This is a genomic window from Pseudomonas sp. NY15435 (genome assembly GCF_048068295.1).
Classification (GTDB): domain Bacteria; phylum Pseudomonadota; class Gammaproteobacteria; order Pseudomonadales; family Pseudomonadaceae; genus Pseudomonas.
The window spans coordinates 782,969-840,639 of record NZ_JBLUQA010000001.1 but is presented as its reverse complement, the minus strand read 5'-3'; the positions used below and the strand labels follow the sequence as shown (position 1 = coordinate 840,639).

At 65.6% G+C, this 57,671-nt stretch carries 47 protein-coding genes and 1 pseudogene (1 of these 48 cut by a window edge); 20 read left to right on the top strand and 28 right to left on the bottom strand.

All coding sequences use genetic code 11. The features are described 5' to 3' along the window. Window positions 1–130: 130 nt before the first annotated feature. The 4 genes from dgcA to gbcA form a co-directional block, all read right to left on the bottom strand. Window positions 131–2,191, bottom strand: a complete 2,061-nt coding sequence (dgcA, locus tag ACNFH5_RS03920) for a dimethylglycine demethylation protein DgcA (protein ID WP_416744321.1) — start codon at window positions 2,189–2,191, stop codon at window positions 131–133. Between the two features lie 93 nt (window positions 2,192–2,284). Next, window positions 2,285–2,815 carry a 4-vinyl reductase gene (locus ACNFH5_RS03915; protein ID WP_017521557.1) on the bottom strand — a complete coding sequence of 177 codons (531 nt, stop codon included), beginning with the start codon at window positions 2,813–2,815 and terminating at the stop codon, window positions 2,285–2,287. Between the two features lie 125 nt (window positions 2,816–2,940). Continuing rightward, on the bottom strand, window positions 2,941–3,918 hold the full coding sequence (locus ACNFH5_RS03910; protein WP_416744320.1) for a dipeptidase: 978 nt from the start codon (window positions 3,916–3,918) through the stop codon (window positions 2,941–2,943). A 650-nt stretch (window positions 3,919–4,568) separates the two neighbouring features. Next, window positions 4,569–5,858: a glycine-betaine demethylase subunit GbcA gene (gene gbcA / locus ACNFH5_RS03905; protein ID WP_416744318.1), complete on the bottom strand. Its 1,290-nt coding sequence runs from the start codon at window positions 5,856–5,858 to the stop codon at window positions 4,569–4,571. A 425-nt stretch (window positions 5,859–6,283) separates the two neighbouring features. Here gbcA and gbcB point away from each other — a divergent pair, with 425 nt between their 5' ends. Further along, window positions 6,284–7,387: a glycine-betaine demethylase subunit GbcB gene (gene gbcB, locus ACNFH5_RS03900; RefSeq protein WP_416744317.1), complete on the top strand. Its 1,104-nt coding sequence runs from the start codon at window positions 6,284–6,286 to the stop codon at window positions 7,385–7,387. 235 nt (window positions 7,388–7,622) lie between these two features. On the opposite strand, the gene fusA is transcribed toward gbcB, so the two are convergent. The 3 genes from fusA to ACNFH5_RS03885 all read right to left on the bottom strand — a co-directional run bounded on the left by fusA (window position 7,623) and on the right by ACNFH5_RS03885 (window position 10,584). After that, window positions 7,623–9,671, bottom strand: coding sequence for an elongation factor G (gene fusA, locus ACNFH5_RS03895; RefSeq protein WP_416744316.1), 2,049 nt, complete (start codon window positions 9,669–9,671; stop codon window positions 7,623–7,625). 331 nt (window positions 9,672–10,002) lie between these two features. Continuing rightward, on the bottom strand, window positions 10,003–10,320 hold the full coding sequence (locus ACNFH5_RS03890) for a hypothetical protein (protein ID WP_416744314.1): 318 nt from the start codon (window positions 10,318–10,320) through the stop codon (window positions 10,003–10,005). Window positions 10,321–10,425: 105 nt separating this feature from the next. After that, complete coding sequence (locus tag ACNFH5_RS03885; protein WP_416744312.1) at window positions 10,426–10,584, bottom strand: hypothetical protein; 159 nt, start codon at window positions 10,582–10,584, stop codon at window positions 10,426–10,428. On the opposite strand from ACNFH5_RS03885, the gene ACNFH5_RS03880 reads away from it, so the two are divergent. Continuing rightward, window positions 10,583–10,900, top strand: coding sequence for a heavy metal-binding domain-containing protein (locus tag ACNFH5_RS03880; RefSeq protein ID WP_017521552.1), 318 nt, complete (start codon window positions 10,583–10,585; stop codon window positions 10,898–10,900). The two genes, ACNFH5_RS03885 and ACNFH5_RS03880, sit on opposite strands and share 2 nt — an antisense overlap. 241 nt (window positions 10,901–11,141) lie before the next feature. On the opposite strand, the gene ACNFH5_RS03875 is transcribed toward ACNFH5_RS03880, so the two are convergent. The 4 genes from ACNFH5_RS03875 to ACNFH5_RS03860 form a co-directional block, all read right to left on the bottom strand. After that, complete coding sequence (locus ACNFH5_RS03875) at window positions 11,142–12,185, bottom strand: low specificity L-threonine aldolase (RefSeq protein WP_416744311.1); 1,044 nt, start codon at window positions 12,183–12,185, stop codon at window positions 11,142–11,144. 76 nt (window positions 12,186–12,261) lie between these two features. Further along, window positions 12,262–12,693: a hypothetical protein gene (locus tag ACNFH5_RS03870; protein WP_416744309.1), complete on the bottom strand. Its 432-nt coding sequence runs from the start codon at window positions 12,691–12,693 to the stop codon at window positions 12,262–12,264. A 119-nt stretch (window positions 12,694–12,812) separates the two neighbouring features. Then, on the bottom strand, window positions 12,813–13,493 hold the full coding sequence (locus tag ACNFH5_RS03865; RefSeq protein ID WP_416744308.1) for a hypothetical protein: 681 nt from the start codon (window positions 13,491–13,493) through the stop codon (window positions 12,813–12,815). Between the two features lie 65 nt (window positions 13,494–13,558). After that, a complete protein-coding gene (locus ACNFH5_RS03860; RefSeq protein ID WP_416744306.1) occupies window positions 13,559–14,080 on the bottom strand; it encodes a hypothetical protein in 522 nt (173 codons plus the stop codon). A gap of 240 nt (window positions 14,081–14,320) precedes the next feature. Here ACNFH5_RS03860 and glyA point away from each other — a divergent pair, with 240 nt between their 5' ends. From glyA to fdhA, 7 genes are all read left to right on the top strand, one after another. After that, on the top strand, window positions 14,321–15,574 hold the full coding sequence (glyA, locus tag ACNFH5_RS03855) for a serine hydroxymethyltransferase (RefSeq protein WP_416744304.1): 1,254 nt from the start codon (window positions 14,321–14,323) through the stop codon (window positions 15,572–15,574). A gap of 136 nt (window positions 15,575–15,710) precedes the next feature. After that, the gene (locus ACNFH5_RS03850; protein ID WP_045214067.1) at window positions 15,711–16,961 is read left to right on the top strand and encodes a sarcosine oxidase subunit beta; all 1,251 of its coding nucleotides are present in this window, start codon (window positions 15,711–15,713) and stop codon (window positions 16,959–16,961) included. 196 nt (window positions 16,962–17,157) lie between these two features. Continuing rightward, window positions 17,158–17,487 (top strand): sarcosine oxidase subunit delta, encoded by a 330-nt coding sequence (locus ACNFH5_RS03845; protein WP_416744303.1) that lies wholly within the window; start codon window positions 17,158–17,160, stop codon window positions 17,485–17,487. Next, window positions 17,487–20,507 carry a sarcosine oxidase subunit alpha gene (locus tag ACNFH5_RS03840; protein ID WP_275609326.1) on the top strand — a complete coding sequence of 1,007 codons (3,021 nt, stop codon included), beginning with the start codon at window positions 17,487–17,489 and terminating at the stop codon, window positions 20,505–20,507. The genes ACNFH5_RS03845 and ACNFH5_RS03840 overlap by 1 nt, the downstream gene beginning before the upstream one ends. Window positions 20,508–20,679: 172 nt before the next feature. Next, the gene (locus ACNFH5_RS03835; RefSeq protein ID WP_416744301.1) at window positions 20,680–21,315 is read left to right on the top strand and encodes a sarcosine oxidase subunit gamma; all 636 of its coding nucleotides are present in this window, start codon (window positions 20,680–20,682) and stop codon (window positions 21,313–21,315) included. A gap of 92 nt (window positions 21,316–21,407) precedes the next feature. Then, complete coding sequence (locus ACNFH5_RS03830) at window positions 21,408–22,265, top strand: formyltetrahydrofolate deformylase (protein WP_416744300.1); 858 nt, start codon at window positions 21,408–21,410, stop codon at window positions 22,263–22,265. A gap of 400 nt (window positions 22,266–22,665) precedes the next feature. Then, the gene (gene fdhA / locus ACNFH5_RS03825) at window positions 22,666–23,865 is read left to right on the top strand and encodes a formaldehyde dehydrogenase, glutathione-independent (protein WP_045214055.1); all 1,200 of its coding nucleotides are present in this window, start codon (window positions 22,666–22,668) and stop codon (window positions 23,863–23,865) included. Window positions 23,866–24,045: 180 nt separating this feature from the next. Here fdhA and ACNFH5_RS03820 read toward each other — a convergent pair whose 3' ends face one another. The 9 genes and pseudogenes from ACNFH5_RS03820 to ACNFH5_RS03780 form a co-directional block, all read right to left on the bottom strand. Beyond that, window positions 24,046–24,441 carry a lysozyme inhibitor LprI family protein gene (locus ACNFH5_RS03820; protein WP_416744298.1) on the bottom strand — a complete coding sequence of 132 codons (396 nt, stop codon included), beginning with the start codon at window positions 24,439–24,441 and terminating at the stop codon, window positions 24,046–24,048. 108 nt (window positions 24,442–24,549) lie between these two features. After that, complete coding sequence (locus ACNFH5_RS03815; RefSeq protein ID WP_416744296.1) at window positions 24,550–26,127, bottom strand: fatty acid--CoA ligase; 1,578 nt, start codon at window positions 26,125–26,127, stop codon at window positions 24,550–24,552. 447 nt (window positions 26,128–26,574) lie between these two features. Continuing rightward, on the bottom strand, window positions 26,575–27,687 hold the full coding sequence (locus tag ACNFH5_RS03810) for a class II histone deacetylase (RefSeq protein ID WP_416744294.1): 1,113 nt from the start codon (window positions 27,685–27,687) through the stop codon (window positions 26,575–26,577). After that, window positions 27,684–29,075 (bottom strand): purine-cytosine permease family protein, encoded by a 1,392-nt coding sequence (locus ACNFH5_RS03805; RefSeq protein ID WP_054909650.1) that lies wholly within the window; start codon window positions 29,073–29,075, stop codon window positions 27,684–27,686. The genes ACNFH5_RS03810 and ACNFH5_RS03805 overlap by 4 nt, the downstream gene beginning before the upstream one ends. 66 nt (window positions 29,076–29,141) lie before the next feature. After that, the gene (locus ACNFH5_RS03800) at window positions 29,142–30,188 is read right to left on the bottom strand and encodes an ABC transporter substrate-binding protein (RefSeq protein ID WP_416744293.1); all 1,047 of its coding nucleotides are present in this window, start codon (window positions 30,186–30,188) and stop codon (window positions 29,142–29,144) included. Window positions 30,189–30,532: 344 nt separating this feature from the next. Further along, window positions 30,533–31,915, bottom strand: a complete 1,383-nt coding sequence (locus ACNFH5_RS03795) for an aspartate aminotransferase family protein (protein WP_416744291.1) — start codon at window positions 31,913–31,915, stop codon at window positions 30,533–30,535. A gap of 12 nt (window positions 31,916–31,927) precedes the next feature. Beyond that, window positions 31,928–32,028: pseudogene (locus ACNFH5_RS03790) on the bottom strand (hypothetical protein); the annotation flags it as partial. A 59-nt stretch (window positions 32,029–32,087) separates the two neighbouring features. Further along, window positions 32,088–33,581, bottom strand: a complete 1,494-nt coding sequence (locus ACNFH5_RS03785; protein WP_416744289.1) for an aldehyde dehydrogenase — start codon at window positions 33,579–33,581, stop codon at window positions 32,088–32,090. Window positions 33,582–33,763: 182 nt separating this feature from the next. Continuing rightward, window positions 33,764–34,561, bottom strand: coding sequence for a carbon-nitrogen hydrolase family protein (locus ACNFH5_RS03780; protein WP_416744287.1), 798 nt, complete (start codon window positions 34,559–34,561; stop codon window positions 33,764–33,766). Window positions 34,562–34,764: 203 nt separating this feature from the next. On the opposite strand from ACNFH5_RS03780, the gene ACNFH5_RS03775 reads away from it, so the two are divergent. From ACNFH5_RS03775 to ACNFH5_RS03765, 3 genes are all read left to right on the top strand, one after another. Continuing rightward, window positions 34,765–35,673 carry a LysR substrate-binding domain-containing protein gene (locus tag ACNFH5_RS03775; protein WP_416744286.1) on the top strand — a complete coding sequence of 303 codons (909 nt, stop codon included), beginning with the start codon at window positions 34,765–34,767 and terminating at the stop codon, window positions 35,671–35,673. Between the two features lie 428 nt (window positions 35,674–36,101). Then, window positions 36,102–37,130, top strand: coding sequence for a DUF5924 family protein (locus ACNFH5_RS03770; RefSeq protein ID WP_416744285.1), 1,029 nt, complete (start codon window positions 36,102–36,104; stop codon window positions 37,128–37,130). Between the two features lie 78 nt (window positions 37,131–37,208). Next, window positions 37,209–38,048, top strand: a complete 840-nt coding sequence (locus ACNFH5_RS03765; RefSeq protein WP_416744284.1) for an acyl-CoA thioesterase — start codon at window positions 37,209–37,211, stop codon at window positions 38,046–38,048. Between the two features lie 210 nt (window positions 38,049–38,258). Here the strand turns inward: ACNFH5_RS03765 and ACNFH5_RS03760 are convergent, their stop codons facing one another. Then, the gene (locus ACNFH5_RS03760; protein ID WP_416744283.1) at window positions 38,259–38,600 is read right to left on the bottom strand and encodes a zinc ribbon domain-containing protein YjdM; all 342 of its coding nucleotides are present in this window, start codon (window positions 38,598–38,600) and stop codon (window positions 38,259–38,261) included. Between the two features lie 163 nt (window positions 38,601–38,763). Here ACNFH5_RS03760 and ACNFH5_RS03755 point away from each other — a divergent pair, with 163 nt between their 5' ends. Then, complete coding sequence (locus tag ACNFH5_RS03755) at window positions 38,764–41,751, top strand: autotransporter domain-containing protein (RefSeq protein WP_416744282.1); 2,988 nt, start codon at window positions 38,764–38,766, stop codon at window positions 41,749–41,751. A gap of 100 nt (window positions 41,752–41,851) precedes the next feature. Beyond that, window positions 41,852–42,307 (top strand): hypothetical protein, encoded by a 456-nt coding sequence (locus ACNFH5_RS03750; protein WP_416744281.1) that lies wholly within the window; start codon window positions 41,852–41,854, stop codon window positions 42,305–42,307. A 30-nt stretch (window positions 42,308–42,337) separates the two neighbouring features. Here the strand turns inward: ACNFH5_RS03750 and ACNFH5_RS03745 are convergent, their stop codons facing one another. The 3 genes from ACNFH5_RS03745 to ACNFH5_RS03735 all read right to left on the bottom strand — a co-directional run bounded on the left by ACNFH5_RS03745 (window position 42,338) and on the right by ACNFH5_RS03735 (window position 46,391). Then, complete coding sequence (locus ACNFH5_RS03745; protein ID WP_416744280.1) at window positions 42,338–42,979, bottom strand: c-type cytochrome; 642 nt, start codon at window positions 42,977–42,979, stop codon at window positions 42,338–42,340. Between the two features lie 170 nt (window positions 42,980–43,149). Further along, on the bottom strand, window positions 43,150–44,964 hold the full coding sequence (oadA, locus tag ACNFH5_RS03740) for a sodium-extruding oxaloacetate decarboxylase subunit alpha (protein WP_416744279.1): 1,815 nt from the start codon (window positions 44,962–44,964) through the stop codon (window positions 43,150–43,152). Window positions 44,965–44,975: 11 nt separating this feature from the next. Continuing rightward, window positions 44,976–46,391: an acetyl-CoA carboxylase biotin carboxylase subunit gene (locus tag ACNFH5_RS03735; RefSeq protein ID WP_138523249.1), complete on the bottom strand. Its 1,416-nt coding sequence runs from the start codon at window positions 46,389–46,391 to the stop codon at window positions 44,976–44,978. Between the two features lie 241 nt (window positions 46,392–46,632). Here ACNFH5_RS03735 and ACNFH5_RS03730 point away from each other — a divergent pair, with 241 nt between their 5' ends. Continuing rightward, the gene (locus ACNFH5_RS03730) at window positions 46,633–47,568 is read left to right on the top strand and encodes a LysR family transcriptional regulator (RefSeq protein WP_416744277.1); all 936 of its coding nucleotides are present in this window, start codon (window positions 46,633–46,635) and stop codon (window positions 47,566–47,568) included. Here ACNFH5_RS03730 and ACNFH5_RS03725 read toward each other — a convergent pair. Both ACNFH5_RS03725 and hexR read right to left on the bottom strand, forming a co-directional pair. Continuing rightward, window positions 47,522–47,737: a PA3496 family putative envelope integrity protein gene (locus ACNFH5_RS03725; protein ID WP_024766117.1), complete on the bottom strand. Its 216-nt coding sequence runs from the start codon at window positions 47,735–47,737 to the stop codon at window positions 47,522–47,524. The genes ACNFH5_RS03730 and ACNFH5_RS03725 overlap by 47 nt on opposite strands. Before the next feature lie 206 nt (window positions 47,738–47,943). After that, entirely contained in the window at window positions 47,944–48,828 is an 885-nt protein-coding gene (gene hexR, locus ACNFH5_RS03720; RefSeq protein WP_413349461.1) for a transcriptional regulator HexR, read from the bottom strand. Window positions 48,829–48,922: 94 nt separating this feature from the next. Between hexR and zwf the strand changes: the two genes are divergently transcribed. Both zwf and yegQ read left to right on the top strand, forming a co-directional pair. After that, a complete protein-coding gene (gene zwf, locus ACNFH5_RS03715; RefSeq protein ID WP_416744396.1) occupies window positions 48,923–50,395 on the top strand; it encodes a glucose-6-phosphate dehydrogenase in 1,473 nt (490 codons plus the stop codon). A 194-nt stretch (window positions 50,396–50,589) separates the two neighbouring features. Next, window positions 50,590–51,993: a tRNA 5-hydroxyuridine modification protein YegQ gene (gene yegQ, locus ACNFH5_RS03710; protein WP_416744275.1), complete on the top strand. Its 1,404-nt coding sequence runs from the start codon at window positions 50,590–50,592 to the stop codon at window positions 51,991–51,993. A 180-nt stretch (window positions 51,994–52,173) separates the two neighbouring features. Here yegQ and ACNFH5_RS03705 read toward each other — a convergent pair whose 3' ends face one another. Both ACNFH5_RS03705 and ACNFH5_RS03700 read right to left on the bottom strand, forming a co-directional pair. Then, complete coding sequence (locus ACNFH5_RS03705) at window positions 52,174–52,881, bottom strand: DUF3142 domain-containing protein (protein ID WP_416744274.1); 708 nt, start codon at window positions 52,879–52,881, stop codon at window positions 52,174–52,176. Between the two features lie 5 nt (window positions 52,882–52,886). Further along, a complete protein-coding gene (locus tag ACNFH5_RS03700; protein WP_416744272.1) occupies window positions 52,887–55,058 on the bottom strand; it encodes an outer membrane assembly lipoprotein YfiO in 2,172 nt (723 codons plus the stop codon). A gap of 342 nt (window positions 55,059–55,400) precedes the next feature. On the opposite strand from ACNFH5_RS03700, the gene nirK reads away from it, so the two are divergent. The 3 genes from nirK to ACNFH5_RS03685 form a co-directional block, all read left to right on the top strand. Further along, window positions 55,401–56,453 (top strand): copper-containing nitrite reductase, encoded by a 1,053-nt coding sequence (nirK, locus tag ACNFH5_RS03695; protein WP_416744395.1) that lies wholly within the window; start codon window positions 55,401–55,403, stop codon window positions 56,451–56,453. A gap of 65 nt (window positions 56,454–56,518) precedes the next feature. Next, on the top strand, window positions 56,519–57,334 hold the full coding sequence (locus tag ACNFH5_RS03690; protein ID WP_416744270.1) for an SUMF1/EgtB/PvdO family nonheme iron enzyme: 816 nt from the start codon (window positions 56,519–56,521) through the stop codon (window positions 57,332–57,334). Between the two features lie 65 nt (window positions 57,335–57,399). Further along, window positions 57,400–57,671, top strand: the 5' end (the start) of a protein-coding gene (locus ACNFH5_RS03685; protein WP_416744268.1) for a Crp/Fnr family transcriptional regulator. It continues 457 nt past the right edge of the window; only the first 272 of its 729 coding nucleotides appear in the window; its start codon is at window positions 57,400–57,402; the stop codon falls past the right edge of the window.

The following is a 57,671-nucleotide window of genomic DNA, read 5'->3' as shown; positions in this document are numbered from 1 at the left end:
CTTGCGGGAGAGGGCGGGGGGAGAGGGTGTTTCCGGTCGGCTCGGTCACTTGGCCCACCACCCTCTCCCCAGCCCTCTCCCTGAAGGGAGAGGGGGCTGTCCGTGCCTACCGGACATCACAAGGCGTGTCTTAGAAGTCCTTGCACAGGCGCAGCGCGTCATAGATCGCCGCATGGGTGTTGCGCTGGGCCACGCAGTCGCCGATGCGGAACAGCAGGTAACCATCGCCTGTCTCGGAAAGGCACGGTTGCGGCTTGATCGCGAACAGCGCCTCGACGTCGATCTGCCCCTTGTTGCGCGAGCCCTGCTTGAGCGCGTAGTACAGGCTCTCATCCGGGCGCACGCCGTTCTCGACGACGATCTGGTCGACCACCCGCTCCTCTTTGGCGCCGGTGTATTCGTTCTCCAGCACCGCCACCAGCTTGTCGCCCTCGCGGTAGACCTTTTCCAGCATCAGGTCGCCGGTCATGATCACTTCCTTGGGGTACATGCTGCGGTAGTAGGTCGGGAAGGTGGTGCCGCCGATAGCCACGCCGGGCTTGATGTCGTCGGTGACGATCTCGACCTGGGCGCCCTTGTCGGCGAGGAAGTCCGCCACCGACATGCCGCTGAATTCGCAGATGGTGTCGTAGACCAGCACGTTCTTGCCCGGCGCGACCTTGCCGTCGAGCACGTCCCAGCTGCTGACCACCAGCCCGTCGGCGGCGCCCCAGTGTTCGTTCTGCTCGAGGAACGGATGGCCGCCGTTGGCCAGCACCACCACGTCGGGGCGCAGGTCGAGGATGGTGTCGGCGTCCGCGCCGGTGCCCAGGCGCAGATCGACGTTCAATCGCGCCAGCTCCAGCTGGTACCAGCGGGTGATGCCGGCGATCTGGTCGCGCTGCGGCGCTTTCGAGGCCGTGGTGATCTGCCCGCCAAGCTGCTCCTTCTTCTCGAACAGGGTGACGTCGTGACCCCGCTCGGCGGCGACGCGCGCCGCTTCCATGCCGGCCGGGCCACCGCCGACGACCACGACCTTGCGCTTCACGCCGGTGGTCTTCTCGATGATGTGCGGCACGCCCATGTATTCACGGGACGTGGCGGCGTTCTGGATGCACAGCACATCCAGGCCCTGGTACTGGCGGTCAATGCAATAGTTGGCGCCGACGCACTGCTTGATCTGGTCGATCTGGCCCATCTTGATCTTGGCGATCAGGTGCGGGTCGGCGATGTGCGCGCGGGTCATGCCGACCATGTCCACGTAGCCGCCTTCGAGGATGCGCGTGGCCTGGTTCGGGTCCTTGATGTTCTGCGCGTGCAGCACCGGTACGTTGACCACTTCCTTGATGCCGGCCGCCAGGTGCAGGAACGGCTCCGGCGGGTAGGTCATGTTCGGGATGACGTTGGCCAGGGTGTTGTGGGTGTCGCAGCCCGAACCGACCACGCCGATGAAGTCGATCATGCCGGTATCGCTGTAGTACTTGGCGATCTGCTTCATGTCGTCGTGGGTGAGGCCGTCCGGGTGGAACTCGTCACCGCAGATGCGCATGCCGACGCAGAAGTCGTCGCCGACTTCCTTGCGCACGGCCTTGAGCACTTCCAGGCCGAACTTCATGCGGCCTTCGAAGGTGCCGCCCCACTCGTCGGTCCGCTTGTTGACGCGCGGGCTCCAGAACTGGTCGATCATGTGCTGGTGCACGGCGGACAGCTCGACGCCATCCAGGCCGCCTTCCTTCGCCCGGCGTGCGGCCTGCGCGTAGTTGCCGATCACCCGCCAGATCTCTTCCGGCTCGATGGTCTTGCAGGTGGCGCGGTGCACGGGCTCGCGAATGCCCGACGGCGACATCAGGGTCGGCCAGTTGAAACCGTCCCAGCGCGAGCGGCGGCCCATGTGGGTAATCTGGATCATGATCTTGGCGCCATGCTTGTGCATGGCGTCAGCCAGGTTCTGGAAGTGCGGGATGATGCGGTCGGTGGAGAGGTTCACCGAGCTCCACCATTCCTGCGGGCTGTCGATGGCGACCACGGAGGAACCGCCGCAGATGGCCAGGCCGATGCCGCCCTTGGCCTTCTCCTCGTAGTACTTCACGTAGCGCTCGGTGGTCATCCCGCCGTCGGTGGCGTAGACCTCGGCGTGAGCGGTGGAGAGCACGCGGTTGCGGATGGTCAGCTTGCCGATCTGGATCGGCTGGAACATAGACTCGAAAGCCATTGCGGCATCCTCACGGGATCAGAGGTTTCTTGTTGTCTGGCGGCCTTGCGGCTGCTTGTTCGCGAGCAAGCTCGCTCCTACAAGGGCGAAGGATCAGAGGGGTTTGACGACGAACAGGCCGTCGTCATGGCCTTCCTCGGCGCCGCTGTAGACCTGCTCGGCCACGGTGCGGATGTCGCTGCCGCGGGCCTGGAGAATCTGGTCCATGGCGCCGGCGAACCAGCCGGTGAACATGTAGTCGACCTTGCGGTTGACCTTGCCGTAGACGTAGACGAAGGCCGAGTGCTTCAGGCGCACCTGCGCAGTGCCCGCATCGAGGTCGATCTGCTCGATCTGGAACAGGCCCCAGCCGCGCTGGGACAGGCGCTTCATGTAGTGCTCGAAGACTTCCACGCCGACCAGGCCGTGGCACTCGGCTTCCTTCTCGCACCAGTGCCAGGCGGACTTGTAGCCGGCCTTGTAGAGGATTTCGGCATAGCGCTCGGCGCCCAGCTCTTCCTCGATGCCCATGTGGTTGTTGACGAAGAAGTGCCGCGGTACGTAGAGCATCGGCAGGGCGTCGGTGGTCCAGACGCCGGTTTCGCTGTCGACTTCGATGGGCAGTTCGGGGGCGTGTTTGGCCATGAGGTTTCGCTCCAATTCTTTTGGCTCCCTCTCGCTGGGGGAGAGGGTTGGGGTGAGGGGTTCTACGGGTGAGCGCAGCAGCCCTCACCCCGGCCCTCTCCCAGAGGGAGAGGGGGAAAAGCGGATCACTCGCCCCAGACTTCGCCGAGGACGCGCACCCAGTTCTCGCCCATGACCTTGCGTACCACGCGCTCGGGCATGCCGCGCTTGAGCAGGGTTTCGGTCAGGTTGGGGAATTCGCCCACGGTGCGGATGCCCAGCGGGTTGACGATCTTTCCGAAGTTGGTGAGGCGACGGGCGTAACCCTTGTCGTGGGTCAGCCACTCGAAGAAGTCCTGGCCGTGGCCCTGGGTGAAGTCGGTGCCAATGCCGATGGCGTCCTCGCCGACGATGTTCATCACGTACTCGATGGCTTCGGCATAGTCGTCGATGGTCGAGTCGATGCCCTTGGCGAGGAAGGGCGCGAACATGGTCACGCCGACGAAGCCGCCGTGGTCGGCGATGAACTTCAGCTCGGCGTCGGACTTGTTGCGCGGGTGCTCTTTAAGGCCCGACGGCAGGCAGTGGGAATAGGTGACGGGCTTCTTCGACTCGAGGATGACTTCCTCGGACGTCTTCGAGCCGACGTGGGACAGGTCGCACATGATGCCGACGCGGTTCATCTCCGCGACGATCTCGCGACCGAAGCCGGAGAGGCCGCCGTCGCGCTCGTAGCAGCCGGTGCCGACCAGGTTCTGGGTGTTGTAGCACATCTGCACGATGCCCACGCCCAGCTGCTTGAACACCTCGACGTAGCCGATCTGGTCCTCGAACGCATGGGCGTTCTGGAAGCCGAAGAGGATGCCTGTCTTGCCCTGTTCCTTGGCCCGGCGGATGTCGGCGGTGGTGCGCACCGGGATCACCAGGTCGCTGTTCTCGCGGATCAGCTTCTGGCTGGCGGCGATGTTGTTCACCGTGGCCTGGAAACCTTCCCACACCGACACGGTGCAGTTCGCGGCGGTCAGGCCGCCCTTGCGCATGTCTTCGAACAGCTCGCGGTTCCACTTGGCGATGATCAGGCCGTCGATGACGATGCTGTCGGCGTGAAGTTCGGCTGGGCTCATCTTGGCGTCTCTCTATTCAGGCAAGGCTGGTGCGACGGGACTTGTGCCGACGCTTTGCAGGCAGGATATCCCTGCCCCCGGAGGCGACCCGGTTCGAAAACGACCAGGGTCGTGCCGAAAGCGTCAACCTCGCGACATGGGCGACAGCGTTTGCGTCGTGCTGGGGAATGCGGGAGCTGGAGGGCGCGAATGGCTTGGCTCGCACTCCCTGTAGGAGCGAGCTTGCTCGCGAACGCTCTTCGCTGTTGGCCGCGGCGCAAGAGCTGAGAGCGCCCTCTCCCTAACCCTCTCCCTGAAGGGAGAGGGGACTGTCCGTGCATAGGGGCATTTAAGTGCTAGTCGGCTGACGCTGCTCTTTCCGCGAAAACCGGACGGCTCCCTCTCCCTTCGGAGCGGGGCGCGTAGCCAGGGCTGGGGAGAGGGTGATACGGCGGCGGTACCTAGCCCGCCGGGAAGAGGTTCGCGAGCAAGCTCGCTCCTACGGAAAGCCGCCTTCAGCGCTTGCGCCAGCAGGCAAAGAGGTTCCACGCCACCAGGCCGGTTACGAAAGCGGAGCTGCTGTAGAAGAGCATGGCGTCCACGTGGATTCCTCAGTAACGACAGCGCGCAACGGCAACGCCCCCGAAACGGGGGCGCTGGGTGGCTGGGGCTTACTTCTCGGCGACCAGGCGGGCGTGGGCGGACTCTTCGCCCAGGTTGTTGAGCATCCGCTCGCTGTACCAGTCGAGGAAGTTGATCACGCCGAACTCGTAGGTCTTGGAGTACGGCCCCGGCTGGTAGGCGGTGGAGTTGATGCCGCGCTGGTTCTCTTCGGCCAGGCGACGGTCCTGGTCGTTGGTGGCATCCCAGACTTCGCGCAGGCGGGCGACGTCGTAGTCGACGCCTTCCACCGCATCCTTGTGCACCAGCCACTTGGTGGTGACCATGGTCTGCTGTGCACTGATCGGCCACACGGTGAAGACGATCAGGTGGTCGCCCATGCAGTGGTTCCACGAGTGCGGCAGGTGCAGGATGCGCATCGAGCCCAGGTCCGGGTTCTGGATGCGGCCCATGAGCTTCTTGCTGCCCTGCTTGCCGTCCATGGTCATGGACACGGTGCCCTGCAGCAGCGGCATGCGCACGATGCGGTTGCGCAGGCCGAAGCTGGCGTGGGCGTAGGGAATCTTCTCGGCGTCCCAGGCGGTGGTGCAGGCGGCGACCTGGTCCTTGAACGCCTGGCTGGCGCGCGGGTCGGTAACGTCGTCCCACTCCAGCAGGGTGTTCAGCAGCTCCGGGTGCGAACCGTTGCAGTGGTAGCACTCGCGGTTGTTCTCCAGCACCAGCTTCCAGTTGGCCTTTTCCATCAGCGTGGTCTGCACCGCGACCTTGGTGTTCTCCATGTCGTACGGCTCCATGTAGTGCTCGAGCGTACGCAGGAAGTCATCGATGGCCGGCGGGTTCTCCGACAGCGAGATGAAGATGTAGCCGCCGGCGGTCTTCACGTTCACCGGTTTCAGGCTGTAGTCCTTCATGTCGAAGTCGGCGCCCATCTCGGTGCCGGCGAACAGCAGGCGGCCGTCCAGCTCGTAGGTCCACTGGTGGTAGGGGCAGACCAGCTTGGCGACCTTGCCCTTGTCGCTGACGCACAGGCGCGAGCCACGGTGGCGGCAGACGTTGTGGAAGGCGTGGATCTTGCCCTCGGCACCGCGCAGGACGATCACCGGGTTGTCGCCGATCTGCAGGGTGAGGAAGTTGCCCTTGGCGGGGATCTCGCAGGTCATGCCGGCGATCAACCATTCCTTGTGGAAGATCTCCTGCATGTCCAGCTGGAACAGGCGCTCGTCGTTGTAGAAGGGCTGCGGCAGCGAGAAGCTGTGGTCGCGGCTGCGCAGCATCTCGGCGGTGGCCTTGCGGGCCGGTTCCAGCGGGTCGCCCAGACTCAGGGTAGTAGTGACGTCCATTGCTAGTCCTCATGCCGCAGCCGCGCTGGCTGCCGGCGGAAATAAGTGGCTGATACGGTTTGCCACGCAGGGCATTGGCAGCAGGTGCGCAGCGCGCCGAGTGCGCTTTCCCGCTGTCCTCGTTCAACCGTTTGGGGTTGCTCGGCATGGAGCTGAGTGTGGGGCCGCGAGCCGGGAATACCCTTATCCATGGGCGACACGGCCAGATCATTTCCCGACGCGCAAGGGCACGTGCCAGGCGGCAGGTCGCGATAAGCATGCAAATGTCGCTGGCAGGTAAATGCAGCGGCTGACGTCGTGCACACAATCCGCCCCATCAGGCATGCCGAAAGGCCCCGTGCGTTCTACGCTCAAGCGACGTAGGCGAACGGGGCCCGGCGCTGCCCCATCAGGCCCAGCACGGCCCGCGTGCGCGGAGAGACAGCATGTCGACGAACACCTTCCTCAACCCGGTCAACACCCAGACCTGGGCCAACGGCCGCCACCTGGTGCGCTGCGTAAAAGCCATCCAGGAAACCTGGGATGTGCGCACCTTCTGCTTCATGGCCGACGCGCCGATCATGTTCTTCTTCAAGCCGGGGCAGTTCGTCACCCTGGAGCTGGAGATCGAAGGCCAGCCGATCATGCGCTCCTACACCATCTCCAGCTCGCCCTCGGTGCCCTACAGCTTCTCCATCACCATCAAGCGCGTGCCCGGCGGCAAGGTCTCCAACTGGCTGCACGACAACCTCAAGGAAGGCGACCAGGTCCCGGTGCACGGGCCGGTGGGCAACTTCAACGCCATCGATTTTCCCGCCGAAAAGGTGCTGTTCCTCTCCGGCGGCGTCGGCATCACCCCGGTGATGTCCATGTCGCGCTGGTTCTTCGACACCAACGGCAACGTCGACATGGTCTTCGTGCACAGTGCGCGCACGCCCAAGGACATCATCTACCACCGCGAGCTGGAGCACATGAACTCGCGGATCAACAACTTCAAGCTGCACCTGATCTGCGAGAAGTACGAAATGGGCGAGTCCTGGGCCGGCTACCGGGGCTTCCTGAACAAGGCGATGTTGCAACTGATGGCGCCTGACTTCCTCGAGCGCGAGGTGTTCTGCTGCGGCCCGACGCCCTACATGCACGCGGTGAAGCGCCTGCTCGAAGCCGAGGGCTACGACATGTCGCGCTACCACGAGGAAGCCTTCGGCCCGACCCCGCCGGAAGTGCGCGCCGACGTGAAGGAGCTGGCCGCCGAAGCTGCCGAGGCGCCGGCCGTGCCGCTGGCCGATCAGAACCTCGTCGAGTTCTGCGAGACCGGCAAGAGCATCCGCGTGGCGCCCGGCGAGACCGTCCACGCCGCCGCCGCCCAACTCGGCCTGCATATTCCCAAGGCCTGCGGCATGGGTATCTGCGGCACCTGCAAGGTGATGAAGCGCTCGGGCGAGGTGGAGATGGAGCACAACGGCGGGATCACCGACGAAGACGTCGCCGAAGGCTACATCCTGTCCTGCTGCAGCGTGCCCAAGGGCGACGTGGTGATCGAGTACTGATCACAGCCTGCCCCCATCCGTCCCACACGTTACCCACTGAGTTATCCACAGGAAGAAGGTGTCCCGAGGCAAGCTCGGAGACACCTTTGGCCGAACGACCTGGCCGCCTCGATCCCGCCTGCAACCCGCATGCCACCTGACTTTCGCCTTGCACGGGAGCACGCCCGGTGCACGCGCGCAGGTGCCCAGCCACGGGACTTTTCAGGCGCCGGCTGCGACGAATATCCACATTCGCTCAATCTTCTTCCGGGGCGGCCTTGTAACCACTGGACAGGCGTTGCTGCACGTCCTGTGGGACGGCGCTGTAATGGCTGGAGGAAAGGCTATAGAGGCCCTGGCCGGCCGTAATGGATTTCAGCCGATTGGCATAACCGTCCAGCTCCGCCAGCGGCACCTGCCCACGCACCAGCGCGACGCTGGCCGACAGCGATTCGGTGCCCAGCACCTGGCCGCGGCGGCCGGTCAGGTCGGCGGTGATGTCGCCCAGGTGGGTATCCGGCGTCGTCACCTCGATCTGCATAACCGGCTCCAGCACGATGCCACCGGCATTGCGCAGCGCATCGAGCATGGCCTTGCGTCCGGCGGCCTGGAAGGCGATGTCCTTGGAATCCACAGAGTGACTCTTGCCGTCGAACACCGTGACCTTCACATCCTCCACCGGAAAGCCGGCCAGCGGTCCGGCCGCCAGTGCCGAGCGCACGCCCTTCTCCACCGAAGGGATGAAATTGCCGGGAATCACCCCGCCCTTGATCGCATCGACGAACGCAAAGCCTTCGCCGCGCGGCAACGGCTCGATGCGCAGGAACACCTCGCCGAACTGCCCTGCGCCGCCGGTCTGCTTCTTGTGCCGGCTGTGGCCTTCGGCGCTGCGAGTCGCCGTCTCGCGGTAGGGCACGCTGGGCGCGCGGGTCTGCACTTCCAGCTTGTATTGGCCGGCCATGCGCTCCAGCAGATAGCGCAGGTGCATTTCGCCCATGCCGCGCAGCACGGTTTCCTGGGTGGAGGCGTTGTAGTCCAGGCGTACACAGGGGTCTTCGGCCTGCAGGCGCTGGAGTATCTCCGCCAGGCGCTGCTCGTCTCCGCGCCGGCTCGCCTCGATGGCCAGGCCCTGCATCGGCTCCGGGAAGTCCAGTGGTTTGAGGTGGATATGGTCCTCATCATGGGAGTCGTGCAGCACCACGCCGTACTCCAGCTCGTCGACCTTGCTCAGCGCGCCGAAGTCGCCGGGGATCAGCCATGGCGCCTCTTCATGCTTCTTTCCCTGCAGGCGTAGCAGGTGGCCGACCTTGAATGGTTTGCGTCCGTCGCCGGCGAACAGCTGCATTTCCCGGCGGATCGTGCCCTGGTGCACGCGGAACACGGCCAGGCGGCCGACAAAGGGGTCGATCACCACCTTGAACACGTGGGCCAGCACATGGGCCTTGGGATCGGGCTGGCAGGTCACCGGCTGTTCCCTGCCCTTGTCATCGCTGCGCAGGAATAGCGGCGGATTGCCCTCGGTGGGATTGGGTGCGAGGCGCGCAAGGATGTTTGCCAGCTCCGACACACCGGCGCCGGTACGGGCAGAGACAAAGCACAGCGGAATCAGGTGGCCTTCGCGCAGGGCACGCTCAAAGGGTTCGTGCAGCGCCTCGGGCGCCACTTCGCCCTCTTCCAGATAGTGCGCCATCAGCGCTTCGTCGACCTCCACCACCTGGTCCACCAGCGCCTGGTGCGCCTCGGCCACCGAGGAGAAATCCGCCTCGCCATCGGGATTGAAGAAACAATCCACAACCCGCGTACCGCCCTCCGCGGGTAGATTGATCGGCAATACCTCCTTGCCGAACGACTCGCGCAAACCCGCCAGAAGTCCCGGCAGGTCGATGCGCTCGGCGTCGATCTTGTTCACCACCAGCATCCGGCACAGCCCGCGCTCGCCAGCCCAGTCCATCATGCGGCGGGTGCTCAGCTCGATGCCGTTCTGCGCGTTCACCACCACCAGCGCCGTTTCCACCGCCGCCAGGGCCGGCAACGCGTGGCCGATGAAGTCGGGATAGCCAGGCGTATCGATCAAGCGGATGTGCGCGCCTTCATGCTCGAAGTACGCCAGAGCAGCGGCGAGGGAATGGTGGTATTCGCGCTCCATGGGGTCGGAGTCGCAGAGGGTATCGCCGCGCTCCAGCGAGCCCATGCTGGGAATCGCCCCGCAGTGCTGCAGCAGCGCTTCGGCAAGCAGGGTCTTGCCGCTGTCGCCGTGGCCGACCAGGGCCACGGTGCGGATCTGTTCCACCGAGTAACTGGACATGCTGAATCTCCCGCCCCCAGGGCTCTCTGGAGTATAGGCAGCAGCCCCCGGGGCCCTGGACAAATATTGATCACCCTGGCGCAGACCAACATTAGCGGGCCTCTCAGCGATCCATCCACAACCCGCCCACAAGTTCCTGGCAGAACGCTGCACAGCCACTGTGGAAAAACCGTCGGGAAATTCGCTGAAAGCCAGTAACGCCGCGACTTTCGGCATTTGGTCAAAAAACACACAGAAGAAGCAGGGGCGCGCTCCGCATGGCCTCCAGCGATCTGGATACAGGTTGTCCACACCTTCTGCGAGATTCAGCCAACAGGCATTGTGGAAAGTTTCATGCAGCCCCTGCGGCTGGGGAAAAGTCGCTGTGGATCAGTCGTTTGCCGACAAAGCTGATCACTCCTTGAACAACCCTCTGGAAGCCTCGCAGGACATGACGCTGGCGATGTTTTCCACAGGAGGCGCACAGGAGGGTCAACATAAACCGGGGATAGCGGTGAAAGGATCGTGCACAGAAAAATCGCTGCAATCGATACACAGGCTCACAAGTGATTGAAAAGACGGGCTTGATCAGAAAATAGCCAGCTTTCGGCAAGCCACGCGCCATCAGCTTTGCAGGCACCTCCCAACAGTTTTTCCACAGGTTGGACAAGCTTGCCTCCACAGCGGCTGTGGAGATCTTCACAACCCCATCCGTCACCCCTGTAAGCCACGAATAACGGGGATTTCATGAAAATGAACGATGAAAACGCGCCGTTCATGAAAGTGTCATGCCGCCGACATTTTCCACCAGGTTGTCCACAGCTTTATCACAAGGTTGCCGCGGATTTTCGCCAAACGCTGAAACATAGCCGGCGCGGCCTTCAGTGCAGTGCAGGGCTATGCTGGATTTCCCCAGCAGAGGAGCCAGCCCCATGATCCTGACCACCACCCCCACCATCGAGGGCAAGACCATCCAGGAATACCGCGGCATCGTGGTTGGCGAGGCGATCCTCGGCGCGAACGTGTTCCGCGACCTGTTCGCCGGCCTGCGCGACATCATTGGCGGGCGTTCCGGTGCGTATGAAAAGGAATTGGGCCGGGCGCGGGAGATCGCCTTCGAGGAACTGCAGGAGCGCGCCCAGGAGCTGGGCGCCAACGCCGTGGTCGGCATCGACCTGGATTACGAGGTGGTCGGGCAGAACGGCAGCATGCTGATGGTCAGCGTAAGCGGGACGGCGGTGCGTATCTGAGGAAACCACACCGGTTGCCGACTTGTAGGAGCGAGCTTGCTCGCGAATTTCCGTAGCTTCGCTTCACACCGTGAGATCAGGCGGAATGCGGTTCGCGAGCAAGCTCGCTCCTACAATAAAACCCACGACGCTCAAATATTGACCAGACCTTTGCAAGCCTTGCCGCCCGCGGCCTGCAAGCATTCATCCACAGGTTTGAGACAGGTTGCGCGAGCAACCTTCCCCAGCGCCTGGGGACAACTCAGGCACCCATGACTTTCCGGATGTCCGCCGCCAGCGCCTCGACACGGGCGATCTCGGTGTCCCAGGAGCACATGAAGCGCGCGCCACCGGCGCCGATGAAGGTGTAGAAGCGCCAGCCCAGTTGGCGCAGGGCTTCCAGGGCGGGCTCGGACATCTGCAGGAACACCCCGTTGGCTTCCACCGGGAACATCAGCTGCACGCCTGGCACATCGGCGACGCGCTCGGCCAGCAGTTGTGCACAACGGTTGGCATGGCTGGCGTAGTGCAGCCACGCGTCGTCCTGAAGCACGCCGACCCAGGGCGCGGCGAGGAAGCGCATCTTCGAGGCCAACTGGCCGGCCTGCTTGCAGCGGTAGTCGAAGCCTTCGGCCAGTTCGCGATTGAAGAACAGGATGGCCTCGCCCACCGCCATGCCGTTCTTGGTGCCGCCGAAGCAGAGCACTTCGACGCCGGCCTTCCAGGTCAGTTCGGCCGGCGTCGCGCCGAGAAAGGCGCAGGCATTGGAGAAGCGTGCGCCGTCCATGTGCAGGTGCAGGCCCAGCTCGCGGCAGGTGGCGCTGAGCGCCTGCAGCTCGTCAGGGCGATAGACGGTGCCGACCTCGGTGGCCTGGGTGATGGTGACCACGCGCGCCTTCGGGTAGTGGATGTCCTGGCGCTTGAGGGCGATCTCGCGGATCGCTTCCGGGGTCAGCTTGCCCTGGGCATCGGTACGCGCCAGCAGCAGCTTGGAGCCGTTGGAGAAGAACTCCGGCGCGCCACACTCGTCGGTCTCGACGTGGGCAGTCTCGGCGCAGATCACGCTGTGGTAGCTCTGGCACAGCGCCGCCAGGGCCAGGGAGTTGGCGGCGGTGCCGTTGAAGGCGAAGAAGACTTCGCAGTCGGTCTCGAACAGCTCGCGGAAGTAGTCCGAGGCGCGGGCGGTCCACTGGTCGTCGCCGTAGGCGCGCTCGTGGCCGTGGTTGGCCTCGGCCATCGCCGCCCAGGCTTCGGGGCAGATGCCGGAGTAGTTGTCGCTGGCGAACTGTTGGGTGTTGTCGGTCATGGGGCTGCCTCGGCACTGCACAAAAAATGTCAGTCAGCAGCGTAGCGAAAACCCCACGTCTCGTGCACCCGGCAGCTTACAGACGCTGGGTCACGTAGGCGGTCACGAACTGCTTGGCGTCCTGGGTGGCCGACAGCTCCTGGTCGTAGCAGACCTTCCGGCCATGGGCTTCGCCCGGCAACATCACCTCGCCGCAATCGCCGCGCAGCACCAGGGCAATCTGCTGTTCAGTGGTTTGGGAATGCAGCTTGAACAGTGATTCGTCCAGCAGACTGAGCCCATCCATGCGCAGGATGCGCATGTTCCAGGCGTGGTCGACGCCACCGATGCGCACCAGGAACATGTTGGCCCGGCGTGGCCCGATCTGTTCCAGCCAGACCTTGACGCCATCCGCGCCGCTGTAGGCCTTGACCTCAGGCAGGGGTGTCGCGGGCACCGGCACCGCCTGAGCAGCCAGCGAAAGCGCGGTCGCCAGCAGTAGCGGCAGACCTCTCAGCTTGAATTTCATGATCCTCCACCTCTGTCTCTGGCGATCGGTAATGAGCGATACCGAGAATTTTCCTAAGAGCTAGGTGAGATGGAGGATCAGAAACTGGAATGACTTACTGTCACATATCTCTCTATCTGTCAGGGCAGCTTGGTCAGTGCCATCTGCTCGGAGATCGGCACGAACAGCTCACGCAGGGACTGGGCGGTACCGCCGTTGGGCTTGTCCGGCGAGATCATGTTGAGCACGTAGCGGCCCTTGATCAGGCCGGTCATGCTCGACTCGCCAGCCTTGTCGTCCGGGCCCGGCACGCTGATGGCCAGCGGGTCGCCCATGCGCGTGCTGTCGATCACCGGCAGGTACTGCTCGCCGCCGAACTGCGCGGCGGTGCCGTTCTGCAGTGCGGCCTGGCGGGCCTGGTTGAGCAGCGAGACGTTCTTGGCGGTGGTGTCGCGCAGCTTGGCCTGGGCGGCCAGGTACTGCTTGGCGGCCTCGCCCTGCTGGTCGGCACCTGGCGCCGGCAGGCCGGTGTCGGTCAGGGTCACGACCAGGTGCTGGCTGCCGTCGGCCTTGCCGTAGACGATGGTGGCGTCGTCGTAGCCGCACTCGCGGGACAGGTAGGGGTAGCCGTAGATGGCCTTGGTCGGCGGCAGCGCCTTCTCCAGCACATGGCCAGTGCAGCTGTCGCCCGCCGGGGTGGCCGCGGCGGCAGTGCTGGCGGCTTCAGGCGCCTCGGCCTTGGCGGGTTTGCTGTCGTCACCACAGCCCTGCAGCGTCGCGGTGAGCAGCAGGGCGGAAAGCAGAGTCAGGGAACGGTTCATGGCGTCCTCGCATTTCGTGAGGGGCGCAGTTTAGTCCCTTGGCCCAATGGTTCCTATCGCCAGCTTCATTGCGGGGGTTTGCAGACCCAGCGCCCCTGCTTGTCGTCATAGCCGGCATCGAGCACCGCCACCCCGGTGCCGCGCGCTTCCAGGCAGAAGGTCTTCATGAAGGTCGCACGCAGACCATCCCCGGCGCTGTCGCGCCCGCCGAGGGTGACGTTGTACAGGCCAGGCTCCAGGGGCCGCGCCGGGACTTTCTCGCGGAAGCCGGTGATGGCCTGGCCATAAGCGAAGCAGGTGTCGCTGCGCAGCGGCGCGCCCTGGGTCGGCTCGATGCTGGCGGACGACCAGAACGGCTCGTAAGGCTCACGGGAAACGTCGATGTACTGCACCGCCACCTGCCGTTCATCCACCTGCAGCGTCCGGTTGAAGAACAGGCCGGGCGATTTGAACGCCGCGCCGCCGAAGCACAAGGTCCGGCCCCGCACCCAGACGTTGGCGTCGCCGTCGAACAAACGCGACATGCCCCAGGCCGGCGGCATCAGCAGGACAAGGCACAGCGATCCGGATAGACAGCAGCGTTTCATCGCCAGGGCTCCGCGGGCCGCGCCGTCCTGGCGCGGGCATGTCGCATTCTGACCAGCCGCTGCGCGCAATTCCACGCACCCGGTCGCTTTTACGCCCTTCACGGCATGTCGCAAACGCACCTACCCGCGACGTGCGCAGGCATCTGGACCGAATGAGCCAGTCATACCATCGCTGCCAAGGGGGCCAGTTTGCGCCTCGCACCAGCCATGGCGCTCCAGCGCGCCGCAGGGAGACCAGCGATGTTCAGCAAGCAAGATCAGATCCAGGGCTATGACGACGAACTGCTCGCGGCGATGGATGCCGAGGAAGCGCGCCAGGAGGACCACCTCGAGCTGATCGCTTCGGAGAACTACACCAGCAAGCGCGTCATGCAGGCTCAGGGCAGCGGGCTGACCAACAAGTACGCCGAAGGTTATCCGGGCAAGCGTTACTACGGCGGCTGCGAGCATGTGGACAAGGTCGAACAGCTGGCCATCGACCGCGCCAAGCAGCTGTTCGGCGCCGACTATGCCAACGTCCAGCCGCACTCCGGCTCCTCGGCCAACTCCGCCGTGTACCTCGCGCTGATCAACGCCGGCGACACCATCCTGGGCATGAGCCTGGCCCACGGCGGCCACCTGACCCACGGCGCCAAGGTCTCCTCCTCCGGCAAGCTGTACAACGCCGTGCAGTACGGCCTGAACACCGACACCGGGCTGATCGACTACGACGAGGTCGAGCGCCTGGCGGTGGAACATAAGCCCAAGATGATCGTTGCCGGCTTCTCCGCCTACTCCAAGACGCTGGACTTCCCGCGCTTCCGCGCCATCGCCGACAAGGTCGGGGCGCTGCTGTTCGTCGACATGGCCCACGTCGCCGGCCTGGTTGCCGCCGGCCTGTACCCGAACCCGCTGCCCTACGCCGACGTGGTCACCACCACCACCCACAAGACCCTGCGCGGCCCGCGCGGCGGCCTGATCCTGGCCAGATCCAACGAAGAGATCGAGAAGAAGCTCAACTCCGCCGTCTTCCCCGGTGCCCAGGGTGGCCCGCTGATGCACGTGATCGCCGCCAAGGCGGTGTGCTTCAAGGAAGCTCTGGAGCCCGGCTTCAAGGACTACCAGGCCCAGGTGATCAAGAACGCCCAGGCCATGGCCAAGGTATTCATCGAGCGTGGCTACGACGTGGTGTCCGGCGGCACCGACAACCACCTGATGCTGATCAGCCTGGTGAAGCAGGGCCTGACCGGCAAGGAAGCGGACGCCGCCCTCGGCCGCGTCGGCATCACCGTGAACAAGAACGCCGTGCCGAACGACCCGCAGAGCCCGTTCGTCACCTCCGGCATCCGCATCGGCACCCCGGCGGTCACCACCCGTGGGCTGAAGGAAGAACAGTGCCGCGAGCTGGCCGGCTGGATCAGCGACGTGCTGGACCACCTGGGCGACGCCGACGTGGAGGCGAAAGTCGCCACCCAGGTCGCCGGGCTGTGCGCGGACTTCCCGGTCTACCGCTAAGTATCGCAGCGCTTTTGTAGGAACGAGGGGGGCGCCTAGCCCTTGCTCGCGAACCAGCCCCGCCGCGAGGCCATTCGCGAGCAAGCTCGCTCCTACGAAGAGCGGCACCGCGACAAGAGATATTCAGGAGCACCCCATGCAACGCTACTCCGGCTTCGGCCTGTTCAAGCATTCCCTGAGCCACCACGAGAACTGGCAGCGCATGTGGCGCACGCCCACGCCCAAGCCGGTGTATGACGTGGTCATCGTCGGCGGCGGCGGGCACGGCCTGGCGACCGCCTACTACCTGGCCAAGGAGCACGGCATCACCAACGTCGCGGTGATCGAGAAGGGCTGGCTGGGCGGCGGCAATACCGCGCGCAACACCACCATCGTGCGTTCCAACTATCTGTGGGACGAGTCGGCGCTGCTCTACGAACACGCCATGAAATTGTGGGAAGGCCTGTCTCAGGACCTCAACTACAACGTCATGTTCTCCCAGCGCGGCGTCTACAACCTCTGCCACACCCTGCAGGACATGCGCGACGGCGAGCGCCGCGTGAGCGCCAACCGCCTCAACGGCGTGGACGGCGAGTTGCTCAACGCCCAGCAGGTGGCCGAAGAGATTCCCTACCTGAACTGCACCAAGAGCGCCCGCTACCCGGTCATGGGCTCCACCGTGCAGCGCCGTGGCGGCGTCGCCCGACACGATGCCGTGGCCTGGGGCTTCGCCCGTGCCGCCGACGCCCTTGGCGTGGACCTGATCCAGCAGACCGAAGTGATCGGCTTCCGCAAGCAGGACGGCGCGGTGATCGGCGTCGAGACCAACCGCGGCTTCATCGGCGCCAAGCGCGTCGGCGTGGTCACCGCCGGCAACTCCGGCCACATGGCCATGCTCGCCGGCTTCCGCCTGCCGATCGAATCGCACCCGCTGCAGGCACTGGTCTCCGAGCCGCTGAAACCCATCATCGACAGCGTGATCATGTCCAACGCCGTGCACGGCTACATCAGCCAGTCGGACAAGGGCGACCTGGTCATCGGCGCCGGCATCGACGGCTACAACGGCTATGGCCAGCGCGGTTCCTACCCGGTGATCGAACACACCCTGCAGGCCATCGTCGAGATGTTCCCGGTGCTCTCGCGCGTACGCATGAACCGCCAGTGGGGCGGCATCGTCGACACCACCCCGGACGCCTGCCCGATCATCGGCAAGACCCCGGTGAAGAACCTGTTCTTCAACTGCGGCTGGGGCACCGGCGGCTTCAAGGCCACACCCGGTTCGGGCAACGTCTTCGCCGCCACCCTCGCCAAGGGCGAGCCGCATCCGCTGGCCGCGCCCTTCTCCATCGAACGCTTCCACACCGGCGCGCTGATTGACGAACACGGCGCCGCGGCCGTAGCTCACTAAAAGCCGCCCGAAGGGCGAAATCTGATGACCCTCTCCCTTCAGGGAGAGGGTGCCCGAAGGGCGGGAGAGGGTGCTGAAGGCGCGAGCCGACCCTCGACTGAAACGAAACAACGGGAGAGCGACCCTCTCCCCAACCCTCTCCCTGATGGGAGAGGGTGCCGGTCAGCCGGCAAGATCAGTTTCCGGAGGCTACAAAATGCTGAATATCTTCTGCCCCCACTGCGGCGAGCTGCGTTCCGAAGAGGAATTCCACGCCAAGGGCCAGGCGCACATCCCGCGCCCGCTCGATCCTGCCGCCTGCACCGACGCCGAGTGGGGCGACTACATGTTCTTCCGCGACAACCCGCGCGGCATCCACCACGAGCTGTGGGTGCACGCCGCCGGCTGCCGCCAGTACTTCAACGTCACCCGCCACACGGTGACCTACGAAATTCTCGAAACCTACAAGATCGGCGAAAAACCCAGTGTGACCGCCGCTGATTCCGAGAAGAAAGCCGCTTCCCAGCCTGCCGTGGAGAAGGCCTAATGAGCCAGATCAATCGCCTTTCCCGTGGCGGTCGCATCGACCGCAGCAAGCCCCTGACCTTCACCTTCAATGGTGAGACCTACCAGGGCTTCGCCGGTGACACCCTGGCCGCCGCGCTGCTGGCCAACGGCGTCGACATCCTCGGCCGCAGCTTCAAGTACTCCCGCCCGCGCGGCATCGTCGCCGCCGGCGCCGAAGAGCCCAACGCCATCCTGCAGATCGGTTCGCGTGAAGCGACCCAGGTGCCCAACGTGCGCGCCACCCAGCAGGCGCTGTACAACGGCCTGGTGGCCAGCGCCACCAACGGCTGGCCGAACGTGCAGAACGACCTCATGGGGATCTTCGGCAAGGTCGGCGGCAAGATGATGCCGCCCGGCTTCTACTACAAGACCTTCATGTACCCGCAGTCCATGTGGCTGACCTACGAGAAGTACATCCGCAAGGCCGCAGGCCTGGGCCGCGCGCCCACCGAAGTGGACCCGGACAGCTACGACTGGATGAACCACCACGCCGACGTGCTGATCGTCGGTGCAGGCCCTGCCGGTCTCGCCGCCGCCCTGGCTGCCTCGCGCAGCGGCGCGCGGGTGATCCTCGCCGATGAACAGGAAGAGTTCGGCGGCAGCCTGCTCGACACCCGCGAAACCCTCGACGGCAAGCCCGCCGCGGAGTGGGTGGCCAAGGCCATCGCCGAGCTGGAAGGCAACCCGGACGTGATCCTGCTGCCGCGTTCCACCGTCAACGGCTACCACGACCACAACTTCCTCACCATCCACGAGCGCCGTACCGACCACCTGGGCGAAACCGCTCCGCTGGGCCAGGTGCGCATGCGCGTGCACCGCGTCCGCGCCAAGCGCGTGGTGCTGGCCGCCGGCGCCCACGAGCGCCCGCTGGTCTACGCGAACAACGACGTGCCGGGCAACATGCTGGCCGGCGCCGTCTCCACCTATGTACGCCGCTACGGCGTGGCGCCGGGCAAGAAGCTGGTGCTGTCCACCAACAACGACTACGCCTACCGCGTCGCCCTGGACTGGCAGGAAGCCGGCCTGGAAGTGGTCGCCATCGCCGATGCGCGTCCCAACCCGCAAGGCCAGTGGGTCGAGGAAGCACGCAAGCGCGGCATGCGCGTCATCACCGGCAGCTCGGTGATCGAAGCCCGCGGCAGCAAGCGCGTGACCGGCGCCAAGGTGGCATCCATCGATACCTTCCGCATGAAGGTCAACGCCCCGGGCGATTGGCTGGACTGCGACCTGATCGCCAGCTCCGGCGGCTACAGCCCGGTGGTGCACCTGGCTTCGCACCTGGGCGGCAAGCCGGAATGGCGTGAAGACATCCTCGCCTTCGTACCCGGCCTGGCCTTCCAGAAGCGCATCTGCGCCGGCGCGGTGAACGGCGTGTTCCGCCTCGCCGATGCCCTGGCCGACGGCTACCAGGCCGGCAGCCAGGCGGCAGTCGACGCAGGCTTCAAGGCCGTGGAAGGCGACCTGCCGGCTGCTTCCGAGCGTACCGAGGAAGCTACCCTCGCGCTGTTCCAGGTGCCCCACGAGAAGTCCACCTCCCGTGCGCCCAAACAGTTCGTCGACACCCAGAACGACGTCACCGCCGCCGCCATCGAATTGGCCTGCCGCGAGGGCTTCGAGTCCATCGAGCACGTCAAGCGCTACACCGCGCTGGGCTTCGGCACCGACCAGGGCAAGCTGGGCAACATCAACGGCCTGGCCATTGCGGCCCGCGCCCAGGGCAAGAGCATCGCCGACACCGGCACCACCATGTTCCGCCCGAACTACACCCCGGTGACCTTCGGCGCCGTCGCCGGCCGTCACTGCGGTCACCTGTTCGAACCCGTGCGCTTCACCGCCCTGCACGCCTGGCACGTGAAGAACGGCGCCGAGTTCGAGGACGTCGGCCAGTGGAAGCGCCCGTGGTACTTCCCCAAGCGCGGCGAAGACATGCACGCCGCCGTGGCCCGCGAATGCCGCGCCGTGCGTGAATCGGTCGGCCTGCTCGATGCCTCCACCCTGGGCAAGATCGACATCCAGGGCCCGGACGCCCGCGAGTTCCTCAACCGCGTCTACACCAACGCCTGGACCAAGCTGGACGTGGGCAAGGCCCGCTACGGCCTGATGTGCAAGGAAGACGGCATGGTCTTCGACGATGGCGTCACGGCGTGCCTGGCGGACAACCACTTCGTCATGACCACCACCACCGGCGGCGCCGCCCGCGTGATGGAATGGCTGGAGCTGTACCACCAGACCGAATGGCCGGAGCTGAAGGTGTACTTCACCTCGGTCACCGACCACTGGGCCACCCTGACCCTGTCCGGCCCCAACAGCCGCAAGCTGCTGGCCGAAGTCACCGACATCGACCTGGACAAGGAAGCCTTCCCCTTCATGACCTGGAAGGAAGGCAAGGTCGCCGGCGTCCCGGCGCGGGTGTTCCGCATCTCCTTCACCGGCGAGCTGTCCTACGAGGTGAACATCCAGGCCAACTACGCCATGGGTGTGCTGGAAGCGATCGTCGCGGCGGGCGCCAAGTACAACCTGACCCCGTACGGCACCGAGACCATGCACGTCCTGCGCGCCGAGAAGGGCTTCATCATCGTGGGCCAGGACACCGACGCCTCGGTCACCCCGGACGACCTGAACATGGGTTGGGCGGTGGGTCGCACCAAGCCGTTCTCCTGGATCGGCTGGCGTGGCATGAACCGCGCCGACTGCCAGCGCGAAGACCGCAAGCAACTGGTCGGGCTGAAACCTACCAACCCCATGGAAGTCCTGCCCGAGGGTGCGCAGCTGGTGTTCAACACTCAGCAGTCGATCCCCATGAACATGGTCGGCCACGTCACCTCCAGCTACATGAGCAGCAGCCTCGGCTACGGCTTTGCCCTGGCGGTGGTCAAGGGTGGTTTGAAGCGCATGGGCGAGAAGGTCTACGCCCCGCTGGCCGATGGCCGGGTGATCGAGGCGGAAATCTGCAGCTCGGTGTTCTACGACCCGAAAGGGGAACGGCAGAACGTGGATTGATTCGGAGCCGCCGGCTGCCCTCACCCTGACCCTCTCCCAGGGGGAGAGGGGACAGTTTGGAGCCGCCGGCGAGCACGACACTCACAGCACACTCAGCTCGGCCCCCTCCCCCTCCGGGAGAGGGCTGGGGTGAGGGGAAACAGGCGATAAGCGCCCCCAAGGTGAACAGAACATGAGCAAAGCCAACCTCTACGAACAGCGTCCCGAAGCCGGCATCCAGGCCGAATCGCCCCTGCACCACGCCGAGCTGGACAAGCTTGCCAGCCGCAAGGTGGCCAATGCCGGCGTGACCCTGCGCGAGAAGAAATTCCTCGGCCACCTGACCCTGCGTGGCGACGCCCACGACCCGGCCTTCGCCGCCGGCGTGAAAAAGGCCCTGGGCCTGGAGCTGCCGGTCGCCCTGACCCTGGTGGCCAAGGGCGACACCTCGCTGCAGTGGCTCGGCCCGGACGAGTGGCTGCTGATCGTCCCCGGTGGCCAGGAATTCGCCGTCGAGCAGAGCCTGCGCAAGGCCCTCGGCGAAGACCTGCACTACTCGGTGATCAACGTCAGCGGCGGCCAGACCCTGCTGGAACTGGAAGGTGCCAAGGTCCGCGAAGTGCTGATGAAGTCCACCAGCTACGACGTGCACCCGAGCAATTTCCCGGTGGGCAAGGCGGTGGGCACCATCTTCGCCAAGTCCCAGCTGGTGATCCGTCATACCGGCGAGCACACCTGGGAGCTGGTGGTTCGCCGCAGCTTCTCCGACTACTTCTGGCTGTGGCTGCAGGACGCCTGCGCCGAGTACGGCCTGCAGGTGGCGGCGTGATACGTGAGGACCGGTGAGGGACTGGCGCCAGAGCCACCCTCACCCCCAGCCCCTCTCCCAAAGGGAGAGGGGCGATTGTTCGGAGCCAGACCATGAGCCGCACACCCGATACCTGGATCCTCACCGCCGACAGCCCGAGCCTGCTGGGCACGGTCGACGTGGTCACGCGCTACCTGTTCGAGCAGCGCTGCTACGTCACCGAGCACCATTCGTTCGATGATCGCCTGGCGCAGCGCTTCTTCATCCGCATCGAGTTCCGTGCCGGCGACGGCTTCGACGAAGCGGCCTTCCGCGCCGGCCTCGCCGACCGCGTCTCGCCCTTCCAGATGAACGTCGAGCTGACTCCGCCGGGCTATCGCAGCAAGGTGGTGATCATGGTCTCCAAGGCCGACCACTGCCTGAACGACCTGCTCTACCGCCAGCGCATCGGCCAACTGCCGATGGACGTGGTGGCGGTGGTCTCCAACCACCCGGACCTGGAACCCCTGGCCCGCTGGCATGGCATCCCCTACCACCACTTCCCGCTGGACCCGAACGACAAGGGCGCGCAGGAGGCGAAGGTCTGGCAGGTGATCGAGGAAACCGGTGCCGAACTGGTGATCCTCGCCCGCTACATGCAGGTGCTCTCCCCCGAGCTGTGTCGCCGCCTGGACGGCTGGGCGATCAACATCCACCACTCGCTGCTGCCCGGTTTCAAGGGGGCCAAGCCCTACCACCAGGCCTACCAGAAGGGCGTGAAGCTGGTCGGCGCCACCGCCCACTACATCAACAACGACCTCGACGAGGGCCCGATCATCGCCCAGGGCGTCGAGCCGGTGGACCACTCCCACTACCCCGAGGACCTGATCGCCAAGGGCCGTGACGTGGAGTGCCTGACCCTGGCCAAGGCCGTGGGCTACCACATCGAGAAACGCGTGTTCCTGAATGCCAATAGGACAGTAGTGCTGTAAGCACAGCCCGTACCTGTAGGGCGCATAACGCCACAGGCGTTATCCGCCATGACGCCTGCAACGGCGGATGGATGGGACTCATCCGCCCTACGCGTCACCTCGGAGTGCGGCGCGCGCTGTAGAGCGCCCTCTTCCTGGCCCTCTCCCTGAAGGGAGAGGGGATATCCGAGCGAGGGCCGGGCTCCGTGCCATCCGGCCACACCGTACAGCCCCCTCTCCCTTCAGGGAGAGGGTTGGGGAGAGGGTCTTGAAGCCCGCTCCCAAGCACCGAGCAACACCGACAGCCCAGCCGGCTGCCTGCAGTACCGACCGGCCCTGTCGCGCAACACACGACATCCCAGTGCAGAACCGCGCGCCGCAAGGCCCGCCTTTGTACCCACAAACACAATGAGGAATGCGTATGTCTGGCAATCGTGGTGTGGTTTATCTCGGCCCGGGAAAGGTCGAGGTCCAGAACATCCCCTATCCGAAGATGCAGGACCCGCAGGGCAAGCAGATCGACCACGGGGTGATCCTGCGCGTGGTTTCCACCAACATCTGCGGCTCCGACCAGCACATGGTCCGTGGCCGTACCACCGCGCCGGAAGGCCTGGTGCTGGGCCACGAGATCACCGGTGAGGTGGTGGAGATCGGCCGTGGCGTGGAAACCATGAAGATCGGCGACCTGGTCTCGGTGCCGTTCAACGTGGCCTGCGGCCACTGCCGCACCTGCAAGGAGCAGCACACCGGCGTCTGCCTGACGGTCAACCCGTCCCGCGCCGGCGGCGCCTATGGCTACGTCGACATGGGCGGCTGGGTCGGCGGCCAGGCCGAGTACGTGATGGTCCCTTACGCCGACTTCAACCTGCTGCGCCTGCCCAACCGCGACGCGGCGATGGAGAAGATCCGCGACCTGACCTGCCTCTCCGACATTCTCCCCACCGGCTATCACGGTGCGGTGACTGCCGGCGTCGGTCCGGGTAGTACCGTCTACATCGCCGGTGCCGGCCCGGTGGGCCTCGCCGCCGCTGCTTCGGCCCGCCTGCTGGGCGCCGCCGTGGTGATCGTCGGTGACGTCAACCCGACCCGCCTGGCCCACGCCAAGGCGCAGGGCTTCGAGATCGCCGACCTGTCCAAGGACACCCCGCTGCACGAGCAGATCGCTGATCTGCTGGGCGAGCCGGAGGTGGACTGCGCGGTCGACGCGGTGGGCTTCGAGGCCCGCGGTCACGGTCATTCGGGCTCGCAGCACGAGGCTCCGGCCACCGTGCTGAACTCGCTGATGGGCGTGGTGCGGGTGGCCGGCAAGATCGGCATTCCGGGCCTCTACGTCACCGAGGATCCGGGCGCGGTGGACGCGGCGGCCAAGCAGGGTTCGCTGAGCATCCGCTTCGGCCTGGGCTGGGCCAAGTCGCACAGCTTCCACACCGGCCAGACCCCGGTGATGAAGTACAACCGCCAGCTGATGCAGGCGATCATGTGGGACCGCATCAAGATCGCCGACGTCGTCGGGGTGGAAGTCATCACCCTGGACCAGGCGCCCAAGGGCTATGGCGAATTCGATGCCGGCGTGCCGAAGAAATTCGTCATCGACCCGCACAACCTGTTCCGCGCCGCCTGACGGCGCACTTGCTCCCGGCCACGCTCCCCCGCGTGGCCGTCTCTCCAGGGGAGCCGCAAGGCTCCCTTTTTTTGCCCGCACGGCTGGGACGTGTAGGAGCGAGCTTGCTCGCGAACCCGCCCAACGCCGGCGCAACCGGGAAGTCCGTTCGCGAGCAAGCTCGCTCCTACAGAAGAGTCGTCAGGGCTTGGGCGCGGGACAGTTGAAGTCGCCTTCCTGGCAGTCCGAGAGCGTCTGCAGCTCCTTGATGCGCTGATCGGTCATGGCCTTGAGGCAGTTGCCGTAGGCCATCGGGTAGCCGGAGCCGCCCTCGACGCTGGAGGTCTCGAATTTACAGCTGAGGTCACGGTAGTTCAGCCAGGCTTTCTGCGCGGCGGTCAGGGCCTTCTTCTGCCCGGCATCCAGCCGTTGGCGGTACTGCCCGTAGAGGTCATTGAGGCGTTTGTCGCTGGCCTTGTAGGCCGCACCGGTGCAGGCGTTGATCTCACCCTGGGTCTGCGCGCCGGCGCAGTCGGAAGCGGCCCGGGCGGAGGCGCAGAGGGCCAGCAGGGCAAGGGGAAGTAGCAGGAGCTTCATGGCGACGCTGTCCGTTGTTCTGGATGAAGCCCCTACTCTAGCCGCTTGACCTGACCCAGTGGCCCGCTCCTGCCGGATCACTGCGTACGCCGTCTCGATCCCGGTCGCCTAGTTGACCTGACGCGTACGCCCCACCCAGTAAGGCTCCCGTAGCGCCCGGCGCAGCAATTTGCCGGCGGGATTGCGCGGCATGGCGTCGATGAAGTCGATACTCTTGGGCACCTTGAAGCTGGCGATACGCTCACGGGCCCAGGCCAGGATACTGTCGGCATCGGCTGCGACGCCGGCGCGCAGCACGACCATCGCCTTGACCGCCTCGCCCCACCGCTCATCGGGCACTCCGATCACAGCCACATCGGCAACGGCCGGATGACCGTAGATGGCGCTCTCCACCTCGGCCGGGTAGATGTTCTCCCCACCGCTGATGATCATGTCCTTGACCCGGTCGTGGATATAGAGATACCCATCCGCGTCCAGGTAGCCGGCGTCGCCGCTGCGCAACCAGCCATCAGCGTCGATGACGCGGGACGTGTCTTCGTCCTGCTTCCAGTAGCCGGCCATGTTCTGTGGCGAGCGGATCACCACTTCGCCGACCTCTCCGGGCGGCAGCCTGCGGCCGTCCACCCCGACCACCGCCACCTCGCAACCGGGCATGGCCTTGCCGGCGGCGCGCATGCGCGGAACATCGGCGGGGGTATGGTCCTCCGGCGGCAGCGCCACGATCGTGCCCGTGGTCTCGGTCATGCCATATTGCTGGACGAAACCACAACCGAAGACCTCCATGCCCTCGCGCAGCAGCGCCGCAGGAATTGGCGAAGAGCCGTAGAGCATGTGCTTGAGCCGCGAGTAGTCCACCTGGCGGACACGTGGATCGCGCAGCACGATCTGCAAGGCCGCCGGCACCATGAACAGTTTGCTGACCCGATCGTGGGCGATGTAGTCGAGCACCTTGCTCGGGTCGAACTCGCGTGCCACGACCCCCTTGCAGCCAGACAGAATGCCGCGCACGCCCCAACCCGAACCGCCGATATGCGCGACCGGCATGGCCACCAGCGAGACGTCGTCGTCGCTCCAGAGCGACCAGTCCGCGCCCTCGCATAGCGAAATCCGGGTTCCGCTGGTCAGGTTCCGATGCATCAGCATCACGCCCTTGGGACGACCTGTCGTGCCCGACGTGTAGAGCTGGAGCACCACGTCGGCAGGCTTCGCCTCGTGCGCCGGCGGGGTACTCGGGCAGGCGTCGCGCCAGTGGCTGTAAGCCGGCCAGTCGGGCTCCCCGCTCTCCATTGCCACCGCACGGCGAACCAGCGGCAGCGTCGGGAGCAGGTTGCGTACCGAAGCCGCTGATTCGGCGCCGACGAAGACCAGTGTCGCGTCGCAGTGCGCAACGATGTACTGGATCTCGGGCCCGGCCAGCCGCCAGCTCACCGGTGTGATAACGGCCCCCATCTTGGCCGCGCCGAAGAACAGTTCGAAATAGTGGTCGCTGTTCTTGCCGACATAGGCGATTCGGTCGCCAGCCTTCACCCCGTCGGCCAGCAGCGCCTGCGCAACACGGTCGGTATGGCGATCCAGATCGGCAAACGTGGTTTCGCGGCCTTCGAAGGCATACGCAATGGCCCCGGCCCGCTCTTGGGCGAAGTGGCGAATCGCGCTGGGCAGTGTCGCGAGGTATTCCGTGTCCATGAACCTGGCCTCCTGTTCTGATTGTTGTAGAGGATGGGTAACGATTTTTCAGGGGGTGCTGAAAGGCGTCGTCAGCGCGGCGCCAAACGCGGACTGGCGCGCACCGAACCTGCGGGCAGGTCGCCTGAGGACAGGTGTTGTTCCTCGCTGAATCGGAAATCCACTGGCGCGTCGTTCGGTGCGAACGAGACTCGGGCATTCTGGGCGACGCCCGTCATCCCAGCGACGTTCGAAGGAACTATTCGTGCTGAGTGAGAACGGCGTCCACTACCCGATGGCCACTCGCATCAGGCGAGGAAAGCACCGGGATCGCCCCGGGCCTGGGTCTGCGAACACTCATCGGCCAGCGTCTGCCGAAGCGGCAATGGCAGCCGCGGGACAGAAGCCCAGCGTTGGTGGACGGATCGACCGTCAGGTTCGATCCGCCCACTCAGGCACGCGGCAAGCTCAGCCCAGCAGCTTCGCCGCCATCCGCTCCAGCGCCTGGCGCTGGAAGGCGCGGAAGTCCGCGTCGGGCTGCTGGCCTTCGAGCATCGGCAGGAAGGGATCGACCACTTCGGTACGTACGCCGGCCATTTCCTCGATCACCGCATGACCGCAGAACGGCACGTAGGCTTCCGCGTAACCGCCCTCGTGCACCACCACCAGCTTGCCGGCGCACAGGCGCTCGGCAGCATCGCGCACGGCGGCGGTCATGAAGCGGAAGGTCTCGCTGTGGGCGAGCATGCGTGCCAGCGGGTCCACGCCGTTGGCGTCGAAGCCGCTGGCGACCACGATCAGCTCCGGCTGGAAGCGCTCCAGCGCCGGCACGATGATGGTCTCCATGGCCACGCGGTAGGCATCGTCACCGCTGCCCGGATAGAGCGGCACGTTGAGGTTGTAGCCCTTGCCCGCACCCTCGCCGATATCGCCCACCGCACCGGTGCCGGTGGGGTAGCAGTCGGCCTGGTGGATCGACAGGGTCAGCACGTCGTCGCGGCCGTAGAAGATCGCCTCGGTGCCGTTGCCGTGGTGCACATCCCAGTCGAGCACCGCCACGCGCTTGATCCCATGGCGCGCCTTGGCCGTCTCCACCGCCACGGCGATGTTGGCCAGGTAGCAGAAGCCCATGCCGCGATCCGGCAGGCAGTGGTGGCCCGGCGGACGGGACAGCGCGTAGGCGTTGTCCAGTTCCCCGCGCAGCACCGCGTCCACCGCGGCGATGGTCAGGCCAGCGGACTGCCGCGCGATGTCGTAGGTGCCATGGCTGACCATGGTCTCTTCGCCCATGTCGCCGTGGCCGGCTTCGCTGTAGGCCTTGAAGCGCTCCAGGTAGCTGGTCGGGTGCACGCGCAGCAGGTCTTCCTCGCTGGCCAGCGGCGCGCTGGACAGATGCAGCTGGTTGCTCAGGCCGGAGACATCCATCAGGCTTTTCAGCCGGCGCTTGCTCTCCGGCGACTCGGCATGACCGCCGCCCACCGGCGGCTGCAACCAGCCACCGACGGGAAGAATCAGCGCGTGCAGCCCGGTCGCATGCCAGAAGCAGCGCTCGTCGAAGAAGAACCCGGTCCGACGGCTCATGCGCGGGCCGCCTTCAGGGCACGCTGGCGCTTGCGGCTGAACAGCCAGTAGACCGGCGAGACCACGCCCAGGCCGACGACCCAGGAGATGTCCGCGCCGTTCATGGCCTGCGCCGCCGCACCGGTGTAGAGCGCGGTGGACATGAACGGAACCTGCACCAGGATGCCGAGGATGTAGCAGTTCACCGCGGTCCAGTTGAAGGTGCCGTAGATGCCGCCGTCGCGGCGGAAGAACGACAACACGTCGTACTCACCGTGAGCGATCAGGTAGTAGTCGACCAGGTTGATCGCGCTCCAGGGCACCAGCACGTAGAGCAGCAGCAGGATGAAGTTGGTGTAGTTGGCCATGAAGTTGTCTTGGCCGAGCAGGGCGATGGTCAGAGAGCCGCCGAACAGCGCCAGGGCGATCACCGCGCGCCAGCCGGCCTTGGCCGACCAGGCGGGGATCAGCGTCTGGCCGACGGTGATGGCCGAGAGCGTGCCGCAGTAGAGGTTCATCGAGTTGGTGGCGGCGATGCCGATGGAGAACACCGCGACCATGATGGCGCTGAAGCCGCCGGTCATCTCGATCAGGCCGGCAATGACGTCGCCTTCGCCCACCGACAGGCCGACCAGCACACCCAGCAGCATCGGCAGGATCGAGCCCAGGCAACAGCCCCAGTAGCTGGACCAGAACGCGGTGCGCGAACCAGTGCCCTGCGGCATGTAGCGCGAGTAGTCGGAAACGTAGGGCGCATAGGCCAATTGCCACAGGGCGGCGATGGACAGCGCGCCGAGGAAGCCGGGGATGTTGTTCTCGTTGCGCTGCAGCAGGTCCGCCGGCAGGCCGTGGACGAACACCAGCCAGACGAAGCTGACCAGCAGCACCGCGCCGGACAGCCAGGACATCACGCGGGTGTAGCCGTGGATCAGGCGGTAGCCGAACACCGTGGCGATCACGCTGATCGCGCCCACCAGCAGGATGCCGGTGTTGGTGCCGATCACCTCGAAGCGCGCATGCAGCGCCTGGCCGCCGAGCACCAGGTTGGAGGCGAAGAAGCCCAGGTACATGATCACCACCAGGGCGACCACCAGCAAGGAGCCGAAGGAGCCGAACTGGCCGCGGGTCTGCACCATCTGCGGTACGCCCAGCTGCGGGCCCTGGGCCGAGTGCAGGGCCATGAACACGCCACCTACCAGGTTGCCGAGCACCAGCGCCAGCACGGCGGCGAAGAATGGCAGCTTGAACACGGTGACCGCCAAGGCGCCGGTGACCACGGTCAGCAGCATGATGTTGCTGCCGAACCAGATGGTGAAGAGGTCGCGGGCGCGGCCGTGTCGTTCGTGTGCGGCGATGGGCTGGATGGTGCTCAGCTCCAGAGTCGTCGCCTGGTTTTGCGTCGTTGTCATTGTGGTTCTCACGCGTCGTTGGCAAGGCAGGCCCGGCGCAAACGCCGGGCTTGGATCAGGAAAGGATCAGCGGGCGGCCCAGGCGTTGAAGCGCTGTTCGAGCTCTTCGCCGTGGTCGACCCAGAAGGCCGCGTCCACCGAACGGGCGCCCTCGAGGTTGGCCGGCGCGGTGGGCAGCGCGTCGCGCACGTCCGCCGGCAGCAGGTCCAGCGTGCCTTTATGCACGGGGCCGTAGGGGATGTTCTCGGAGAAGGTCTTCTGGGTTTGCGGCTGGCTGGCGAAGGCGATGAACTTCTCGGCCAGCGCCTTGTTCGGGGTGCCTTTCACCACGGCCCAGTATTCCGGGTCGTACAGGCTGCCCGGCCAGACGATGCCCAGCTTCACACCTTCCTTCTGCGCGGCGGCAATGCGGCCGTTGTAGGCGGCGCTCATTACCACGTCGCCGGCGGCCAGCCACTGCGGCGGTTGCGCACCGGCTTCCCACCACTGGATGTTGCCCTTGAGCTGGTCGAGCTTGGCGAAGGCACGGTCGACGCCTTCTTTCGTGCCGAGCACCTTGTAGAGGTCGTCCTGTTTCACGCCGTCGGCCAGCAAGGCGATTTCCAGGGTGTACTTGGCGCCCTTGCGCAGGCCGCGCTTGCCCGGGTATTCGCTGGTGTTCCAGAAATCGGCCCAGGATTGCGGGGCCTTGGCGACCTTGGTGCCGTTGTAGGCCATGACCATGGACCAGACGTAGGTGGCCACGCCGCACTCGCTGAGGGTGCCGGGAACGAAATTCTTCTCTTCGCCGATGGCCGCCGGGTCGATGCGCTCGAACAGGCCTTCCTCGCAGCCGCGCAGCAGCTCGGGGCTTTCCACCTCGACCACGTCCCAGGTGACCTTGCCGACGTCGACCATGGCTTTCACCTTGGCCATCTCGCCGTTGTATTCGCCGGCGACGATCTTGCCGGCGCCGCTGGCCTCGAAGGGCTTGAAGTAAGCCTGCTCCTGGGCCGCCTTGGTGGCGCCGCCGAAGGAGATGACGGTGATGCTTTGGGACTGCGCGTTAACACTGCCGACAGCGGCAGCGAGGGCACAGGTGATGGAGATGCGCGTGAGCAAGGACACTTTCATGGAACGACTCCCACAGCCGGATTGGCGTTGTTGTGTTGCTGGGCAGTACTCCCGGCCAGAAGCCGGGCAAAAGGGTTCCATCGCGCGGGCGTCTTCGCGCTCGCGGCGTTGTTCTGGAGCTTGTTCTTCGTAGGAGCGAGCTTGCTCGCGAACAATCGGCGCTAGCGGGTTCCCTCTCCCCCGCCCTCTCCCTGAAGGGAGAGGGAGCTATCCGAGCCGGCTGACACCACGGCATCAGCCGGCACCGATCCAGTCCCCTCTCCCTTCAGGGAGAGGGTTAGGGAGAGGGGCCATCCCCCGAGGCACGGTTCGCGAGCAAGCTCGCTCCTACAGGGAAAAGCGGCTTACAGCACGCCGATTTCCTGGGCCGTGCGATCCACCGCGCGGCGAGTCTTGTCAACCAGCTCGTCAATCTCGGCACGGCCGGCGACCAGCGCCGGGGCCATGATCATGCGGCCGAGGGTGGAACGGATGATCACGCCTTCCTCGAAGCCGATGGTGCGGCAGCGCCAGGCGATGTCGTTCTCGTTGTCGAAGCGTTTGCGGGTGGCCTTGTCCTGGACGAACTGCAGCGCGGCGACGAAGCCGGTGCCCTGGATGTCGCCCACCAGCGGGTGGTTGCCGAAGACCTCGCGCAGGCACTGCTGCAGGTAGGGGCCGGTGTCGTTCTTCACCGCATTCACCCAGCCCTCGTCACGCAGCGCGCGCAGGTTGGCGACGGCAATGGCGGCGGCCACCGGGTGGCCGGAGTAGGTCAGGCCGTGGGCGAACACGCCACCCTCTTCCACCAGCGCCTGAGCGATGCGCTTGCTCAGCACCAGGCCGCCCATGGGGATGTAACCGCTGGTCAATCCCTTGGCGATGGACAGGGTGTCGGGCTGGAAGCCGAAGTGCTGGTGGGCGAACCACTCGCCGGTACGGCCGAAGCCACCGATCACTTCGTCGGCGCACAGCAGCACGTCGTACTGGCGGCAGATGCGCTGGATTTCCGGCCAGTAGCTTTCCGGCGGGAAGATCATGCCGCCGGCGCCCTGGAAGGGTTCGGCGATGAAGCCGGCAACGTTGTCGGCGCCCAGCTCGAGAATTTTCTCTTCCAGCTGCAGGGCGCAGCGACGGCCGAACTCGGCCGGGGTCAGGTCACCGCCGGCGGCGAAGAAGTAGGGTTCGTCGATGTGCGCGATGTCCGGGATCAGGCCGCCCATCTCGTGCATGAACTTCATGCCGCCCAGCGCGGTGGCCGCCAGGGTGGAGCCGTGGTAGCCGTTCCAGCGGCCGATCATGATCTTCTTCTGCGGCTTGCCTTCGATCTGCCAGAAGCGGCGCACGGTACGGATCAGCACCTCGTTGGCCTCGGAGCCGGAGTTGGTGTAGATCGCGTGGCTGTAGTGGTCGGGCAGCAGGCTGAAAAGGGTCTCGGAGAGCTCGATCACCGCCGGGTGGGTGGTGTGGAAGAACATGTTGTAGTACGGCAGCTCGTCGAGCTGGGCGGTGGCGGCGGCGGTCAGGTCCTTGCGGCCGTAGCCCAGGTTGGTGCACCACAGGCCGGACATGCCGTCGATGTACTTGTTGCCGTCGTTGTCCCAGAGGTGCAGGCCTTCGCCGCGCACCATCACGCGCGGGCCTTCGGCGTTCAGCGCCTTCTGGTCGAGGAAGGCATGGATGTGGTGGGCCGCATCCGCTTTCTGGTATTCACGGGTGTCGCGCGGGGCGCGGGTGTTGTCGGTCATCGACTTTCTCCTCTATCCCTCGGCGGTGCTCCGGCAGCCGGCCTGAGGGGTCTTCAGGGGATCGAGGGCGACGGACTTACCTGGGCAGTCTCACCGGCCGTCTCGAACGGTTCGGTTAGCAATCGGGGTATTGCTCAGGCGCCGGGTTCGACCCCGGCGGCCTGTCTTGTCTTCAGTCGCGCAGCTGGAACCAGGTGGTCTTCAACTGGGTGTACTTGTCGAACGAGTGCAGCGAGAGGTCGCGGCCGAAGCCGGACTGCTTGCCGCCACCAAAGGGAATCGCCGGGTCCAGCGCGTCCACGGTGTTCACCGACACGGTGCCGGCATTGAGCTTGCGGGCCACGCGGTGAGCGCGGTGCAGGTCATCGCTCCACAGCGAAGCGGCGAGGCCGTAGATGCTGTCGTTGGCCATACGCACGGCTTCCTCTTCGCTATCGAAGGGGATGACTGCAAGCACCGGGCCGAACACTTCGTCGCGGGCCAGGGACTGTTCCGGGCGCACGCCGGTGAAGATGGTCGGTTCGATGAAGTTGTCCGAGCCATTGAAGCTCAGCTGGCGGCCGCCGCAGGCGAGCTGCGCGCCGTCGCTCTGGGCGCGGTCGATGCAGGCCATGATGCCGGCGGTCTGCTTGTTGTCGACGATGGAGCCGGCGCGGCTGGCCGGGTCCAGCGGGTCGCCGGGCGCCCAGTCGCGGGCCTTGGCGATCAGGCGCTCGACGAATTCGTCATGGATCGAACGCTCCACCAGCAGGCGCGAGTTGGCCGAGCAGACTTCGCCCTGGTTGAAGAAGATGCCGAAGGCGGCTTTTTCAGCGGCCAAGTCAAGGTCGCGGCAGTCGGCGAACACCAGGTTCGGGCTCTTGCCGCCGCACTCCAGCCAGACCTGCTTGAGGTTGGACTGCGCGGAATACTGCATGAAGTACTTGCCGACCTGGGTCGAGCCGGTGAACACCAGGGCGTCCACGTCCGGGTGCAGGCCCAGCGCCTTGCCGGCGGCTTCGCCCAGGCCCGGCACGACGTTCAGCACGCCTTCGGGGACGCCGGCTTCCAGCGCCAGCTCGGCCAGGCGCAGGGCGGAGAACGGCGACTGCTCGGCGGGCTTGAGCACCACGGAGTTGCCGGCGGCCAGCGCGGGCGCCAGCTTCCAGGCGGCCATGTCGAGGGGGAAGTTCCACGGCACCACGGCGCCGATCACGCCCAGCGGCGTGCGGGTGATGGTGGCCAGGGCGTTCTGCGCAGTCGGGGCGACCTGGTCGTAGAGCTTGTCGAGGCTTTCGGCGTACCAGGAGAACACGCCAGCGGCGCCAGGCACGTCGATGTTCCAGGCGTCCATCACCGGCTTGCCCATGTTCAGCGTGTCGAGCAGGGCCAGCTCGTCGCGGTGGGTCATCATCAGCTCGGCGAGCTTCTGCAGCACGGCCTTGCGCTCACGCGGCGCCATGCGCGCCCAGGGGCCGGTCTCGAAGGCCTGGCGGGCAATGCGCACGGCGGCGTCGATCTCGGCCGCGCCACAGGCGGCGACATTGGCCAGCAGGCGATTGGTCGCCGGGTCGATGGACGCGAAGGTCGCACCATCCTGCGCGGCCACGCGGCGGCCGCCGATCAGCGCGCTGTCAATGAAGGTCTGCCGGGCAGCACGCTGCCGCCAATCGTTGAGCTCGTACACCAGGGCACTCCGTAGAGGATCGTTGTTGTTGGAATGTGGATTGGATGGTCGCCCAAGGCCTTGCCAAGGAAAATTATTAAATTTGTCTTCGGCCTATATGAAAAAGCTGGGCAACCTCGCACCGGAGCAGAGCATGACGCGCCATTTCGGTGCGCGCCTGCGCACCGCTGCAGGGCCCGTATTCAGCGGGTCAGCGCGCCGTACAACTGGGGGCGACGGCACGCCAGGTAGGGGAAGGTCTCGGCCTGGCGGGTACGCTGCTGCGCATCCAGGTCAACGATCAGCAGACTCTCCGCGGGCCCGGCGGCAGCCAGGCGCTCACCATCCGGCGCGACGATGCAGGAGCCGCCGAGGAAGGCCAGTCCGTCCTCCACGCCGCAATGGTTGCAGTAGGCGACGAACAGCTGGTTCTCCACCGCCCGCGCCGGGACGATCACGCCCGGCACCGCGCCGTATTCCGGCGTCAATGCGGTGGGGATCAGGATCAGCCCGGCGCCATTGAGCGCGTGGGTACGCACCGCCTCGGGGTACTCCACGTCGAAGCAGATCAGCAGGCCGATACGCCAGCCGGCATAGTCGAACGGGGCTTCCAGTACATCGCCGGGGCTGAATACTTCCCGCTCCATGGCACCGAACAGGTGCGCCTTGCGGTAGTGCCCGATGGCGCTGCCGGATGGGCCGATCACCTGCACCGAGTTGTACGGTTTGCCGCCCTGCGGATGGCGTTCGGCGTAACCGTAGGCGATGGCAACGCCATGCTTGCGCGCCAGTTCGCCGATGCGCCTGGCCGACGGCCCGTCCGCCGCCTCGGCCAGCTCGTTCATGCGCTGTGGCACGTTGTAGCCGCCCAGCCACAGCTCGGGGCAGAGCAGCAGTTGCGCGCCGGCGGCGGCCGCGGCGCCGGCCTGGCGCTCCAATTGGTCGAGGTTGCCGGCAACATCGCCGGGGAGGCCGCAGGTCTGCCAAAGGGCCATGCGCATGAGCTTTACTCCAGGCTGCGTGTACGGGATTTGCAGGTCGTTTCACCGACTGCGCTGGAGTATGCCCGCGCCCGGAGGGTCGCAGCAGGCGGCCAAGGCCATGAAAAATGTGGTCCCCGGCGAGGAAAATCTTCGCCACGGGCCGCCCCCGCCGGCCGGCCCAACGCTGTATCTTGTATAAAAAAGCATCAACGAGGCGTGCAGTGGCTTCCTATACCTTGCGGCAATTGAAGTATTTCGTGACGACCGTGGAATGCGGCAGCGTGGCCGAAGCGTCGCGCAAGCTGTATATCGCGCAGCCGTCCATCTCCACGGCGATCAAGGGGCTGGAAGAGAGCTTCGGCGTGCAGCTGTTCATCCGCCACCACGCCCAGGGCGTGTCGCTCACCCCCAGTGGCGCGCGCTTCTACCGCAAGGCGCAGGAACTGCTGCGTATGGCCCATGAGTTCGAGCAGAACGCCCTGGCCGACAACGACGTGGTGGCCGGGCAGATCGACATTGGCTGCTTCGAGACCGTCGCCCCGCTCTACCTGCCGCGCCTGATCTCGGGCTTCCGCGAACGCTATCCGGGCGTGGAAATCCGCATCAGCGACGGCGAGCAGCAGGAACTGGTGCAGGGCCTCACCGCCGGCCGCTTCGACCTGGCGCTGCTCTACGAGCACGACCTCGACGCGACCATCTCCACCGACCCGCTGATGCCCGCCCAGCGCCCCTACGCGCTGCTGCCGGAGAACCACCGCTTCGCCAAGCAGGACAAGGTCTCCCTGCGCGACCTGGTGCTGGAACCGATGATCCTGCTGGACGTGCAGCCCAGCCGTACCTACTTCGTGCGTATCTTCGAGGAACTGGGGCTGAACCCGCACATCGCCTTCAGCTCGCCGTCGATCGAGATGGTGCGCGGCATGGTCGGCCAGGGCTTCGGCTTCTCGGTGCTGGTGACCCGCCCGCACTCGGAGTGCACCTATGACGGCAAGAAGGTGGTCATGGTGAATATCGCCGAGGACGTCAGCGCCTCCGGCCTGGTCGCCGCCTGGCTCAAGCGCGCCCAGCTGACCAAGCCGGCACAGCTGTTCGTCGACTATGCGCGGGAAGAGTTGAGCGGGAAGCACTGACGCCGTTTTTCGCTTTTCGCTTTTCGCTTTTCGCTTTTCGCTTTTCGCTTTTCGCTTTTCGCTTTTCGCTTTTCGCTTTTCGCTTTTCGTAGGAGCGAGCTTGCTCGCGAACCCGCCCAACTGCGAGGCCTGTTTGCTCGCAAGGACTGCCCGCGCCGGGGCGGCCCATGCCTGGGACTTCCCGCCCCGGCACCGTGCTGTTCGCGAGCAAGCTCGCTCCTACAAAGAGCCGCCTGGCCGCAACGCATACCACCGGCGCTATCCTGTGGGCGCGCGTGCTCGCGCACTGGCTTCGGAGCGGGGCGCACAGGCAGGGCTGGGGTGAGGGAAACACCCAGGCACCGAGCCCCTCCCGTCACTCCCCGTGCCCCTCACCGACATCCAGCGTTACAATCTCGCCCCCTTTCGTTTTCGTAATGCCCCGCCCCATGCTGATCTGGAAAGAGCGCGTGCAGCGCCTTATCACATTCGTCCTCGGCCTGCTGCAACGCTACCCGCGCGTCATCGCCCTGTTCGGCTTCTGCTCCGGGGTCTTCAGCTTCATCATGGTGGACCGCCACCGCGCCGGTTTTGCCCGCGCCATGGCCATCGTCATGCTGGTCAGCTGGATCTGGCTGATGCTGGAAAACCTCCTGACCAAGCGTTTCAAGAGTCGCTTCGGCTGGGAAGTGCCGCCCGGCCTGCTGCGCTATGCGACCCAGCTGATCCACCAGGAAAGCCTGTTCTTCTGCCTGCCGTTCTTCTTCGTCACCACCACCTGGAACAGCGGTCAGGCGCTGTTCACCGGCGTGCTGACGCTGGCGGGGCTCGCGGCGATCACCGACCCGGTCTACTACAAGTGGCTATCGGTGCGGCGCTGGACCTTCCTCGGCTACCACACCCTGACCCTGTTTGCGGTGCTGCTCACCGCGCTGCCAATCATCCTCCACCTGAGCACCCCGCAGAGCTACCAGGCGGCACTGGGCATTGCTGTGCTGCTGTCGTTCCCGAGCCTGGCGGTGACGGTGAAGATCCACAAATGGTGGCGCTGGTTCGCCCTGGTCGGCCTGACCCTCTCCATCGGCGCAGTGGGCTGGTTCGCCCGCGCCTGGGTGCCGCCGTCGACCCTGTGGATGACCGAGATGGCGGTGACCGAGAGCTTCGACAACGCCCAGCGCACCCCCGGCGACAGCCTGGAGACGGTCAGCGTCGCGCAGATCAAGGCCCAAGGTCTCTATGCCTACACCGCGATCAACGCACCGCGCGGGCTGAACGAGCGCATCTATCACGCCTGGCGCAAGGACGGCCAGGAAGTCGACCGCATCGCCCTGGACATCAAGGGCGGCCGCGAAGCCGGCTACCGCGCCTGGACGCACAAGCAGAATTTCCCCAACGACCCGAGCGGGAAATGGCAGGTACAGGTGCTGACGGAGGCCGGCCAAGTCATCGGCACGCTCCGGTTCGAGGTCACGCCCTGACCCTCCGGTTCGCTTGACCAGCCTCGGCGCTTTCCCCTAAAAGACCCTCTTCCGAGAACAAAAAGCGCCGAGAGAGTCATGACCGATACTGCCTTGCACCCGTTCGACCGCGCCGTGGCCCTGCAACCCGTGGCCGGCCAGCCCAACCTCTACGAGGGCCACACCAGCCAGGACTACTGGAACATGGTCGGCCCCTTCGGCGGCGTGACCGCCGCGGTCCTGCTGCAAGGCGCGCTGCGCCATCCGCAGCTGCTCGGCAGCCCGGTGTCGCTGACGGTGAACTACGCCGCTGCAGTCGTGGCCGGCGCCTTCCAGGTCGAAGCCATCCCGGTGCGCACCAACCGTTCCACCCAGCACTGGCTGTTGCAATTGACCCAGGCCGATGAAACCGGTGAACAGCAGGTCACCACCACCGCCACCCTGGTCACCGCGCTGCGCCGAGAAACCTGGAGCCTGACCGATATCCCCGCGCCGGATTTCGCCCCGCCCAGCGACTTCGAACCGATGAGCCCGGCCGCCAAGGGCGTGGCCTGGCCCAAGCAGTACGAGATGCGTCCGGTGTCCGGCGCCTTCCCGACGAAATGGGACGGCAGCGGCGAGACCAGCCGCAGCCAGCTCTGGCTGCGTGACGCCCAGGACCGCCCGCTGGACTTCCTGTCCCTGGCGGCGATGAGCGATATCTTCTACCCGCGCGTGTGGCTGCGCCGCGCCACTCCAGTGCCGGCCGGCACCGTGTCGATCACCACCTACTTCCACACCGACGCCGCGCAGATGGCCGAAGTGGGCAGCGGCTACCTGCTGGGTGACGCCCGCGCCCAGGAATTCCGCAACGGCTTCTTCGACCAGAGCGCGCAGCTGTGGAGCCAGTCCGGCGAGCTGCTGGCGACCAGCAACCAGATCGTTTACTACAAGGAATAAGTGCCTCAGACCCGTTCTCGGAGGGGCATGGGTCACCTGCAGGAGCGAGGGGGACGCCCAGTCCTTGCTCGCGAACAGGGCTCCAGGCATGCACCGAAGCTGGGCGGTTCGCGAGCAAGCTCGCTCCTACAAAAAGCCGGAGGTATTGCGGCAGGCAGGCAACAAAAAGCCCGGCACTTGGCCGGGCTTTTTCATCGCTGCGCAAAAGGCTCAGACCTTGCGCACGAACTCCGACTTCAGCTTCATCGCGCCGATACCGTCGATCTTGCAGTCGATGTCGTGATCGCCGTCCACCAGGCGAATGTTCTTCACCTTGGTACCGACCTTCACCACCAGGGACGAGCCCTTGACCTTGAGGTCCTTGATCACGGTAACGGTGTCGCCATCCTGCAGCAGGTTGCCGACCGAGTCCTTGATCACGCGGGCATCGCTGTCGCCCTCGCTCGAGCCGTCAGCGGACCACTCGTGGGCACACTCGGGGCAGACCAGCTGGGCGCCGTCTTCGTAGGTGTATTCGGAGTTGCATTTGGGGCAGGGCGGCAGCTGGCTCACGGCGGTTCTCACAGTGGAAACGGTAAAAAGACCGCAGAGTATATAAGGTTTATCCCGTCCCTGCCCGCCGAGAGCATTGGCAATGAGCCAGCACCGTTACAAAAGCGTAAGAATCCATCGCTATAACAGGCGGCCTCTTCGATAAGAAAAAGGACGCCACGCCATGCTGCACAAGCCCTCCCCGCTCGCGCTGAGCATTGCTGTTCTTTCTGTGACGGGCCTCGGGGCGAGCCTGGCCGCCGAAACCGCCAACGCCGTTCCGGTATCGCCCATCATCAGCAACGCCCAGACCAGCAGCCGCACCCTGGCCAACCAGGACACGCTGACCGTCACCAGCACCGGCAGCCTGGTCACCAGCGGCAAGAGCGTCGACCTCAAGGGCGCGGCCACCGGCACAGGCGTGGTCGTCGACAACAGCGGCCTGATGCAGTCCACCACCGGCCGCGTGGTCGACACCTCCGGCAGCGACAGCACCACGCGCTTCTACCAGATCATCAACCGCGAGGGCGGGCGAATCGTCGGCTACGACGATGCCATGCGCATGAACAACCCGTTCAGCGCGGGCAGCCTGCTGATCGACAACGCCGGCAGCATCACCTCTGCCACCGGCCAGGCGCTGGACTTCGACAAACTGCAGAGCGCGGCCACCGTCACGATCATCAACCGCGCCAGCGGCGTGATCCACAGTGACGGCAACGACGCCATCCGTCCCGGCGGCAATGCGACGATCAGCAACTACGGTGAGATCAGCAGCTCGGACATGATCACCGCCGACACCAAGAACGACGGCATCGACTTCCAGGGTGCCGCGGGCGGCCATGTGGAGAACCACGGCCTGATCAGCGGCGGCCGCCATGGCATCACCACCGACGTCGGCGCCACCCTGATCAACTACGCGGACGGCGTGATCATCGGCCGCAACGGCTCGGGCTTCGGTTCCGACGGCGACGGCACCGTGATCAACTACGGACGCATCACCGGCGCCTACAACGGCCTGGTGCCGGACGGCGACGGTGATGGCGTGGACATCGACTACACCGGCCACATCGAGAACCACGGCATCATCGAAGGCACCGGCGCTGCCGGTTCCAAGGACGGCTCGCCCAACGGCAGCGAAGGCATCGCCATGGGCGGCGGCACCATCATCAACTACGCCGGTGCGATCATCCGCAGCGTGGACCGCGGCATCCTGGTCGACGACGGCAATGGCAACAGCGGCTTCAGTTCCACCAACCTGGAAAACCACGGCACGATTTCCGGCGAGAAGCTCTCCGGCGTAACCCTCTCCGGCGACCTCGACGACACCGTGATCAACGACGGTCTGATCCACGGCGGCAACGGCATTGCCCTGGAAATGGGCGGCGGCAACGACAGCCTGGTGCTGCTCTCCGGCAGCCGCTTCGAAGGCCTGGTGGACGGCGGCAGCGGCCGCGATAGCGTGACCCTCGACGATGCCGCTGGCGGCAGCTTCGGCAACAGCGCCAACTTCGAATGGCTGGCTGTAAAACAGGGCAACTGGACGCTCTCCAGCACCAACGATTTCAGCGAAGGCGGCGAAGTCTTCAGCGGCGCCAGCCTGAGCAACACCGGCAGCCTCCTCGGCACCCTGCAGATCGACCAGGGCGCGACGTACTCGGGAAGCGGCAGCGTCGGCGGGCTGAACGTCGCCGGCACCCTGGTCGCCTCGCCGGCAAGCGGCGCGGCCCATGTCACTGGCAACCTGAGCCTGCAGAGCGGCTCGACCCTGTCCTTCGGTGTGGAGCCCAGCGGCGCCCACGCCACCGTGCAGGTGGACGGCAGAGCGAGCATCGATGGCTCGCACCTCGCCGTGCAGGCCGGCAGCGGCAACTGGCCGTGGCAGAGCAGCGTGCAGGTGATCAGCGCCACCGGCGGCGTCAGCGGCCAGTTCGCCGATGTGAAGAGCAACTTCGCCTTCCTCACCCCGACCTTGGGCTACAGCGCCAACAGCGTCGACCTGCAACTGACCCGCAACGACGTACAGTTCGGCGACCTCGCCAGCAGCAGCAACGGCCGCAACGCCGCCTCCGCCCTGCAGAGCCAGAACGGCGGCGCGCTGTACAACGCGCTGATTACCAGCGACTCAAACAACGCCACTTCCGCCCTGGAACAACTGGCCGGAGCCAGCAACGCCAGCCTGGCCGCCGCGACCATCGCCGGCAGCCAGCAGGTCGGCAGCGCCATGCTCAACGCCGTGCGGCAACTGGGCAGCAACAGCCTGCTGGCGGCCACCGAGCGCAGCGATGCGCCGATGCTCGCCGCCACCGGCGTGCCCAGCGCAGCGCGCAACCTCAACGACCCGAACGCCGCCGGCCGCCTGTGGGTGCAGGGCATCGGCAGCCACGGCAAGCTCGATGAACACGACAACAACGGCGACCTGCAACAGAACACCGGCGGCACCCTGCTCGGCGCCGACTGGGCGCTGACCCCGGACTGGCGCCTGGGCGTGCTCGGCGGTTACTCGCACACCGACCTGGACGGCAGCGGCGGTGTCTCCGGCGACATCGACAGCTGGCACCTGGGCGCCTACGCGCTACACCAGAGCGGCCCGCTGGCGGTGCGCCTGGGCGCGGCCTACAGCAGCCACGACGGCGAGAGCAAACGCCGGGTCGAGTTCGACGGCTTCAGCGATCGCCCCAAGGGCGACTACGACGCCGACAGCTGGCAGGCCTTCGCCGAGACCGGCTACGCCATGGGCAGCGGCCGCCTGAGCGCCGAACCCTACGCGCGCCTGGACTACCAGCGTTACGAGCGCGACGCCTATGACGAGAAAGGCGGGGCCGCCGCACTGCACGTCGACTCCCAGGATCAGGACAACCTGGCCAGCACCCTCGGCCTGCGCATCGCCCGCCTGGATACCCTGGGCAACGGCATGAGCTTCACCCCGCGCCTGGGTCTGGGCTGGCGCCACACCTTCGGCGATATCGACAGTGACACCCGCCAGTCCTTCCTCGCTGGCGGTAATGCCTTCAGCGTCCAGGGCACCGCGCTGGACCGCAACAGCCTGCTGCTGGACGTCGGCTTCGATGTCGGTGTGTCGGCACGCAACACCCTCGGCATTGGCTATAGCGGCCAGATGGGCAGCAACGCGCAGAACCACGCACTGATCGCCCAATGGCAGATGGCGTTCTGATCGACGTCACGTCCTGAGGCAGCCTGGTATCCGCAGGCTGCCTCAGGAACGCATTGCTTACAGAGAATTCAGCTATCAGTTCAGAGCTTTCCGAGTATTTGTGCTGGCGAAAGGAGAAAACACTGCCGAGCTCACCGGGCGCTTCCACGACGCCCGTTTCACGTTCATCACGCGCTCGAGCCAACCCATGAAAAGACTCTGCCTGCTCCTCACCGCCTGTGCTCTGCTCACCGCCTGCGATAAGCAGGACACTTCCGCCCCCACAGCCGCCCCTGCGCCTACCGCTGCAACGGCGCCCACAGCAGAGAAGGCCCTGCTCCAGCAGCCAACGCCGATCGTCAATGCTGCACTTCCGAAGGAGTGCGAGGATTACATCGCACGCGCCAAGACTTGCGCCGCCAAGTCCACGGATTCGCTGGCACGGATCTATGCCGCGAACGTCGAGCAGTCGCGCAAGCAGTGGCTGGCCGCAGGCGACAAGGATCGCCTCATTTCCGCCTGCAACGTCGCCAACGAGCAGTTTGCAGAAGTGATCGCCACCTTCCACTGTGAGTGAAGCGCCGCCCTCGCGCGCGCTCGGCCTGGGTCAGTCGGCGGTGTGCAGTTGACTCAGGTAGGCGGTCAGCGCGGTGATGTCGTCATCGCTGAGCAGCTCCGCCACCGCCAGCATGGGTGAGCCGGCCCGGCTGGGATCCTTGTCCCGGTAGCGCTGCAGCGCATGGGTCAGGTAAGGCCTGGGCTGTCCTGCGATACGCGGAAAGCCGTCATGTCCCATGGCCTTCTGGCCATGGCAGGTAACGCAGACGGTAGCGAAACGCTGTGCGCCCTGCTCCACCAGCACTTTGTCCGGCGCCGCTTCCGAGCGTGGCACGACCTTCTGCTGGCTGAAGTAGTAGGCGATGTTCACTCGCTCGTTAATGGTCAGCAGCTTGGCCGCCTGGTTCATCACGAAGTCGGTGCGCTGGCCGTCGACGTATTTCTCGAAGGCATCGAAGAGGTACTGCGGATTCTGCCCGGCCAGGTTGGGGATGTAGTCGCGCTTGCTGTTGCCGTCCTTGCCGTGGCACTTGCTGCACAGCAGGATGCGCTCCTCGGCCGCCGCATAGGCCTGCTCGCGCTTGGCCGGGTCCTTCTCCAGGGCAGCAAGCCGATCCATCATTTCCGATGACTGCGCCAATGCCTGGGTGCTCGCGCACAGCAGCACCCACCACAGAACGACTCTCCCCATCACCGCACCCTGGTCAGTTTTCCCAGCGTCGACGCTAATGAGTTTCTGAAGGAAGTTTCCGACGCAGATCAAGCAAACGCACCGTCAGCACGAAAAACCTGCGGGCAAAAAAAAGGGGGAGCATCGTGCTCCCCCGTGGGACTGAACCTTAAAGACCCGTCTGTCCTTGGTCAGCCTTCAATTTCAACCAGGATCTCACCGGGGTTGACCCGGTCGCCCTTGGCTACGTGGATGGCCTTCACGGTGCCGGCGATGCCCGCCTGCACTTCGGTCTCCATCTTCATCGCTTCGGTGATCAGCACGGCCTGGCCGGCTTTCACGCTGTCGCCTTCCTTCACCAGCACGTCGACGATGTTGCCCGGCATGGTGGTGCTGACATGGCCCGGCTCGCTGGCCTGCTTGCGCTTGTTGCCGCCGCCGCCGATGAACTCGTTGAGCGGCTCGAACACCACCTCTTCGGGCATGCCATCCACCGACAGGTAGAAGTGGCGCTTGCCGTCGGTCTTCACGCCGACGCCGGTGATGTCCACGCGGTAGCTTTCGCCATGCACGTCGACCACGAATTCGGTCGGCACGCCTTCACCACCGGCAGCGGCCACGCCCTTGCCGTTGGGGATCGGCAGCAGCTCTTCGGGCTTCAGGGTGCCGGCGGCACGCTCTTCGAGGAACTTGCGGCCGATGTCCGGGAACATGGCGAAGGTCAGTACGTCCTCTTCGGACTTGGCCAGGCTGCCGATTTCCTCGCGCAGCTTGTTCAGCTCCGGCTTGATCAGGTCGGCCGGGCGGACATCGATGACCTCCTCGTTGCCGATGGCCTGGCGACGCAGTTGCTCGTTGATCTTGCCCGGTGCCTTGCCATAGCGGCCCTGCAGATACAGCTTCACCTCGTTGGTGATGGTCTTGTAGCGCTCACCGGCCAGCACGTTGAAGAACGCCTGGGTGCCGACGATCTGCGAGGTCGGGGTGACCAGGGGCGGGAAGCCGAGGTCTTCGCGCACGCGCGGGATCTCCGCGAGCACTTCGGGCATGCGGTTCAGCGCACCCTGTTCCTTGAGCTGGTTGGCCAGGTTGGAAATCATCCCGCCCGGTACCTGGTTGACCTGCACGCGGGTATCCACGCCGGTGAACTCGCTCTCGAACTGGTGGTACTTCTTGCGCACGGCGTGGAAGTACATGCCGATTTCCTGGATCAGCTCCAGGTCCAGGCCGGTGTCGAACGGGGTATCGCGCAGCGCGGCGACCATCGACTCGGTGCCCGGGTGGCTGGTGCCCCAGGCCATGCTGGAGATGGCGGTGTCGATGCGGTCGGCACCGTTTTCCACAGCCTTCAGCTGGCACATGCTGGCCACGCCGGCGGTGTCGTGGGAGTGCACTACCACGTCCAGCGGCAGCGCATCCTTCAGCGCCTTAACCAGTTGGCCGGTGGCGTAGGGCGTCAGCAGGCCAGCCATGTCCTTGATGGCGATGGAGTCCACGCCCATGTCGGCCATGGCCTTGCCCTGGGCAACGAAGGCATCGATGGTGTGCACCGGGCTGGTGGTGTAGGCAATGGTGCCCTGGGCGTGCTTGCCGGCAGCCTTCACCGCCTCGATGGAAACGCGCAGGTTACGCACGTCGTTCATCGCGTCGAAGATGCGGAACACGTCGATGCCGTTGACCGCCGCCTTGGCGACGAAGGCACGGACCACGTCATCGCTGTAGTGGCGGTAGCCCAGCAGGTTCTGCCCGCGCAGGAGCATCTGCAGGCGGGTGTTGGGCAGCGCGGCCTTGAGCTTGCGCAGGCGCTCCCACGGGTCTTCCTTGAGGAAGCGCACGCAGGCGTCGAAGGTGGCGCCGCCCCAGACTTCCAGCGACCAGTAGCCGACCTTGTCGAGCTTGTCGCAGATGGGAAGCATGTCTTCGGTGCGCATCCGGGTCGCCAGCAGCGACTGGTGGGCGTCGCGCAGGATGGTATCGGTGACGGTGACTTTCTTGGAAACGGTCATGTGCGAATTCCTCACAGGCCAGCGTGGGCGGCAATGGCGGTAGCGATGGCGATGGCCAGGTGCGACGGGGTGCGCTTGATGGAGTACTGGGTCAGTTCCGGGTGGCTTTCGACGAAGCTGGTGTTGAACTGGCCGTTACGGAATTCCGGGTTCTTGAGGATTTCCTGGTAGTAGGCGGCGGTGGTCTTCACGCCCTGCACGCGCATGTCGTCCAGCGCACGCAGGCCGCGGTCCAGAGCCTCTTCCCAGGTCAGCGCCCAGACCACCAGCTTCAGGCACATCGAGTCGTAGTACGGCGGGATGGTGTAGCCGGTGTAGATCGCCGTATCGGTGCGCACGCCAGGACCGCCGGGCGCGTAGTAGCGGGTGATCTTGCCGAAGGACGGCAGGAAGTTGTTCTTCGGATCTTCGGCGTTGATCCGGAACTGCAGCGCGAAGCCACGGTGGATGATGTCTTCCTGCTTGACCGAGAGCGGCAGGCCGGAGGCCACGCGGATCTGCTCGCGGACGATGTCGATGCCGGTGATTTCCTCGGTGATGGTGTGTTCCACCTGCACGCGGGTGTTCATCTCCATGAAGTACACCTCGCCATCGGCGAGCAGGAACTCCACGGTGCCAGCGTTCTCGTAGCCCACGGCCTTGGCCGCACGCACCGACAGGTCGCCGATGTAGGCGCGCTGCTCGGGGGTCAGCTGCGGGCTGGGGGCGATCTCGATGAGCTTCTGGTTACGGCGCTGGATCGAGCAGTCGCGCTCGAACAGGTGCACGGTGTTGCCGAAGGAGTCGGCCAGCACCTGGGCTTCGATGTGCTTCGGGTTGACGATGCACTTCTCGAGGAAGACTTCCGCGCTGCCGAAGGCCTTGGTGGCTTCTGAGATGACGCGGGGGAAGTTCTGCTCCAGCTCTTCGCGGCTGTTGCAGCGACGGATGCCGCGGCCACCACCGCCGGAGGTGGCCTTGAGCATCACCGGGTAACCGATGCGCTCGGCTTCGGAAATGGCTTCGGCCAGGTCGGCGACGTTGCCTTCGGTGCCGGGGGTGCAGGGCACGCCGGCGGCGATCATGCTGCGACGCGCTTCGGTCTTGTCACCCATGCGGCGGATGACTTCCGCGGACGGGCCGATGAACTTGATCCCGCGCTCGGCGCAGATATCGGCCAGTTCGGCATTCTCGGAGAGGAAGCCGTAGCCCGGGTGTAGGGCGTCGCAACCGGTTTCCACCGCCAGGTTCACCAGGGCGCGGGGGTTGAGGTAGCCCGCCAGCGGATCAGCGCCCAGGCTGTGGGCTTCGTCGGCGCGCTTGACGTGCAGGGCGTGACGGTCGGCATCGGAATAGACGGCCACCGAACGGATGCCCATCTCGGCGCAGGCGCGCACGATCCGGACAGCGATCTCCCCACGGTTGGCGATCAGGATTTTCTTGATCACTGCGGCTTTCCCTCGGCCCGGGCTTTGTGGACCCTGGCGTAAAAACCCATCGGCAGCCCCGGTCACGGCAGCTGGATTCTCTTGTGGATACTGCTGGGCCGGAGCGGGTTCCGGCGTGTTTTTACCCTAGCGCGGGAAGGAGGATTAACCAAAATCAATAATTATTGGGGTAGCCATAAAGAATGCTTTATAGTCGCTGGAAAATGTCGCCATCGAGCAGGCTTCTATGCGTAAGTCATTGATGCGTATGACCCTTCGCCAGCTGCAGGTTTTCCGCGCAGTGTGCGAAAGCCGTTCCTATAGCCGCGCTGCGGAGGAAATGGCCCTGACCCAGCCCGCGGTCAGCCTGCAGATTCGCCAGTTGGAAGAACTGGTCGGCCAGCCACTGTTCGAGTACATCGGCAAGAAGCTCTACCAGACCGATGCCGCCGACGCGCTGCTGCGTGCCACCAACGACATCTTCCAGCGCCTGGAAGTGCTGGACATGAACCTCTCCGACCTCAAGGGCTCGCTGCAGGGCCAGCTGCGGCTGGCGGTGGAGTCCAGCGCCAAGTACATCACCCCGCACCTGTTCGCCGCGTTCCATGCACAGCACCCGGACGTCAGCCTGAACCTCACGGTGGTCAACCGCGCCCAGGTGATCAAGCGCCTGTCGGACAACCGCGACGACCTGGTGATCATGTCCCTGGTGCCGCAGGACATGGCGCTGGAATTCCTGCCCTTCCTGAACAACCCGATCGTCGCCGTGGCGCCGCCGGACCACCCACTGTGCAACGCCGCCAAGCTCTCGCTGAAGGATCTGGAACCCTATCCGTTGCTGGTCCGCGAGCCCGGCTCGGGCACGCGCAAGGCCTGCGAGGAACACTTCCAGCAGAAGCGCGCGCACTTCCCGCAGACGCTGGAATTCGCCTCGCTGGAGGGATCGCGGGAAGGCGTACTGGCTGGGCTGGGATTGGCGCTGCTACCGCGCCATGCGGTGAGTCGCGAACTGCAGTCCGGGCTGCTGCATGAGCTGCCGGTGGAAGAGCTGCCGCTCTACCGTAGCTGGTGTCTGGTGCACGCCCGCGGCAAACGCCTGAGCCCTGTCGCCCAGGCGTTCGTCGCCTTCATCCGTGAAGAGCGGGCGATGATCAGCCAGCTTGCCGAACGCTTCGCCGGCCCGCCTTCGCCGAAGTGAGGTAGGCGGCGGCGATCAGATCGGGGTAATCGGAGGTTTCGAGGGCGAGGCGCTGGGCCTCCATGCGGTCCTCGATGGCGCGACGGAACTGCATGCGTCGCTGGTCTTCGAGCTTGCGGCGGGTCTTGCTGTCCACTTGGAGCTGGGTGTCGTCGATATGGCGGGGCATCTCGCATCTCCCAAGGCCTAAGGGCTGGAGACGCCAGCATGCTGACGACGGATGACCGTTTGACGACGCGGTGGTGAAGCACCGGTGACGCCGACGAGCGGTCGGCTGGATGAACTTTGTAGGAGCGAGCTTGCTCGCGAACCGCCCAGCCACCGAGTCGCCGGTTGAATCCGTTCGCGAGCAAGCTCGCTCCTACAGGTGTTGCGTCAGGACGCCTCTTCCGGGCGCTCCTCGTGGTTCTTCACCACCTTCGGCGACAGGCGCAGGCTGCGCAGACTGCGCTTTACGCTCTTGAGGTGATTCACCAGGTCCGGGCCACGGGCCATGGCCACGCCCATGGCCAGCACGTCGATCACCACCAGGTGGGCGATACGCGAGGTCAGCGGGGTGTAGATGTCGGTGTCTTCGTGCACATCCACCGCCAGGTTCACCGTGGCCAGGTCCGCCAGCGGGGTCTGGCTGGGGCACAGGGTGATCAGCGTGGCGCCGGCTTCGCGCACCAGGTTGGCGGTCACCAGCAGGTCCTTGGAGCGACCGGACTGGGAGATGCAGATCGCCACGTCCGAAGGCTTCAGGGTCACCGCCGACATGGCCTGCATGTGCGGGTCGGAGTAGGCCGCCGCCGACAGCAGCAGGCGGAAGAACTTGTGCTGGGCATCCGCTGCTACCGCGCCGGAGGCGCCGAAGCCGTAGAACTCCACGCGCTGCGCATGGGCGATGGCCGCGATGGCGCGCTCCAGGGCGTGGGTGTCGAGGTGCTCGCGCACTTCCATCAGCGAATGCAGGGTGGTGTCGAAGATCTTCAGGCTGAAGTCCGCCACCGAGTCGCTCTCGTTGATCGAGAACTGACCGAAGCTGGCGCCAGCGGCCAGGCTCTGTGCCAGCTTGAGCTTGAGGTCCTGGAAGCCGGTGCAGCCAATGGCGCGGCAGAAACGCACGATGGTCGGCTCACTGACTCCCACGCTGTGGGCCAGGTCCGCCATGGAGCTATGCATGACCGATGCAGGGTCCTGCATCACGTGATCGGCAACCTTGAGCTCCGACTTGCGGAGCAGATGACGCGACTGGGCAATGTGCTGCAAAAGGTTCACAGGGATAGGCTCGGTGATAGTTGTCTGAAATTTATGTAGTCTTGTTGTAGTTATACTACAAAACTACCCGCCAAGCCCAGGGAATAAGTCCTTGATTACGCCCGCCAGCCCTAGTCTTCCCAGCTCCTGCGACATCCTGGTATTCGGCGGTAGCGGTGACCTGGCGCTGCACAAGCTGCTGCCGGCGCTCTATCACCTGCACCGGGAGAATCGCCTGCCGGCCGATACGCGGATCTTCGCTCTCGCCCGCAGTCAGCGTGACAATGCCTCCTACCTCGCCCTGGCCGAACGCAACTGCCGCGCCCAGGTGGCGCGCAGCGATTTTTCCGCCGAGGCCTGGCGCAGCTTCGCCCAGCGCCTGGAATATGTGGCGATGGACGCCTCCCAGAGCGCCGATTTCGGTCGCGTAGCCAAAGCCCTGAAACGCAGTGAAGGCCGCGTACTGGTGCACTATCTCGCCACCGCGCCGAGCCTGTTCGCGCCCATTGCGCAGAACCTGAAGATCGCCGGCCTCGCCGGACCGCTGGCGCGCATCGTGCTGGAGAAACCGCTGGGCCATTCACTGGAGTCGGCGGTGGCGATCAACCAGGCCATCGGCGAAGTGTTCGATGAATCCCACGTGTTCCGCATCGATCACTATCTGGGCAAGGAGACCGTGCAGAACCTGATGGCGCTGCGCTTCGCCAACACCCTGTTCGAGCCGGTGTGGCGCAACGGGCACATCGACCACGTGCAGATCACCGTCAGCGAAACCCTGGGCGTGGAGAATCGCGGCAGCTACTACGACCATGCCGGGGCCATGCGCGACATGGTGCAGAACCACCTGCTGCAGTTGCTCTGCCTGGTGACCATGGAGGCGCCGGTGCGCTTCGATGCCGAGGCGGTGCGCAACGAGAAGGTGAAGATTCTCCAGGCGCTCAAGCCGATTTCCGGCCAGGACGTGCAGGACAAGACCGTGCGCGGCCAGTACGCCGCCGGGCACATCGGCGGGCAGGAAGTGCCGGCGTACTGGTTCGAGAAAAATGTCGACAACGACAGCGATACCGAGACCTTCGTCGCCGTTCAGGCAGAGATCGACAATTGGCGTTGGGCTGGCGTGCCGTTCTACCTGCGCACCGGCAAGCGCATGGCGAAGAAGTGCTCTGAAATCGTCATCCAGTTCAAGCCGGTACCCAACAGTCTGATCGGTAGCGGTAGCGGAGCCGCCAATCGCCTGTGGATAAGGCTGCAGCCCGAGGAACGCATCAGCGTGCAGTTGATGGCCAAGGCCCCCGGCAAAGGCATGCAGTTGGAGCCGGTGGAGCTGGACCTCAACCTCGCCCAGGCTTTCAGCATCAACAAGCGCCGCTGGGACGCCTACGAACGTCTGCTGCTGGACGTGATCGAGGGCGACTCGACGCTGTTCATGCGCCGCGACGAGGTGGAAGCGGCGTGGAACTGGGTCGACCCGATCCTCCAGGGCTGGCGCGAACACTATCAGAGCCCGCGTCCCTATCCAGCCGGCAGCAACGGGCCGGAACCGGCGCAGGCGTTGCTGGAACTGCAGGGACGACGCTGGCTGGAGTGATGCGTTGCGGCTTCATGACTGAGTTGTAGGAGCGAGCTTGCTCGCGAACAAAACCTACCGGCAGCTCCGGCGCTGGGCGGTTCGCGAGCAAGCTCGCTCCTACGAAAAGCGCCCTGGCGTTGACCTCGCTCAGCACGCACAGCCCGCGGACTTCCTAGAGTGGCGGCCTTTTTCCCACTTCCCGCTGCGCCGTCATGTCCCACACTCCGTTTTCCCCCGAACTGCTCTGCCCCGCCGGCTCGCTGAAGAGCCTGCGCCACGCCTTCGCCTATGGCGCCGATGCCGTCTACGCCGGCCAGCCGCGCTACAGCCTGCGAGTGCGCAACAACGAATTCGACCACGCCAACCTCGCCACCGGCATCAACGAGGCCCACGCCCAGGGCAAGCGCCTCTACGTGGTGGTCAACATTGCCCCGCACAACGCCAAGCTGAAGACTTTCCTGCAGGACGTGGAGTCGGTGATCGCGCTCGGCCCGGATGCGCTGATCATGTCCGACCCCGGCCTGATCATGCTGGTTCGCCAGCATTTCCCCGAGGTCGATGTCCATCTCTCCGTGCAGGCCAACGCGGTGAACTGGGCCAGCGTGGAGTTCTGGCGCCAGCAAGGGCTCAAGCGGGTGATCCTGTCCCGCGAGCTGTCGCTGGAGGAAATCGGCGAAATCCGTGAGCGTGTACCGGGCATGGAGCTGGAGGTCTTCGTCCACGGCGCGCTGTGCATGGCCTACTCCGGGCGCTGCCTGCTGTCGGGTTACATCAACCGCCGCGACCCCAACCAGGGCACCTGCACCAACGCCTGCCGCTGGGAATACCAGACCCACGCCGCCCACGAAGACGAGCTGGGCCACGCGGTGCGCAACGTCGAGCCGACCCTGGGCATCGGTGCGCCGACGAAGGAGATCGTCCTGCTCGAGGAAGGCAACCGCCCCGGCGAACTGATGGAAGCCTTCGAAGACGAGCACGGCACCTACATCATGAATTCCAAGGACCTGCGCGCCATCCAGCACGTGCAACGTTTGGCGCAGATGGGCGTGCATTCGCTGAAGATCGAGGGGCGTACCAAGTCCCACTACTACGTCGCGCGCACCGCCCAGGCCTACCGCAAGGCCATCGACGACGCCGTCGCCGGGCGCGCCTTCGACCTCGGTCTGATGGATACCCTGGAATCCCTCGCCCACCGCGGCTACACCGAAGGCTTCCTGCGTCGCCACGTGCACGACGAGTACCAGAACTACCAGTACGGCCACTCGTTGTCGGAGCGCCAGCAGTTTGTCGGTGAGTTCACCGGCGAGCGCCGCCACGGTTTGGCCGAGGTGCGAGTGAAGAACCGCTTCGAGGTCGGCGACAGCGTCGAGCTGATGACCCCGACGGGCAACCGCACCTTCCGCTTGCACGCACTGGAGAACAACCGCGGCGAATCCATCGGCGTCGCGCCCGGCGATGGACATGTGGTCTATCTCTCGGTGCCCGAGGAGTTGGACCTGCAGTACGCCCTGCTGATGCGCAACCTGAATGGCAGCACTACACGCGATGCACGGGAACCGGCCGCGGCCGGCGGTTGCGGGAACGATTGCGGCAAGTGTGGGTGCGGCGGGAGCTGATGCCCAGGCGTAGGGCGTACAACCGTTCGCGGTGGTACGCCGATGCCCCCTGATCATCAGCAGACGCATCGGTCGAGCTCGAAGCGCCCTGTCACAGGTTTTCAGATTGGAATTCGCGCGGTCGGAGACCAGGGTAAAACGGCGTATAACGTCGAACGTTATACGCCCTACGCCGTTGCCTCACGGGTTCTGCAGGAACACCACATACCCCCTGAACCACCGGCTCTTCGCCAGGTAGTCCGGCGCCTGCCACTCTCCGTACTGCGCCAGCCCGATGCGGAACGGCAGCTGCAGCCGCGCCACGCGCGGCAGGTAGGCCTGGTAGTTGGGAATGGTCTGGCGCCCCTGATAAGTCTGCACCACCACTTCGTCCACGACACCGGCCAGGCGGTTGATGGTCTCCGGCGCGGCGTTGCTGCCCCAGTCCATCAGCCCGGTGATGCTCAGCTTGCAGCCCGCGGGCAGGCGCTTGCGCAGGTCCTGGAGGAAGTCGACGTACTCATGCAGGTAGCGCGTGCGCGCATCGAAGTCGATCTGCACGCCGACCACCGGATTGCCGGCGGCGCGCCAGCGGCGCAGCTGGGACAGCAGGGTGCGGTAGATGTCCTCGTTCCAGCGCAGCGTGTGGGCGCGGTAGACCACCCACACCTCGCCCTGCTTCAGGCGCGGGATGGCAATGCCCTGGGCAATCATGCGGGCGCGGCCGTCGCCATAGCGCGGCGCGCTCACCTGCCCTTGCAGCACGTAGAGGGTGCGCGCCTGGGCCAGCACCGGTTGCGCGGCGACACCGCTCCAGAGCCAGAAAGCGTCATGGTCCGCGGCGTCCACACCGGCCGCCGGGGCGTTGCCCGCAAGCAACGCCAGCGCCAAGGCGAGGACACGCCGCACGGGGCTTACCAGTAGTACTTCAGGGACTTCGCCCAGGGCGTGGCGGAGTACTGGCCCTTGAGGGCGCGGAACCACTGCTTGCGCTGCGCCGGAGCGATATCCTGGCTGCCGCAACCGTTGTAGCCGCTGGGCGCGAAGCAGTTGATGGCGCGGAACAGCGCGTAGGCGCGGTCCTCTTCCACGGCCTGCTTGTCGGCGATCACCTTGAGGTAGCCGTCCATGCGCGAGTAGGGCGTGCCGGGGAACAACGATTCGCCGCCGCCCAGCTCGCGCTCACTGGGCTGGGTGTCCAGCGGGAAGCCGTCCAGGCCGTTGCGCAGGATGAATTCGCCCAGGCAGTTCAGCGCCCTGGGCGGCTGCGGGTTCTGCAGCAGGTCGCGGGCGACGTCGACGATGGCCGGGCATTCGTAGCCGGTGTCGTTCTTGCCGCCCGGCCACTGGAACAGCGACAGCGGCATGCTGCCATAGAGGTAGCCGATGCTGGCGCCCAGCGGCTTGCCGCTGCCGTCGGTGGGCAGCAACGCGAGGTCGTCGATGTAGGCCTGGTACTGGCCGTGCAGCAGGTCCTTGTAGAGCAGCGCGAACAGTGCGGTATCGCGTTCCTCCACCGACACACTGGTGGATTTCGCCTGCTGGCGCAGCAGGTCGGGGCCGGCGACGTGGCGCAGGAGAATCTCGCGGATGATCGGCGTGTGCACCGGCGAGCCTTCGGCGAAGACCTTCACCAGGCGGTCGCTGCGCTCGTAGTTGAAGGCCAGCGCCAGCTCCAGCTGCTCGCGCTGTAGCGGCTCTGCCGCCAGAGGCAGCAGACGCAGCCAGAGCTTCTCGGCGGCGATCCAGTCGTTGCCGGCTTCCAGGGCGAAGCCGCGCAGGGTCTGCTGGCTGAAGGCAAGGTAATCAAGCTTGGCCGGCAATTCCTCGGGCAGGGATTTCAGTGCCTCGGCGGGCTTTTCCTCGACGTACAGCTGGTAGGCCGCCGTCAGGTAGTCGTGCAGGCCGGGGTACTTCGCGAACAGGTCCTTCTGCGCCGCCAGTCCTGCGGCGTCGAGGGCACGGGGTTCGTTGGGTTCATGGTGGCGCATCTGCATCAGGTCGAGCACCGCCAGCAGGCGCGCGTCGCTCACGTCGGCCGGGTGCGCGGTAACCAGCAGCTTGTTGTCTACTTCCTGCACCAACTGGGCGAGATCGTCGGCATCCTTGCGGGCGAACAGTTCGGCGTACTCGCCGGCCAGTCGGCTTTCATCGCTCATCAGCCAGTAGACGCGGCGCATCAGGCCCTTGGCCGAAGCGCCGTACCGGCCCTGCGGATAGGCCTTCAGGTAGTCGCCCAGGGCGGTTTCGGCCTGGGCGAGGATTTTCTTGTCGACCTTGCGCAGGTCCGGGTAGCCCATCTCGTCGAAAGCGTTCTGCTGCGCCTGGTTGAGCAGGGCGCGAGCAACCATGTAGCGCGAGGCTTCCTTCAGCCAGGGCTGGTCGCTGTCCTGCAGGGCGCGGAAGGATTTCAGCGCGTCGCCGAAGCGGCCGCTGTAGAAGTCCGCGGCGCCCTTGAGGTAGTTGCGGTAAGCCTTGGCCGGTGCGCTCTGCAGGTCACCCGGCAGCAGCACGCTGAGCTGGGTTTCGTCCCACTGGCAGGCACCCAGCAGGGTCAGGCGTGCGCGGGCCAGGCCCTGGCGCTCGCCGGTGGACAGGCTATCGACCAGCAGCAGCTGGCTGAGGAAATCCTGGGCGGTGCCCGCATTGTTGCTGCGGCACCGGCTGCCTTCGCCGCTGGCGAAGCTGTCGGCGGACGACTGCACGGCATCCGCCGGCAGGCCAATGCGCGCGGCGAGGTCGGCCAACGGTGCGGTGCTGGTGGCGCTGTCGCTCGCATCTCCGGGCGCGGAGCCTTCCAGCCAGCGCGCCAGCGGGAACGGCACCTGGCCGTAGCCCAGCTGCTGCTCGTCATCGGTCAGCGCGCGATTGGGAATGCTCGCCTGGCCGGCGTCGGCCAGCAGCAACTGCAGGTTGACCCGGCTGTCGTTGCCCGGGCTCAGGAACGGCAGGCTATTGCACACGTCCAGCGTGTCGCGCTTGAGGTTCCAGCTCGGATAACAGGAGTCGTCGCTGCTCGCGCGCGCTTCCTGCACGCCGAGGGAGCCGGTGATCAGGGCCAGCAGGGTCAGTCCGTACAGACGCATGAATGATCCTTGTCCGTTGGAGCCCGCACGCCGGGCCGGAATTCAGAACAGAACGAATCTTACCTCGCCGCGCCGGGTCTTGCCCGCCCGCATGGGGACAAGACTGTAAACACGATCTACCGCACAGAAGAACCTGCGACACGTTGTCCAGCAGATTCCTTCTTTGTTCCGGCTCAAAGAAGGAATCTGTCGACCGGGTATTTCTGTAGCCAACGACAGTTCGTCGATTACGGAGAGTTACCCATGCTTGATCAGGAAGAGATTTCGCTTTCCCGCCGCACCCTTCTGGCCGGCGCCGTGGTCCTGGGCGTGACCGGCACCATGCTCGGCAGCGGCAACGCCATGGCCGACGGGGAAGCCGCGCCGAAGAACATGGGTCCCGCCGTGGACCTCTCGAAGCTGGAGCACGTCCAGGTCGAGCTGGTGGCTCCTCCCCTGGTCCATGCCCACGAACAGCGCGCCAAGGGCAAGCCCAAGGTCGTGCAGTTCCGCATGGTGATCGAGGAGAAGAAGCTGGTCATCGACGACGATGGCACCGAAATCCACGCCATGACCTTCAACGGCTCGGTACCCGGGCCGATGATGGTGGTGCACCAGGACGACTACCTGGAGCTCACCCTGGTCAACCCGGCGACCAACACCCTGACCCACAACATCGACTTCCACGCCTCCACCGGGGCTCTGGGTGGTGGCGCGCTGACCATCATCCAGCCCGGCGAGGAAGTGAAGCTGCGCTTCCGCGCGACCCGCCCCGGGGTGTTCGTCTACCACTGCGCGCCGGGCGGCGCGATGATCCCGTGGCACGTGGTCTCGGGCATGAACGGCGCGATCATGGTGCTGCCGCGCGATGGCCTGAAGGACCGCGACGGCAAGGCGCTGAAGTACGACAAGGTGGTCTACATCGGCGAGCAGGACTACTACGTCCCGCGCGACAAGGATGGCAACTTCAAGCGCTACGGCACGCCCATGGAAAGCTACAACGACATGCAGCAGGTCATGAAGGGGCTGATTCCCAGTCACATCGTGTTCAACGGCAAGGTCGGCGCCCTTACCGGCAAGAACGCGCTCAAGGCCAACGTCGGCGAGACCCTGCTGATCGTCCACTCCCAGGCCAACCGTGATACCCGACCGCACCTGATCGGCGGGCACGGCGACCACGTCTGGGCCACCGGCAAGTTCCGCAACCCGCCGGAAGAGGACCTGGAAACCTGGTTCATCCCGGGCGGCGCGGCCGGAGCCGCGCTGTATACCTTCCGCCAGCCGGGCCTGTACACCTACCTCAACCACAACCTCATCGAGGCTGTACTGCTGGGCGCTGCAGCGCACATCCAGGTCGAAGGCCAGTGGAACAACGATCTGATGAGCCAGATCCAGCCGCCGACGGCGATCAAGTAAGCCCCGTGGCCGGCCCCTCCAGGCCGGCCCCTTCCCCGTAAACGATACCGGCGACCGGGCAGACCATGCGCAAGACCCTCCTGATTGGCGTCCCCGCCGCGCTGCTGCTGGGCGGTACCTTCCTCCTCCTGCTGCGGCCACAGTACGCACCGGAGCTCGCGCCACAAACCGTGAAACTCGCCCCCCGCGACTTCGACTTCCGCCCGGCGGGCGACTACTGGCAGGAGAAGCAGGCGGTGGATGCGCCGTCGCAGCGTGAACACCTGTCGCCAAGCTTCGAAGTCATGAAATTCCAGGTCAGCCAGGGCGAATACGCCCGCTGCGTGGCCGAAGGCGATTGCCTGGCGCTGGACAACCGCGCACCCCGCGGCGACCTGCCGCTCACCGGCGCCAGCCTGCTGGATGCGCAGCTCTATGCCGATTGGCTGTCCAGACGCACCGGCCAGCCCTGGCGGCTGCCGACCGACCGCGAGTGGGCCTTCTTCGCCGGTTCGCGCTGGGCCGACGACGCCCTGCGCATCGACGACGACGACGGCAGCAACCCCGCCCGGCGTTGGCTGGCGCGCTACCGCCTGGAAGCGGAAACCCGCACCAGCGCTTCGGCGCTCCCCCAGGCGCGAGGCAACCACGGACTGAACGAGTACGGCGTGGCCGACCTGGGCGGCAACGTCTGGGAATGGACCCAGAGCTGCCACCAGCGAGTCAACCTCGACGCCCAGGGCGCTCAGACCCACCGCGCCGAGTACTGCTCGATCCGCATCGCCGAAGGGCGTCACCGCGCGGCGATCAACGATTTCGTCCGCGATGCCCGCGGCGGCGGTTGCAGCGCCGGGCAACCGCCGGACAACCTGGGCTTCCGCCTGGTCCGGGACATCCCTTGATTCCCCTCAAGTTCTGCCATCGCGCTTAACCGCTATGCTGCGGCAGGACTTAGGGAATCATTGCCGTGACCGCCAATATCTCCCTCAATCGCGCCTGGCTGGGCAGCTTGCCGCCCTTTGCCAATAGCAGCCGCGACGAGCAGGACGACATCCTCCGCCAGGCCAGCATCCTGCGCGTGAACAGCGGCGTAGCCGTGTTCGAGCAAGGTGCGCCGGCGACCAGCTTCTACCTGCTGGTGCACGGCCGGCTGAAAGCCACCCAGCTCACCGGAGACGGCCAGCGCGTGCTGGTGCGCGTGGTCAACCCCGGCGATCTGTTCGGTTTCGTCCGCGCCCT

Coding starts and splice junctions, on each gene's coding strand:
- dgcA (WP_416744321.1), bottom strand. CDS start 2,191: ATGGCTTTCGAGTCTATGTTCCAGCCGATCCAGATCGGCAAGCTGACC.
- ACNFH5_RS03915 (WP_017521557.1), bottom strand. CDS start 2,815: ATGGCCAAACACGCCCCCGAACTGCCCATCGAAGTCGACAGCGAAACC.
- ACNFH5_RS03910 (WP_416744320.1), bottom strand. CDS start 3,918: ATGAGCCCAGCCGAACTTCACGCCGACAGCATCGTCATCGACGGCCTG.
- gbcA (WP_416744318.1), bottom strand. CDS start 5,858: ATGGACGTCACTACTACCCTGAGTCTGGGCGACCCGCTGGAACCGGCC.
- gbcB (WP_416744317.1), top strand. CDS start 6,284: ATGTCGACGAACACCTTCCTCAACCCGGTCAACACCCAGACCTGGGCC.
- fusA (WP_416744316.1), bottom strand. CDS start 9,671: ATGTCCAGTTACTCGGTGGAACAGATCCGCACCGTGGCCCTGGTCGGC.
- ACNFH5_RS03880 (WP_017521552.1), top strand. CDS start 10,583: ATGATCCTGACCACCACCCCCACCATCGAGGGCAAGACCATCCAGGAA.
- ACNFH5_RS03885 (WP_416744312.1), bottom strand. CDS start 10,584: ATGGGGCTGGCTCCTCTGCTGGGGAAATCCAGCATAGCCCTGCACTGC.
- ACNFH5_RS03875 (WP_416744311.1), bottom strand. CDS start 12,185: ATGACCGACAACACCCAACAGTTCGCCAGCGACAACTACTCCGGCATC.
- ACNFH5_RS03870 (WP_416744309.1), bottom strand. CDS start 12,693: ATGAAATTCAAGCTGAGAGGTCTGCCGCTACTGCTGGCGACCGCGCTT.
- ACNFH5_RS03865 (WP_416744308.1), bottom strand. CDS start 13,493: ATGAACCGTTCCCTGACTCTGCTTTCCGCCCTGCTGCTCACCGCGACG.
- ACNFH5_RS03860 (WP_416744306.1), bottom strand. CDS start 14,080: ATGAAACGCTGCTGTCTATCCGGATCGCTGTGCCTTGTCCTGCTGATG.
- glyA (WP_416744304.1), top strand. CDS start 14,321: ATGTTCAGCAAGCAAGATCAGATCCAGGGCTATGACGACGAACTGCTC.
- ACNFH5_RS03850 (WP_045214067.1), top strand. CDS start 15,711: ATGCAACGCTACTCCGGCTTCGGCCTGTTCAAGCATTCCCTGAGCCAC.
- ACNFH5_RS03845 (WP_416744303.1), top strand. CDS start 17,158: ATGCTGAATATCTTCTGCCCCCACTGCGGCGAGCTGCGTTCCGAAGAG.
- ACNFH5_RS03840 (WP_275609326.1), top strand. CDS start 17,487: ATGAGCCAGATCAATCGCCTTTCCCGTGGCGGTCGCATCGACCGCAGC.
- ACNFH5_RS03835 (WP_416744301.1), top strand. CDS start 20,680: ATGAGCAAAGCCAACCTCTACGAACAGCGTCCCGAAGCCGGCATCCAG.
- ACNFH5_RS03830 (WP_416744300.1), top strand. CDS start 21,408: ATGAGCCGCACACCCGATACCTGGATCCTCACCGCCGACAGCCCGAGC.
- fdhA (WP_045214055.1), top strand. CDS start 22,666: ATGTCTGGCAATCGTGGTGTGGTTTATCTCGGCCCGGGAAAGGTCGAG.
- ACNFH5_RS03820 (WP_416744298.1), bottom strand. CDS start 24,441: ATGAAGCTCCTGCTACTTCCCCTTGCCCTGCTGGCCCTCTGCGCCTCC.
- ACNFH5_RS03815 (WP_416744296.1), bottom strand. CDS start 26,127: ATGGACACGGAATACCTCGCGACACTGCCCAGCGCGATTCGCCACTTC.
- ACNFH5_RS03810 (WP_416744294.1), bottom strand. CDS start 27,687: ATGAGCCGTCGGACCGGGTTCTTCTTCGACGAGCGCTGCTTCTGGCAT.
- ACNFH5_RS03805 (WP_054909650.1), bottom strand. CDS start 29,075: ATGACAACGACGCAAAACCAGGCGACGACTCTGGAGCTGAGCACCATC.
- ACNFH5_RS03800 (WP_416744293.1), bottom strand. CDS start 30,188: ATGAAAGTGTCCTTGCTCACGCGCATCTCCATCACCTGTGCCCTCGCT.
- ACNFH5_RS03795 (WP_416744291.1), bottom strand. CDS start 31,915: ATGACCGACAACACCCGCGCCCCGCGCGACACCCGTGAATACCAGAAA.
- ACNFH5_RS03780 (WP_416744287.1), bottom strand. CDS start 34,561: ATGCGCATGGCCCTTTGGCAGACCTGCGGCCTCCCCGGCGATGTTGCC.
- ACNFH5_RS03770 (WP_416744285.1), top strand. CDS start 36,102: ATGCTGATCTGGAAAGAGCGCGTGCAGCGCCTTATCACATTCGTCCTC.
- ACNFH5_RS03765 (WP_416744284.1), top strand. CDS start 37,209: ATGACCGATACTGCCTTGCACCCGTTCGACCGCGCCGTGGCCCTGCAA.
- ACNFH5_RS03755 (WP_416744282.1), top strand. CDS start 38,764: ATGCTGCACAAGCCCTCCCCGCTCGCGCTGAGCATTGCTGTTCTTTCT.
- ACNFH5_RS03745 (WP_416744280.1), bottom strand. CDS start 42,979: ATGGGGAGAGTCGTTCTGTGGTGGGTGCTGCTGTGCGCGAGCACCCAG.
- oadA (WP_416744279.1), bottom strand. CDS start 44,964: ATGACCGTTTCCAAGAAAGTCACCGTCACCGATACCATCCTGCGCGAC.
- ACNFH5_RS03730 (WP_416744277.1), top strand. CDS start 46,633: ATGCGTATGACCCTTCGCCAGCTGCAGGTTTTCCGCGCAGTGTGCGAA.
- ACNFH5_RS03725 (WP_024766117.1), bottom strand. CDS start 47,737: ATGCCCCGCCATATCGACGACACCCAGCTCCAAGTGGACAGCAAGACC.
- yegQ (WP_416744275.1), top strand. CDS start 50,590: ATGTCCCACACTCCGTTTTCCCCCGAACTGCTCTGCCCCGCCGGCTCG.
- ACNFH5_RS03700 (WP_416744272.1), bottom strand. CDS start 55,058: ATGCGTCTGTACGGACTGACCCTGCTGGCCCTGATCACCGGCTCCCTC.
- nirK (WP_416744395.1), top strand. CDS start 55,401: ATGGCCGACGGGGAAGCCGCGCCGAAGAACATGGGTCCCGCCGTGGAC.
- ACNFH5_RS03690 (WP_416744270.1), top strand. CDS start 56,519: ATGCGCAAGACCCTCCTGATTGGCGTCCCCGCCGCGCTGCTGCTGGGC.